Source organism: Kitasatospora sp. NPDC048298, assembly GCF_043201465.1.
In the GTDB taxonomy this organism is placed as follows: domain Bacteria; phylum Actinomycetota; class Actinomycetes; order Streptomycetales; family Streptomycetaceae; genus Kitasatospora.
Genome location: NZ_JBICYZ010000055.1, coordinates 1 through 55884, shown reverse-complemented (window position 1 = coordinate 55884; position 55884 = coordinate 1). Strand labels below are relative to the sequence as shown.

Annotated in this window: 53 protein-coding genes; 35 read left to right on the top strand and 18 right to left on the bottom strand. The window is 73.5% G+C overall.

Annotated elements, in window-relative coordinates; genetic code table 11:
* The first annotated feature begins 30 nt into the window (after nt 1-30).
* The 3 genes from ACGF0D_RS31935 to ACGF0D_RS31925 all read left to right on the top strand — a co-directional run bounded on the left by ACGF0D_RS31935 (nt 31) and on the right by ACGF0D_RS31925 (nt 2579).
* Nucleotides 31-579 carry an ATP/GTP-binding protein gene (locus ACGF0D_RS31935; protein WP_392922136.1) on the top strand — a complete coding sequence of 183 codons (549 nt, stop codon included), beginning with the start codon at nt 31-33 and terminating at the stop codon, nt 577-579.
* Between the two features lie 434 nt (nt 580-1013).
* On the top strand, nt 1014-1202 hold the full coding sequence (locus tag ACGF0D_RS31930; protein WP_392922119.1) for a hypothetical protein: 189 nt from the start codon (nt 1014-1016) through the stop codon (nt 1200-1202).
* Between the two features lie 486 nt (nt 1203-1688).
* Nucleotides 1689-2579: a winged helix-turn-helix domain-containing protein gene (locus tag ACGF0D_RS31925; protein WP_392922116.1), complete on the top strand. Its 891-nt coding sequence runs from the start codon at nt 1689-1691 to the stop codon at nt 2577-2579.
* A 150-nt stretch (nt 2580-2729) separates the two neighbouring features.
* Here ACGF0D_RS31925 and ACGF0D_RS31920 read toward each other — a convergent pair whose 3' ends face one another.
* Nucleotides 2730-3512, bottom strand: a complete 783-nt coding sequence (locus tag ACGF0D_RS31920; RefSeq protein ID WP_392922113.1) for an IclR family transcriptional regulator — start codon at nt 3510-3512, stop codon at nt 2730-2732.
* A 426-nt stretch (nt 3513-3938) separates the two neighbouring features.
* Here ACGF0D_RS31920 and ACGF0D_RS31915 point away from each other — a divergent pair, with 426 nt between their 5' ends.
* From ACGF0D_RS31915 to ACGF0D_RS31890, 6 genes are all read left to right on the top strand, one after another.
* Entirely contained in the window at nt 3939-5024 is a 1086-nt protein-coding gene (locus ACGF0D_RS31915; protein WP_392922110.1) for an ABC transporter substrate-binding protein, read from the top strand.
* A 79-nt stretch (nt 5025-5103) separates the two neighbouring features.
* Nucleotides 5104-6132: an ABC transporter substrate-binding protein gene (locus ACGF0D_RS31910; protein ID WP_392922107.1), complete on the top strand. Its 1029-nt coding sequence runs from the start codon at nt 5104-5106 to the stop codon at nt 6130-6132.
* Entirely contained in the window at nt 6129-6995 is an 867-nt protein-coding gene (locus ACGF0D_RS31905; RefSeq protein WP_392922104.1) for an ABC transporter permease, read from the top strand. Before ACGF0D_RS31910 ends, ACGF0D_RS31905 begins: the two co-directional genes overlap by 4 nt.
* Nucleotides 6992-7768, top strand: a complete 777-nt coding sequence (locus ACGF0D_RS31900; protein WP_392922101.1) for an ABC transporter ATP-binding protein — start codon at nt 6992-6994, stop codon at nt 7766-7768. Before ACGF0D_RS31905 ends, ACGF0D_RS31900 begins: the two co-directional genes overlap by 4 nt.
* A gap of 126 nt (nt 7769-7894) precedes the next feature.
* Nucleotides 7895-8800 carry an ABC transporter substrate-binding protein gene (locus ACGF0D_RS31895; protein WP_392922098.1) on the top strand — a complete coding sequence of 302 codons (906 nt, stop codon included), beginning with the start codon at nt 7895-7897 and terminating at the stop codon, nt 8798-8800.
* Nucleotides 8801-8803: 3 nt separating this feature from the next.
* Nucleotides 8804-9892: an LLM class flavin-dependent oxidoreductase gene (locus ACGF0D_RS31890; RefSeq protein WP_392922096.1), complete on the top strand. Its 1089-nt coding sequence runs from the start codon at nt 8804-8806 to the stop codon at nt 9890-9892.
* Between the two features lie 134 nt (nt 9893-10026).
* Here the strand turns inward: ACGF0D_RS31890 and ACGF0D_RS31885 are convergent, their stop codons facing one another.
* Nucleotides 10027-11019 (bottom strand): aldo/keto reductase, encoded by a 993-nt coding sequence (locus ACGF0D_RS31885; protein WP_392922093.1) that lies wholly within the window; start codon nt 11017-11019, stop codon nt 10027-10029.
* A gap of 442 nt (nt 11020-11461) precedes the next feature.
* Here ACGF0D_RS31885 and ACGF0D_RS31880 point away from each other — a divergent pair, with 442 nt between their 5' ends.
* The 6 genes from ACGF0D_RS31880 (at nt 11462) to ACGF0D_RS31855 (ending at nt 16205) form a co-directional block, all read left to right on the top strand.
* The gene (locus tag ACGF0D_RS31880; protein WP_392922090.1) at nt 11462-12481 is read left to right on the top strand and encodes an LLM class flavin-dependent oxidoreductase; all 1020 of its coding nucleotides are present in this window, start codon (nt 11462-11464) and stop codon (nt 12479-12481) included.
* 334 nt (nt 12482-12815) lie between these two features.
* On the top strand, nt 12816-13382 hold the full coding sequence (locus ACGF0D_RS31875; protein ID WP_392922088.1) for a TetR/AcrR family transcriptional regulator: 567 nt from the start codon (nt 12816-12818) through the stop codon (nt 13380-13382).
* 86 nt (nt 13383-13468) lie between these two features.
* Entirely contained in the window at nt 13469-14107 is a 639-nt protein-coding gene (locus ACGF0D_RS31870) for a DUF4865 family protein (protein ID WP_392922085.1), read from the top strand.
* Nucleotides 14108-14124: 17 nt separating this feature from the next.
* Nucleotides 14125-14697, top strand: a complete 573-nt coding sequence (locus ACGF0D_RS31865; protein WP_392922083.1) for a carboxymuconolactone decarboxylase family protein — start codon at nt 14125-14127, stop codon at nt 14695-14697.
* Complete coding sequence (locus tag ACGF0D_RS31860) at nt 14694-15647, top strand: phosphotriesterase (RefSeq protein ID WP_392922080.1); 954 nt, start codon at nt 14694-14696, stop codon at nt 15645-15647. Before ACGF0D_RS31865 ends, ACGF0D_RS31860 begins: the two co-directional genes overlap by 4 nt.
* A gap of 75 nt (nt 15648-15722) precedes the next feature.
* Nucleotides 15723-16205 (top strand): GNAT family N-acetyltransferase, encoded by a 483-nt coding sequence (locus ACGF0D_RS31855; RefSeq protein WP_392922133.1) that lies wholly within the window; start codon nt 15723-15725, stop codon nt 16203-16205.
* Nucleotides 16206-16326: 121 nt separating this feature from the next.
* Here ACGF0D_RS31855 and ACGF0D_RS31850 read toward each other — a convergent pair whose 3' ends face one another.
* A complete protein-coding gene (locus ACGF0D_RS31850; RefSeq protein ID WP_392922078.1) occupies nt 16327-17091 on the bottom strand; it encodes an SDR family NAD(P)-dependent oxidoreductase in 765 nt (254 codons plus the stop codon).
* 154 nt (nt 17092-17245) lie between these two features.
* Here ACGF0D_RS31850 and ACGF0D_RS31845 point away from each other — a divergent pair, with 154 nt between their 5' ends.
* Both ACGF0D_RS31845 and ACGF0D_RS31840 read left to right on the top strand, forming a co-directional pair.
* Entirely contained in the window at nt 17246-17899 is a 654-nt protein-coding gene (locus tag ACGF0D_RS31845) for a TetR family transcriptional regulator (protein WP_392922075.1), read from the top strand.
* A 273-nt stretch (nt 17900-18172) separates the two neighbouring features.
* Nucleotides 18173-19315: an alpha/beta hydrolase gene (locus ACGF0D_RS31840; RefSeq protein ID WP_392875266.1), complete on the top strand. Its 1143-nt coding sequence runs from the start codon at nt 18173-18175 to the stop codon at nt 19313-19315.
* Nucleotides 19316-19449: 134 nt separating this feature from the next.
* Here the strand turns inward: ACGF0D_RS31840 and ACGF0D_RS31835 are convergent, their stop codons facing one another.
* The gene (locus ACGF0D_RS31835; protein ID WP_224275159.1) at nt 19450-19779 is read right to left on the bottom strand and encodes a MoaF N-terminal domain-containing protein; all 330 of its coding nucleotides are present in this window, start codon (nt 19777-19779) and stop codon (nt 19450-19452) included.
* A gap of 210 nt (nt 19780-19989) precedes the next feature.
* Between ACGF0D_RS31835 and ACGF0D_RS31830 the strand changes: the two genes are divergently transcribed.
* Entirely contained in the window at nt 19990-21303 is a 1314-nt protein-coding gene (locus tag ACGF0D_RS31830; RefSeq protein ID WP_392922073.1) for an esterase/lipase family protein, read from the top strand.
* Nucleotides 21304-21436: 133 nt separating this feature from the next.
* On the opposite strand, the gene ACGF0D_RS31825 is transcribed toward ACGF0D_RS31830, so the two are convergent.
* Together ACGF0D_RS31825 and ACGF0D_RS31820 are read right to left on the bottom strand one after the other, a co-directional pair.
* Entirely contained in the window at nt 21437-22417 is a 981-nt protein-coding gene (locus ACGF0D_RS31825) for a hypothetical protein (RefSeq protein ID WP_392922071.1), read from the bottom strand.
* Between the two features lie 174 nt (nt 22418-22591).
* On the bottom strand, nt 22592-23389 hold the full coding sequence (locus ACGF0D_RS31820) for an IclR family transcriptional regulator (RefSeq protein WP_392875275.1): 798 nt from the start codon (nt 23387-23389) through the stop codon (nt 22592-22594).
* Between the two features lie 202 nt (nt 23390-23591).
* Between ACGF0D_RS31820 and aceB the strand changes: the two genes are divergently transcribed.
* Both aceB and ACGF0D_RS31810 read left to right on the top strand, forming a co-directional pair.
* Nucleotides 23592-25244 (top strand): malate synthase A, encoded by a 1653-nt coding sequence (aceB, locus tag ACGF0D_RS31815; protein ID WP_392922069.1) that lies wholly within the window; start codon nt 23592-23594, stop codon nt 25242-25244.
* A gap of 79 nt (nt 25245-25323) precedes the next feature.
* A complete protein-coding gene (locus tag ACGF0D_RS31810; protein ID WP_392875281.1) occupies nt 25324-25710 on the top strand; it encodes a gamma-glutamylcyclotransferase in 387 nt (128 codons plus the stop codon).
* Nucleotides 25711-25789: 79 nt separating this feature from the next.
* Here ACGF0D_RS31810 and ACGF0D_RS31805 read toward each other — a convergent pair whose 3' ends face one another.
* Nucleotides 25790-26818, bottom strand: coding sequence for a helix-turn-helix domain-containing protein (locus tag ACGF0D_RS31805; RefSeq protein WP_392922066.1), 1029 nt, complete (start codon nt 26816-26818; stop codon nt 25790-25792).
* Nucleotides 26819-26873: 55 nt separating this feature from the next.
* Between ACGF0D_RS31805 and ACGF0D_RS31800 the strand changes: the two genes are divergently transcribed.
* A complete protein-coding gene (locus ACGF0D_RS31800) occupies nt 26874-28136 on the top strand; it encodes an MFS transporter (RefSeq protein WP_392922063.1) in 1263 nt (420 codons plus the stop codon).
* A gap of 186 nt (nt 28137-28322) precedes the next feature.
* Here ACGF0D_RS31800 and ACGF0D_RS31795 read toward each other — a convergent pair whose 3' ends face one another.
* The 7 genes from ACGF0D_RS31795 to ACGF0D_RS31765 form a co-directional block, all read right to left on the bottom strand.
* A complete protein-coding gene (locus ACGF0D_RS31795) occupies nt 28323-29708 on the bottom strand; it encodes an 8-oxoguanine deaminase (protein WP_392875290.1) in 1386 nt (461 codons plus the stop codon).
* 66 nt (nt 29709-29774) lie between these two features.
* A complete protein-coding gene (locus ACGF0D_RS31790) occupies nt 29775-31265 on the bottom strand; it encodes a nucleobase:cation symporter-2 family protein (RefSeq protein ID WP_392922060.1) in 1491 nt (496 codons plus the stop codon).
* Nucleotides 31266-31596: 331 nt separating this feature from the next.
* A complete protein-coding gene (pucL, locus tag ACGF0D_RS31785) occupies nt 31597-32553 on the bottom strand; it encodes a factor-independent urate hydroxylase (RefSeq protein WP_392922057.1) in 957 nt (318 codons plus the stop codon).
* A 32-nt stretch (nt 32554-32585) separates the two neighbouring features.
* Nucleotides 32586-32921, bottom strand: coding sequence for a hydroxyisourate hydrolase (uraH, locus tag ACGF0D_RS31780; RefSeq protein ID WP_392875298.1), 336 nt, complete (start codon nt 32919-32921; stop codon nt 32586-32588).
* 129 nt (nt 32922-33050) lie between these two features.
* Complete coding sequence (uraD, locus tag ACGF0D_RS31775; protein ID WP_392922055.1) at nt 33051-33554, bottom strand: 2-oxo-4-hydroxy-4-carboxy-5-ureidoimidazoline decarboxylase; 504 nt, start codon at nt 33552-33554, stop codon at nt 33051-33053.
* A gap of 245 nt (nt 33555-33799) precedes the next feature.
* Nucleotides 33800-34180, bottom strand: a complete 381-nt coding sequence (locus ACGF0D_RS31770) for a helix-turn-helix domain-containing protein (protein ID WP_392922053.1) — start codon at nt 34178-34180, stop codon at nt 33800-33802.
* Nucleotides 34177-34422, bottom strand: coding sequence for a thiamine-binding protein (locus tag ACGF0D_RS31765; RefSeq protein WP_392922130.1), 246 nt, complete (start codon nt 34420-34422; stop codon nt 34177-34179). Before ACGF0D_RS31765 ends, ACGF0D_RS31770 begins: the two co-directional genes overlap by 4 nt.
* Nucleotides 34423-34676: 254 nt before the next feature.
* Here ACGF0D_RS31765 and ACGF0D_RS31760 point away from each other — a divergent pair, with 254 nt between their 5' ends.
* The 13 genes from ACGF0D_RS31760 (at nt 34677) to ACGF0D_RS31700 (ending at nt 48566) form a co-directional block, all read left to right on the top strand.
* Nucleotides 34677-35516, top strand: a complete 840-nt coding sequence (locus tag ACGF0D_RS31760; RefSeq protein WP_392922051.1) for a TIM barrel protein — start codon at nt 34677-34679, stop codon at nt 35514-35516.
* 155 nt (nt 35517-35671) lie between these two features.
* Entirely contained in the window at nt 35672-36559 is an 888-nt protein-coding gene (locus ACGF0D_RS31755) for a 2-hydroxy-3-oxopropionate reductase (RefSeq protein ID WP_392922049.1), read from the top strand.
* Nucleotides 36560-36995: 436 nt separating this feature from the next.
* Nucleotides 36996-38192, top strand: a complete 1197-nt coding sequence (locus ACGF0D_RS31750) for a glycerate kinase (protein ID WP_392922047.1) — start codon at nt 36996-36998, stop codon at nt 38190-38192.
* 146 nt (nt 38193-38338) lie between these two features.
* Nucleotides 38339-39766: an allantoinase AllB gene (gene allB / locus ACGF0D_RS31745; protein WP_392922045.1), complete on the top strand. Its 1428-nt coding sequence runs from the start codon at nt 38339-38341 to the stop codon at nt 39764-39766.
* A complete protein-coding gene (gene alc / locus ACGF0D_RS31740) occupies nt 39763-40956 on the top strand; it encodes an allantoicase (RefSeq protein ID WP_392922042.1) in 1194 nt (397 codons plus the stop codon). Before allB ends, alc begins: the two co-directional genes overlap by 4 nt.
* Nucleotides 40957-41291: 335 nt before the next feature.
* Nucleotides 41292-42071: an IclR family transcriptional regulator gene (locus ACGF0D_RS31735; RefSeq protein WP_392875322.1), complete on the top strand. Its 780-nt coding sequence runs from the start codon at nt 41292-41294 to the stop codon at nt 42069-42071.
* 207 nt (nt 42072-42278) lie between these two features.
* On the top strand, nt 42279-43196 hold the full coding sequence (locus tag ACGF0D_RS31730) for a metal-dependent hydrolase (protein WP_392922039.1): 918 nt from the start codon (nt 42279-42281) through the stop codon (nt 43194-43196).
* Nucleotides 43197-43346: 150 nt separating this feature from the next.
* The gene (locus ACGF0D_RS31725; protein ID WP_392922036.1) at nt 43347-44435 is read left to right on the top strand and encodes a PDR/VanB family oxidoreductase; all 1089 of its coding nucleotides are present in this window, start codon (nt 43347-43349) and stop codon (nt 44433-44435) included.
* Nucleotides 44436-44450: 15 nt separating this feature from the next.
* Nucleotides 44451-45395: a M24 family metallopeptidase gene (locus tag ACGF0D_RS31720; RefSeq protein WP_392922033.1), complete on the top strand. Its 945-nt coding sequence runs from the start codon at nt 44451-44453 to the stop codon at nt 45393-45395.
* Nucleotides 45392-47179, top strand: a complete 1788-nt coding sequence (locus ACGF0D_RS31715; RefSeq protein ID WP_392922031.1) for an SDR family oxidoreductase — start codon at nt 45392-45394, stop codon at nt 47177-47179. Before ACGF0D_RS31720 ends, ACGF0D_RS31715 begins: the two co-directional genes overlap by 4 nt.
* Before the next feature lie 97 nt (nt 47180-47276).
* Nucleotides 47277-47474 (top strand): type II toxin-antitoxin system VapB family antitoxin, encoded by a 198-nt coding sequence (locus ACGF0D_RS31710; RefSeq protein WP_392922028.1) that lies wholly within the window; start codon nt 47277-47279, stop codon nt 47472-47474.
* The gene (locus ACGF0D_RS31705) at nt 47467-47883 is read left to right on the top strand and encodes a PIN domain nuclease (RefSeq protein ID WP_392922025.1); all 417 of its coding nucleotides are present in this window, start codon (nt 47467-47469) and stop codon (nt 47881-47883) included. Before ACGF0D_RS31710 ends, ACGF0D_RS31705 begins: the two co-directional genes overlap by 8 nt.
* A gap of 62 nt (nt 47884-47945) precedes the next feature.
* Nucleotides 47946-48566, top strand: a complete 621-nt coding sequence (locus tag ACGF0D_RS31700) for a LysE family translocator (RefSeq protein ID WP_392922023.1) — start codon at nt 47946-47948, stop codon at nt 48564-48566.
* 46 nt (nt 48567-48612) lie between these two features.
* On the opposite strand, the gene ACGF0D_RS31695 is transcribed toward ACGF0D_RS31700, so the two are convergent.
* The 4 genes from ACGF0D_RS31695 to ACGF0D_RS31680 form a co-directional block, all read right to left on the bottom strand.
* Nucleotides 48613-49854 (bottom strand): XdhC family protein, encoded by a 1242-nt coding sequence (locus tag ACGF0D_RS31695; RefSeq protein ID WP_392922020.1) that lies wholly within the window; start codon nt 49852-49854, stop codon nt 48613-48615.
* A gap of 103 nt (nt 49855-49957) precedes the next feature.
* A complete protein-coding gene (pucD, locus tag ACGF0D_RS31690) occupies nt 49958-52417 on the bottom strand; it encodes a xanthine dehydrogenase subunit D (protein WP_392922017.1) in 2460 nt (819 codons plus the stop codon).
* Entirely contained in the window at nt 52414-52905 is a 492-nt protein-coding gene (locus tag ACGF0D_RS31685; RefSeq protein WP_392922014.1) for a (2Fe-2S)-binding protein, read from the bottom strand. The genes pucD and ACGF0D_RS31685 overlap by 4 nt, the downstream gene beginning before the upstream one ends.
* Nucleotides 52902-53789, bottom strand: a complete 888-nt coding sequence (locus tag ACGF0D_RS31680) for an FAD binding domain-containing protein (protein ID WP_392922011.1) — start codon at nt 53787-53789, stop codon at nt 52902-52904. The genes ACGF0D_RS31685 and ACGF0D_RS31680 overlap by 4 nt, the downstream gene beginning before the upstream one ends.
* A 298-nt stretch (nt 53790-54087) precedes the next feature.
* Between ACGF0D_RS31680 and ACGF0D_RS31675 the strand changes: the two genes are divergently transcribed.
* A complete protein-coding gene (locus tag ACGF0D_RS31675; protein WP_392922008.1) occupies nt 54088-55731 on the top strand; it encodes a PucR family transcriptional regulator in 1644 nt (547 codons plus the stop codon).
* Nucleotides 55732-55884: the final 153 nt, after the last annotated feature.

Sequence of the window (55884 nt, the reverse complement as noted above, 5' to 3'; positions counted from 1 at the left end):
CCGCGCTGGCGCGGAGGTCCGGCCGTCGCGGTGAAGATCCTCGTCGCGGGCGGCTTCGGCGCCGGCAAGACCACCCTGGTCGGCTCGGTCAGCGAGATCCGGCCGCTGCGCACCGAGGAGGAGCTCAGCGAGCTGGGCCGCCCGGTGGACGACACCTCGGGGGTGGAGGCGAAGCGCACCACCACCGTGGCGATGGACTTCGGCCGGATCGACCTGTGGCCGGGGCTCGCGCTCTACCTGTTCGGCACGCCCGGGCAGGACCGGTTCTGGTTCGTCTGGGACGAGTTGGCCCGCGGCGCGCTCGGCGCCCTGGTGCTCGCGGACACCCGGCGGCTGGCCGACTGCTTCCCGTCGGTGGACTTCTTCGAGCAGCGCGGCATCCCGTTCCTGGTCGCGGTGAACTGCTTCGAGGGCACCGAACGGTTCGCGCCGGACGAGGTCCGCGAGGCGCTCGACCTCGACCGGGACATTCCGGTGCTGCTCTGCGACGCGCGGGTGCGGCAGGACGGCAAGGACCTCCTCGTCGCGCTGGTCGAGCACGTCGCGTCCCTCAGACGCCGCGCCACGGTCGGCGCCTGAGGGCGGCTCGGCTCCGGTCCGGATCCTGACCCGCCCGGCCCAGCCCGGCTCCGGTATGGCCCGCTCGGCCCGGCTCCGGTATGGCCCGGCCCGGCGCGGTTCGGTACCGATCCGACGAAGGCCGTGAGCCGGCCGTTGTTCCGCCGTGCGACGACTCGGCAGGTGGACGCGCCGACCTGCGCGTTCCGCCGGCCGTCTCATTCGGCTGTCCACATCCCGGACGATCACTGTGCGGAAGGTTGCCTAGACCGCCCCGGCCGTGGAAGGCTCTGTGGTCGAAGGCCGCCCGGCCGTGCTGTCGGGAGCGCCGGAAACGCCACGTTCACACGGGCGTTGCGACCGGCGGACGGCCTTCGACGAACCGGCGAGGCATCGTCGGCGGGCACCGGCAGCGGTGCGCCGCCGGGTGGAGAACGAAGGGGGAGGGCAGCAGAATGACCGTCGGCCGACGACGCATCATCACCGCCGCGCCCGGCTCCCCGACCTCCGGCGCCCTCATGCCCGGCTTCCTCGTGCCCGGCGCCTCCATGTCCGGCGCCGCAGTGCCCGGTCCCGCCGATCCGGCGCTCACCGTCCGCCGCTACATCGACCACGCGCTGATCTGCAGCGCGTGTTGTCGCTGACCGGCCTGACCTTCCCGGTACGTCCCCGGTGCTGACGGCCCACCCGGCCCACCGCCCGACGCACCGCCGAAACCCGTCGACCAGGCCGTAGCGGACCGCCCGTCCGGCGTGCCCGCGGCCGACCAACCGGACCCGCCCAGCGGAGAGAGCACCAGTGAACATCGTCTGCCCCAGCACCGCCCCCGGCCTCGTCGGCCGTACCCGAACGACCGGGTCGGCCCCCGCGATGCGCGCGGGTGGACGGACCGGGCGGTGGAACCGGTGCGGGAGCCGTGCCGCGGACAGCCGACGGGGTCGCCCCGACCTCGAGCCGTTCTGGCCGTCCCGGCAGCCGCACCTGTTCGATCAGACGTGTCCCGGCTCGCCCAGCGCGTCCCGGCCCGCCGCCCGCTGACCCGGTCCGACCCGGTCCAGCCCAGGCAGTACGCCCGGTCGACGCGCAGACGACTCCACCCCGTCCGTCACGCGCGAAATGAGCGGCACACCATGTCTTCTTCCTCCACGGCCACCCTGCCCCTGCCCGCCGCGACCCCGCACCTGCGCGCGGTCCGCTCCGTCCCTCCGGTCTCCTCCGTTCCCGTCACCGTTCCCGTCACCGTGCCGGTCGGTCCCGGCGTGCCCGGGGCCGCCGGGCCGTCCGTCCCCTCGGCGCCGGCGTCCGCCCGCTGGCCCGGGGCGGCGGCCCGTGCGCCCCATGTCGGTCCGGCCCGTGCGCCCCACGCCGGTCCGGCCCACGCCGGTCCGGTTCGTCCGGCGGCCGTCCCGGCCCCCGCCGTCGCCCAGCCGGGCGCGGTGGCTCCGCAGGTGCCCCAGGCGCTGCTCGCCGCGCTGCCGGAGGGGGCGGCCGTCGTCGCCACCCTGCCGCAGGGCGTGCTGCCGCAGGGACTGCTGGCGCAGTACGGCACGCAGACCGGCGGCGCGAACGGCGGCCCGCTGGTCGGGTACCTGGTGCTGGTGCCGGCCGAGAGCCTGGCGGCGGGGACCGAGGGCCCGGGGGCGGCCGGCCTGTCGGGCGGTCCTGCCGCTGCCGGGATCGCCGGCCCCGGGGGGCACGCCGCCTCGGGGGTCCGTCCGGTCCGCCCGGCGGGACGCGGCATCGCCGTCGACACCGAGCGGCGCAACGCCTACGTCGACGGGCGGCTGCTCGACCTCACGTACCTGGAGTTCGAGCTGTTGGCCCACCTCACCGAGCACCCGCAGCGGGTGCACACCCGGGACCACCTGGTCTCCGCGGTCTGGGGCTACGGCCACGTCGGGGACGGGCGAACGGTCGACGTGCACGTCGCCCGGCTGCGCCGCAAGCTCGGACCGGCCTACCGGGACACCATCGTGACGGTCCGCCGAGTCGGCTACAAGTACACCCCGGCCGCGGTCTGACGGCGGGCCGTCACCGTTCGGTCCGGCAGCGGACCGCTCGTCCCGGATGTGGACGGGCGGTCCGCTGCTTCATCGTGTTCCGGTTCGTCGCGCTTCGGTTTGTCGTGCTTCGGCTCGTGGTGTTCCGGCTCGTGGTGTTCCGCCGGACCGTCAGGGGCGCTGGTCCGGCGGCAGGAGGAGGACGGCGAGGGCGTCGGCGCAGCTGCGGGCGTGGCCGAGGAACCAGTCCAGCCGGTCGTCGGCGAGGTGCGCGGGCGTCGAGCGGACCGCCAGGGCGAACCGCGCCTGCCCGGCGCCGTCCAGGACGGGTACGGCCACGGTCCGCACCCCGGCCGCCGACTCGCCGTCGTTGAGCGCGTGACCGGCCGTCCGCACCTTCGCCAACTCCTGGCTCAGCGCGGCGGGTTCGGTGATCGTGCGGTCGGTGAAGGAGGGCAGCGGGCCGAGTGTCGACGGTGCCGTCTCATTCGGGCGGGGCCAGGCCAGCAGGACCTTGCCGAGCGCCGTGGAGTGCAGCGGGCGGCGCAGGCCCAGTCCGGTGTCCGGGCGGACCGAGCCGCCGACCAGGATCACCGCGTGGGCGCCGCTGCGGATGGCCAGGTCGGCCGTCGCCTTGGTGCGCCTGGACAGCAGCTCCAGCTCGGGTCCGGCGAGGTGCAGCCCGCGCTGGTGGAAGGTGAGCTGGCCGAGCTCGGCGACCGCCGGACCGAGCCGGTAGCGGACGGTCTGCTCGTCCTGCTCCAGGAACCCGGCGCTGACCAGCGTGCGGGCCAGCCGGTGCGCGGTGGAGACCGACAGGCCCATCCGGCGGGCCAGGTCCGAGGCGCTCAGGTCGGGGCCGTTGTCGTGGAAGCAGTGCAGCAGTCCGAGCGCGCGCTGGACGGCCTGCGCACCGGCCGGCGGACTCTGGACGGCGGTGGCGGCCTCGGCCATGGCACCTCGCGTTTCGGTAGGAACTCCGGACGGGCGGCCGGAGGCGGGGTCTCAGCGTAGGGCAGCCAGTGCTGCGGGAATGTGTCGATGACGTTGCAATGGAATGGCGTTGATGAACAACTGATCCCACCATGTGGCAAAAGCTTGCTTCCGGCTCGCCCGCCGTGGAACGCTCCTCGTGTCGCGCCGGACGGCCACTCGGCCCGGGCGGCGCCCGCCCCGACTCCACGGAAGGAGAAGCACCGTGACGTCCCACCGGTGTCTCCCCTTCCGCGCGTGTTGTCGCTGACCGACCCCTCCACGCCCGGCCCGTCCTGCATCGTGGCGTACAACTCCCTTGCGCACCAGGCCTCCTGGGTCATCGTGCGGTGATCGATCCCGACCTCCTCCGGCCGTCGCCGGAGCCCCCGTAGAGGACCAACTCCGTTGTCCAGTCGCATCCAGAACCCCTCCGCGCTTCCCGACACCCTCTGGTTCACCCGCTGCCCGGTGCCCACCGCGACCGGGATCGCCGCCGGCCAGGGCCGGCTCGCCCGCGAGTTCGCCGCCGACGGCATCGCCGTCCGCTCGCTGCAGGACGCTCCGCCCGAGGTGGCCGCGGACCACCACTACACCCACGCGCTGACCGGCCTGTTCCGGGAGGGAGGCAACGTCCCCGCGCTGTGGGCCCGTTCGCGCGGCGAGGCGACCAGGCTGATCGGCCTCACCTGGATCGAGGAGCGCCAGGTGGTGCTGGTCCGGGCCGGTAGCGGCGTCACCGGGCCGGAGCAGCTGCGCGGGCTGCGCCTGGCGGTCCCACATCATGACATCGGCATCGACTTCTGGCGGGCCATGGCGCTGGCCGGCTTCCGCGGCGCCCTCGGGCTCGCGGGCCTCACCCTGGCGGACGCCGAACCGGTGGACGTCCCCGGGATCCCCGGCGGCGGGCAGTGGTCCGCCGAACTGGCCGCACTGCGGGACGGCACGGTGGACGCCGTGTACGTGAAGGGGGCGCTCGCCGTCGAGGCGGCCCGCCGGATCGGTGCGGAGGTGGCCGTGGAACTGGACGCGGCGCCCGACCGCCGGAGCCGGGTCAACAACGGCACACCCCGGCCGATCACCGTCCACCAGCGGCTGCTGGACGAGCATCCCGAACTGGTCGCCCGTTTCCTCGCGGTGCTGCTGGAGTCCGCCGACTGGGCGGCGGCGCACCCGGAGGAGGTGGGCCGGATCCTGCGGGTCGAGACCGGCGCGGGGGCCGAGGGCGTCGCCGGAGCCTATGCGCCGGGCAGCCACCGGACCCTGCACCTGGACCTGTCGGGGGAGCGGCTGGACCTGCTGGCGCTGCAGGAACGATTCCTCAGGGAGCAGGGCTTCCTCGCCGCGCCGGTGGACGTGCAGGCGTGGGTCGACCCGGAGCCGCTCCACGCGGCCCGCGAACTGCTGCGGGTGCGGCGTTCGGGCGGGGGCGGGGGCGCCGGGGCGGGTGTCGGTGCCGGTGCCGGCGGCGTTCAGATCACAGACTTCAGCTGACGGCGTTCAGCTAACAGATTTCGAAAGTTGTCAGCTGTCATCTGTCCGCTGCCATCTGTCACCCACCTGGAGAATCCCCGTGAAGACCTCCCGTCTCGTCCTCGCCGCCACCGCGCTGCTCGCCTCCACCGCCCTGGCCGCCTGCGGCTCGTCCGCCGACGGGGCCAAGGCCTCCGCCGGGGGCGGGACCGACGGCAGGGCCGACGTCGTGCTCCGCCTGCCCGACCCCGGCAACAACGGCTTCCTCGCCCGAGGCAAGAAGGACGGCTCGCTGGACCAGGCCCTGGCCGCCGTCCACGCCAAGGTCGCCTGGACCGGCAGCGCCGGCCCCTTCGCCCCCGCCGCCCAGGCCCTCTCCGCCGACCAACTGGACGTCGCCCAGGGCTCGATCACCTCGGCCGTCGCCGCACTCGCCCAGAAGCCAGGCTTCAAGCTGTTCGCCCAGACCGCGCCCGACGGCGTCGGCGAGGGGATCCTGGTGAAGAACGACTCACCCGTCAAGACCGTCCAGGACCTGGTCGGCAGGAAGGTCGCCGTCTCCCAGGGCGGCACCAGCGAATACCTGCTCCTCAAGGCGCTCGCGAAGAACGGCGTCCCGGCCGACAAGGTGGAACGGGTCTACCTGCGCGCCGACCAGACCTCCGGCGTCTTCAACTCCGGCCAGGTGGACGCCTGGGCGACCTGGAACACCTTCTCGACACCCGCCATCGCCAACACCGGAGCGCACTTCCTGGTCAACGGCCAGGAGGTCGGCTCCGACAACTACGCCGTCTGGGCGGTGCGCAACGGCTTCGCCGACAAGCACCCCGAGGTGGTGAAGGCCTTCTACAGCTACCTGCGCGAGAACGGCGAGAAGGAGAAGGCCGACCCGGCCGGCTACCTCAACGTGTTCACCGACGCCGGCCCGACCGCCGTCACCCCCGCCGAGAAGGACGTCGCCGTGAACGTCAGCCGGCAGGGCACCCCGGCCGACGCCATCTCCGACGCCGACACCGCTCGCTTCGCCACCGTCGCCCGGTTCTTCGCCGACCAGAAGGTCACCAAGCAACTGGTGGACGTCAAGCCGTACCTGATCGACGTCAACAAGCTCGGGGACGGACCCAAGTGACCACCACAACCGAGGAGTTCCCACCGGCGGAAACCCGGGCGGCGCTGGCCGCCGGCCTGGTCGCCCCACAGAGTCGGCGCCCCCGCCCCCGCCCCCGCGCGCTCGCCGTGACCCTGCGCACCATCGGTCCGCTCGCCCTGCTCGGTGGCTGGGCGCTCGCCTCCGCCACCGGCGCGCTGACCCAGGACGTGCTCGCCTCACCCGCCCAGGTCGCCCAGGCCGTAGGGGAGTTGTGGGGCAACGGTCAGCTGACCGACGCCCTGTCCGTCTCCCTCACCCGCGCCGGGCTGGGCCTGTTCTTCGGCGCGACCACCGGACTGGTGCTCGGTGTGGTCACCGGATTCACCCGCCTCGGCGAGGAGTTGCTCGACTCCGCGATCCAGGTCCTGCGCACCGTCCCGTTCCTGGCCCTCGTCCCGCTGTTCATGGTGTGGTTCGGCATCACCGAGACCGCGAAGGTGGCCCTGATCGCGGTCGCCACCAGCTTCCCGATGTACGTGTCCGCCTCGGGCGGAGTCCGCAGCACCGACCGCAAGCTGGTCGAGGCGATGCGCAGCTTCGGCCTCGGCCGCTGGGCGATCGTGCGCACGGTCGTGCTGCCCGGCGCGCTGCCCTCGCTGCTGTCCGGACTGCGCCTGTCGATGACGCTCAGCGTGATCGCCCTGATCGCCGCCGAGGAGATCAACTCCACCGAAGGCATCGGATACCTGATGGCCCAGGCGCAGAACTACTCGCGCACCGACGTCCTCGCCGTCTGCATCCTGATCTACGGACTGCTCGGCCTCGCCGCCGACGGCATCGTCCGAGTCCTGGAACGCGTGCTCATGCCGTGGCGCCAGGCCGTCCAGGGAGCGGCCCGATGACCACCGACCCGACCGGCACCGCCACGCTCGCCCCCTCCACCACGCCCGAGCCCGCGCCCGCCTCCGGGCCCGAGGAGGCCGTCCCGGCCGTCCACCTGCGAGGTCTGCGCCGGGTGTTCGGCACCAGGGCGGTCCTCGACGGGATCGACCTCTCCATCGTCCGCGGCGAGTTCGTCGCCCTGCTGGGCGCCAGCGGCACCGGCAAGACCACGCTGCTGCGCATCCTCGGGGCGCTCGACCGGGCCGACGAGGGAACCGTGCTCGTCCCCCCGGTGCGCACGGTGGTGTTCCAGGAGCCTCGACTGGTGCCGTCCAAACGGGTGCTCGCCAACGTCACGGTCGGTCTGCCACGCGGCGCCGCGACCCGGGAGACCGGGCTCAAGGCGCTCGCCGAGGTCGGCCTGGAGCGGCACGCCGACGCCTGGCCCGCCACCCTCTCGGGCGGTGAGGCCCAGCGCGTCGCACTCGCCAGGGCTCTCGTCCGGGAACCGCGACTCCTGCTCCTCGACGAACCGTTCGCCGCCCTCGACGCGCTCACCCGGCTGCGCATGCAGGACCTCGTCGGCGACCTGGTACGCCGCCACCGCCCGGCCGTGCTGCTGGTCACCCACGACGTGGACGAGGCCGTACGGCTCGCCGACCGGGTCGTGGTGCTGCGCGACGGCCTGCTCGCCCGGGACGAAGCCGTCACCGTCGAGCGCCCGCGCGACCCGGCCGACCCAGCCTTCGCGGACCTCCGGCGCCGGCTGCTCGCCGACCTCGGCGTCCACTGACGCCCACCGACATTCACCGACATCCACCGACGTTCACTGACGTCCGTGCACCACCGAACTCCCCCGCGATTCCGCCGTATTCTCCGACATCCGACAAACCGAGCCCGCACCACCGGAGTTGACCAGATGACCGTCACCCTCGGCGTCCACGCCAGCAACCCCTCGCTCTACTACCTCGCCCGACTCCCGTACCTGGACGAGGAACTGGCGCCGCTCGGCGAGACCGGCGCCTTCCACCACTACACGGACGGCACCCGCACCGGAACGCTGCTCGCCGAGGGCGTCATCGACTTCGGCGGCACCGGCTCCACCCCGCCGATCACCGCCCAGGCGGCCGGCCACGACCTGGTCTACGCGGCGGTCTCCGCACCCCGCCCGGACCACGGCGCCCTGCTGGTGCTGGACTCCGGCCCGGTGCGGACGGTCGCCGACCTCAAGGGCGCCACCGTCGTCCTCGCCGTGGGCTCCTGGCAGACCCACCTGCTCGCCAAGGCCCTGCACGCGCAGGGGCTTTCGTACGGCGACGACGTCACCCCGGTGCGCCCGGCAGCCGGCGAGGACCAGGCCCGGCGGCTGCGCGACGGCGAGATCGCCGGCTGGATCGCCCAGGGCGCCGAACTCGCCGCCGCCCGCCGCACCGGCGAGTTCCGCGAACTGGTCCGCACCGCCGACGTCATCACCGACCGCTCGGTGTTCTTCACCCGCAGGGACTTCGCGACCGGGCGCCCCGAGGTCGTCGCCGCGATCGCGACCGCACTGCGCCGGGCGGACGACTGGGCGGCCGCCCACCCGACCGAGGCCGCCGCGATCGCCGCCGAGGAGCTGGGCGGCACGGCCGCCGACTGGCAGGCCGCGCTGGTCGCACTGCCCTGGCGACTGGAGCCCGCCACCGCCGCGTTCGTCGCCGAGCAGCAGGAGGCCGCGGACATCTTCCACGGCGCGGGCTTCGTCGACCGGGCGCTGACCGTCGCCGACGCCCACCTCCCCGCGCTGGAGGCCCCGGTGGCCGCCGCGCTCACGAAGGCGGTCTGAGCCGTGGCCTCCGAAGTCCTCTGGTACATCATCCCGCGCGAGGGACACTACCCCTGGGAACCGGCCGGGCGCCGCCCGGTCGACCTCCGCTACCTCCAGCAACTGGCGGGCAGCGTCGAGCGGTTGGGCTACACCGGAGCGCTGCTCGCGACCGACCTGTACGACGTCTGGACCCTCGGCAGCGCACTCGCCGCCGCCACCACCCCGGCCTTCAAGCCGCTGCTGGCCGTCCACCCCGGTCTGGTCTCGCCCACCCTGCTGGCCAAGATGGCGCTCAGCTTCGACCACCTGCACGGCGGTCGGCTGCGCTTCAACGTGGTGAACGGTTCGACCGCGCAGCTGCGCGAGTACGGGCTGGACGTCGGGCACGACGACCGGTACCGGCTCAGCGGAGAGTACTGGTCGATCGTCAAGCGCCTCACGGCGGGTGAAGCGTTCGACCACAAGGGAGAGTTCTACGAACTGAAGGACGCGGGTGCGAGCCTGCGCGAGCTGGCCCCGGCGCAGCCCGGCGGCATCCCGCTCTGGTTCGGCGGCAGTTCGGCGGCCGGCATCGAGATGGCCGCCCGGCACGTGGACGTCTACCTGACCTGGGGCGAGCCGCCGCACCTGCTCAAGGAGAAGTTGGACCTGGTCCGCGAGCGCGCCGCCGCCCACGGCCGGAGCCTGCGGATCGGGCTGCGGCTGCACCTGATCGTCCGCGACACCGAGGACGAGGCCTGGGCGGCCGCCGACCGGCTGCTGGACGTCACCAGCGAGGCCACGTACGCGCGTCAGCTGGGCGGGGCGAAGGGGGAGGACGGGGTCGGCTGGCAGCGGCAGTTCCGCCAGCACGGCGGCAAGGTGCCGGCGCGGGCCCGGGAGCTGGAGGCCTACCCCAACCTCTGGCCGGGGATGAGCCTGTTCCGCCCGGGCCCCGGCACGGCTGTGGTCGGATCGACGGCCCAGGTGATCGAGCGCCTGCAGGAGTTCGAGGCGCTGGGCGTCGACACCTTCATCCTCTCGGGCAATCCGCTGCTGGAGGAGGCTCACCGGGTTGCAGAAACGGTTCTGCCCGCCCTGGGTATCAAGCGGCCGGCGCCAAACGGTTGATGCCCGACGGCTGACAGGTGACAAGCGACGGATAACAGATGACAGCTGACAGATTTCGAAATCTGTCAGCCGTCATCTGTCGATCGTCAGCCGTCACCTGCCAGCCCCCACCCGCCCGCAGGCGCCACGCCCTCTCAGCGGCTCAGCCGGTCGATCTCCGCCAGCTCCTCCGCCGTCAGCGGCCCGCCGGCCAGCGCGTCGAGGTTCTGGTCCAGCTGGGCCACGCTGCTCGCGCCGATGATCACCGAGACCACCCGCGGGTCCCGCAGCACCCAGCACAGCGCCAGCTGCGCCAGCGTCTGCCCGCGCCGCTCGGCGACCTCGGCCAGCGCCCGCAGCTGCTCCAGCTTCTGCCCGGTCAGCGCCTCCTCGGTGAGGAACTTCCCGACCGACATCCGCGAGCCCGCCGGCACCTCCCCGGACAGGTAGCGGTCGGTCAGCAGCCCCTGCGCCAGCGGCGAGTAGGCGATCAGGCTGGTCCCGGTGTCGCCCACCGCGTCCAGCACGCCGGCGTCCTCCACGTACCGATTGAGGATCGAGTACGCCGACTGGTTCAGCAGGACCGGCGTCCCCAGCTCGCGCAGGATCGCCACCGCCTCCCGGTGCTGCTCCGCCGGGTAGTTGGAGATCGCGGCGTACAGCGCCTTGCCAGAGCGCACCGCGCTGTCGAGCGCCCCCATCGTCTCCTCGATCGGGGTGTCCGGGTCGTACCGGTGCGAGTAGAAGACGTCCACGTAGTCCAGCCCCATCCGGTCCAGCGACTGGTCGAGGCTGGCCAGCAGGTACTTGCGGCTGCCGCCGTTGCCGTACGGGCCGGGCCACATGTCCCAGCCGGCCTTGGTGGCGATGAACAGCTCGTCCCGGTACGGCCGGAAGTCCTGGGCGAACAGGTAGCCGAAGTTGCGCTCGGCGCTGCCGTACGGCGGGCCGTAGTTGTTCGCCAGGTCGAAGTGGGTGACACCCCGGTCGAAGGCCCGGCGCAGCACCGCCCGCTGCACCTCCAGCGGCTGGGCGTCACCGAAGTTGTGCCAGAGCCCGAGCGAGACGGCGGGCAGCTGGACACCGCTGCGGCCGGCCTTCCGGTAGGTCATCGAGTCATAGCGGTCATCGGTGGCGAGGTAGCTCATGCCGGACATCTTGCCAGCCGACCGCGGCGGAGCGGGCCCTTGCCCCCGTTCCCGGCCGATGCCTATGCTCGCCGCGGATCGTGTGCGTGCGAGGCGAGGGGGAGGCGAGATGGCAGTCCGGACCGTGACCGCCGCCGCAGCCCGCCGCTGTTGTCGCCGCCACCGCAGCACCGACCGCTGACGCCCCCCACGCGCCCCGCCGCCCCGAGCGGCCCGCCGCCCGCCCCGTCAGCCACGCCGCCGGTGCAGCCGTGAGACCGCGACGCCGGACCACGCACCGGCTTCCCGGCCTCCGCACGGCTCACCCCGGCCCCGGCTCCGCCCGGCGCGTCCCCGGGCGGACCCGTCCCCGACCCGCCCCCCGGACCGGCCCGACCCGAGTCCGACCCGAGCCCGACCCGAGCCCGACCGAGTCCGACCCGAGCGTCCAAGGAGACCCGCCGTGCGGTTCACCGTCTCGTCCCTCGTCGCCAACGCCCCCGACCCGGTCACCGGCGTCCGACGCACCCCACAACAGAAGCTGCGCAACGTCATCGACCAGGCGGTCCTCGCCGAGCAACTCGGCTACGACGGCTACGGCGTGGGGGAGCGCCACGGCGAGCCGTTCCTCTCCCCGGCACCGCCCCTGCTGCTCAGCGCGATCGCCGCCCGCACCTCCACCATCCGGCTGTTCACCGCGGTGACGGTGCTCAGCGTCCTCGACCCGGTCCGGGTAGCCGAGGACTACGCGATGCTCGACCAACTCTCGGGAGGCCGCGTTGAGTTGATCGTCGGCAAGGGCAACGATCCGCGGCACTTCGGGCTGTTCGGGCTCCCCGAGGAGCGCCAGTGGGAGGCGCTCGCCGAGAACTACGGCCTGCTGCGCAGGCTCTGGCGTGAGGAGAGCGTGACCTGGGAGGGTTCGACCCGCCCGCCGCTCACGGACGCCACCGTCTGGCCGCGCCCGCTCCAGGACCCGATCCCGGTGTGGCACGGCAGCGCGACCAGCACGCGGTCCACCGACCTCGCGGCCCGGCACGGCGACCCGCTCTTCTCCGCCAACTCCTTCCACCCGCTGGAGAAGTACCGGGCGCTGGTCGAGCACTACCGCGAGCGCTGGGAGCACTACGGGCACGACCCGGCGCGGGCCAGGGTGGGCGCGGGCTTCGGCGGACTGTACGTCGCCAAGCGCTCGCAGGACGCCGTCGAGGGCTTCCGCCCGTACTGGAACGCGCTGTTCGACTCGGCCGCCGGTCGGCACAACAACTCGCCGTTCACGTCGCTCGAGGACGCCCTGGAGCGCGGTTCGGCGCTCGTCGGCAGCCCGCAGCAGGTGATCGAGAAGATCCACCGCTACCACGAGGCGTTCGGCAACGAGGTGGTCGGCATCGGGGTGGATGCGCTCACCGAGGAGGCGCAGCGCGAGCAACTGGAGCTGTTCGCAAGCGAGGTGGCGCCCGAGGTCCGCCGCGCGCTGTCCTAGCCGCGCGGCTCCGACGCCCGCCCGCGCAGTGCGCCGTGCACCCCCTACGCGGCGTGATGCCGACCACCGTCCGTGACGTGACGCGCGCCACCTGGCGCGCCGGAATGCCGTTCGGCGGTGCGGGGGATGACGAACGGTCGAGGGGCCGTGGCCGCCGGGGGGCGGCGCACGGCCCTCGATCGTCCCGCCCGCGGCGGCGGGCCTACGGCGGGCCCCGCGGAGGCGGTGCGGCGGGCCCGAGGATGCCCCGACGAGACGCCGGGGAGATCCGCCGAGAGGCCGGGCGGGGGTCCGCACTGGCCGTCTGTACCTACTGGTATGTACAGTGCTCCGCATGAGCACCCAGGACCGCCTCATCGAGAGCACCCAGGACCTCCTCTGGGAGCGTGGCTACGTCGGCACCAGCCCCAAGGCCATCCAGCAGCGCTCCGGAGTCGGCCAGGGCAGCATGTACCACCACTTCGCCGGCAAACCCGACCTCGCCGCCGCCGCCCTGCGCCGCAGCGCCGAGCAGATGCGGGGCGTCGCCGAGGTCGACCTCGCCGCCCCCGGCACCGCCCACGACCGGATCGCCGCCTACCTGCTCCGCGACCGCGACGTCCTGCGCGGCTGCCGGATCGGCCGGATGGCCCAGGATCCGGACGTGGTCGCGGACCCGCACCTGCGCGCGCCCGTCGAGGAGACCTTCGACTGGCTGCGCGGCCGGATCGCCGGACTGATCGCCGAAGGCCAGGCGGCCGGCGAGTTCGCCCCCGCCCTCGACCCGGCCGACACCGCCGCCACCGTGGTCGCCGTCGTCCAGGGCGGCTACGTCCTGGCCCGCGCCGCCGACAGCGCCGAGCCGTTCGACCGGGCCGTCCGCGGCGCCCTCGGCCTGCTCGCGGCACACCGCACGGCCTGACGCCCCGAGCCCGTCCGTCGGACGACCTGCCCGTCGGACAAGCCGCCCGCCGGACAACCTGCCCGTCGACCCCGAGGAGCCCCGCCGTGCACGCCATGCAGTACGAGATCACCCTCCCCGCCGACTACGACATGGGCGTCATCCGCCGGCGCGTCGCCGACAAGGGCCACCTGCTCGACGCCCATCCGGGCCTCGGCCTCAAGGCCTACCTGGTCCGCGAGCGCGGCCGGCACGGCTCACCCGTCAACCAGTACGCCCCGTTCTACCTCTGGCGCACCGCCGAGGGCATGAACGGCTTCCTCTGGGGGCCGGGCTTCCGCGGTCTGAGTGCGGACTTCGGCCGCCCCGCCGTCCGGCACTGGCTCGGCGCGGGCCTGGTGCACGGCGCGTCGACAGTGCCTGCGGCGTCGGCGGGACCGGTAGGACTGGGAGGACCGGTACGAGTGGCCGAGACGGCCGGGCCGCCGACCACCGCCACCCGGGAGACCGTACGACTGCCGGAACCCGCCGACCCGGCCGAGGCCGTCGAACGGGCCATCGCCGAGCTGCCCGCGCACCCGGCCCTGCACACCGCAGCCGTGGCCGTCGACCCGAGCCGCTGGGAACTGCTGAGCTTCGCCCTCTGGCACGGCCCGGCACCCGAGGACGTGCCCGGCATCCGGTACCAGGTGCTGCACCTGTCCCGCCCCGAACTCGACCGGCTGTCGGCCGGCCGCCACTGGTGAAAGGACCCACCGCCCCGATGTCCCCCGCGACTGCTCCCGCCGGCCCAGGCGGCACCGATCTCTCCAACCGCACCAACCGCACCAACCGCACCGATCTCACCGATCTCACCAATCTCACCGAGACCCCGCTCGACCAAGCGGCCGGCCGGGCCCTGCTCGCCGACCTTGCCGGCCCGGGCGCCGCCGCCACCCTCGGTAGCCTGGACGTCCTCGCCCCCGGCTTCCCCGACTGGATCGTCACCAGCCTCTTCGGCGGCATCTACCAGCGCCCCGGCCTCGCCCTGCGCGACCGCCAGATCGCCAACCTGGCCGCCCTCACCGCCCTCGGCGGAGTCGAGCCGCAGCCCGCCGACCACGTCCGCTACAGCCGGCGGATCGGCCTGACGGAAATGGAGATCACCGAGGTCATGGTGGGCCTCGCCCCGTACGTCGGTCTCCCCAAGGCGCTGGCCGGCCTGCGCGTCGCCGCCGCCACCTTCGCGGAGAGCACCGCCGAGACCGCCGCCGCCTCCTACGACGAAACCGCCGCCCCGGAGAACGCCGCCGAGACCGCCACCACGAACGCCACCACCGCCGAGGCCGAGGCATGAGCCGTACCGTCCGTACGGTCCTCGGCGACCTGGACCCCGCCGCCCTCGGGGTCACCGACTCCCACGACCACCTCTTCATCCGCAGCCCGCTGCTCCCCGGCCAGGAGCTGGACGACCCGGACGCGGCCGAGGACGTCCTGCGCGCCTACGCCGCCGCCGGTGGCCGCGCCTTCGTCCAGTGGACCCCGCTCGGCCTGGGCCGGGGCGCGGACTCCCTCGCCGCGCTCTCCCGTGCGACCGGCGTGCACGTCGTCGCCGCCACCGGCGCGCACCAGGCGGTTCACTACGCGCAGGGCTTCTTTCCCGAGTCCGACGAGGCGGAGACGGAGGCGGCGGAGCGCCCCGGCCCGTACGCCGACCTCGCGGAACGTTTCGTCGCCGAACTCACCACCGGTCTGCCCGGCGCGCCCGAGGGGGTCCGGGCCGGGTTGATCAAGGTCGCGGGCGACCCGGGGCCCGCCGGCCGGCACACCCGGTGGACGCTGGCCGCGGCCGCCGAAGCCCACCACGCCACCGGCGCGCCTATCGCCGTCCACCTCGAAGCCGACGGCGCGCCGCACTGGATCCTGGACCAGCTGCACGGTCGGCACGGCGTCCGGCCCGACCGGATCATCCTCGGCCACCTCACCCGGCTGCCCGACCGCGCGCTGCACCGTGCCCTGGCCGCCGAGGGCGTCCACCTCGCCCTCGACTGCCCCTCCCGGACCGGCCATCCCGGCGACCACGACGCCTTCGAAGTGATCGCCGACCTGGTCGAGGCGGGGCACGCCCACCGGTTGCTCCTCGGCGCCGACACCACCACCCGGACCGCCCGCGCGGCCGGCGGCCCGGTCCGCCTACTCACCGAACTCGCCCCGCGCCTCGCCCGCAGCCACGGCCCCGAACTGCTCGAACTGCTCCTCACCACCAACCCGGCCGCCGCCTTCGCCGCCGACTGGCGCACGCCGTAAGGCATCCGGGCCGCCGCGGCGGGACCGGGCCGACAGCCGTCGGGTGCGCCCTCTACGGTGCCGCACAGGGTGACGCTGACGCTCAGGACCCTGACGACCGCCGACTGGCCGCTCTGGCGGGACCTCCGCCTCGCCGCCCTCACCGACGCGCCGGACGCCTTCAAGGCGGGCCTCGCCGACTGGCACCGGGGCGGCGAGGACCGCTGGCGTGACCGGCTCCGCATCCCGGGCGCCCACCACGTCGCGGCGCTCCTGGACGGCGATCCGGTCGGTCTGGCCGGCGGCCTCCCCGGATCACCGGACGGCGTACGGGAGTTGCGCTCGCTCCGGGTGGCCCCGCGGGCGCGCGGCCGGGGTGTCGCCGACCGGCTCGTCGAGGAGGTCGAGCGCTGGGCCCGGGACAGCGGCGGCACCACGCTGCGCCTCGCCGTCCTCCCCGGCAACGAAGCCGCGCTCGCCCTCTACCGCCGCCACGGCTTCGCCCCGCTCGCGGAGCGCGGTGACCTGCTCGCCGACGGGGTCACCCGGGAAGTGCTCCTGGCGAAGCCCCTGCGGTGACGGCGGCCGCCGCCGCGGCGGCGTGGGGGGAACGCGAAGGCGGGGCCTGTGCCGTACGGGGGACGGCACAGGCCCCGCCTTCCATCGGACCGACGGGTCCACCGACGGGTCCACCGACCGGTCACATGTGGGTGCCGCCGTCGATGCGGAGCTCGGTGCCGGTGACGAAGGCGCCGTCGTCGGAGGCGAGCATGGCGATCACGCCGGCCACCGTCTCCGGGCCGGCGAAGCCCTGGCCGAGGGCGGGGGAGAGCTTGGCCAGCAGGCTGAGGTCGGCGTCGGCGGGCAGGCCCGGGTTGTGGGTCATGCCGCTGTCGATGCTGCCCGGCGCGACGCAGACCGCGCGCAGGCCCTGCTTCGAGTACTCCGAGGCGATGGCGTGGGTGAAGGACTGGATGCCGCCCTTGGTCGCGGCGTACGCGGCCATGTAGGGGTGGGCGAAGCTCGCGGAGGTGGAGCTGAAGTTGACCACCACGCCCTTGCCGCCGGCCAGCAGCGCGGGGAGCGCCTCGCGGGTCATCAGGAAGGTGCCGGTCAGGTTCACCGCGAGGAGCTTGTTCCAGAACTCCAGGCTGGTCTCGTGGGTGTGCGCGGAGCGGAGGATGCCGGCCGCGTTGACCAGCACGTCCAGACCACCCAGGCCGGAGATCGCCTCGGCGACGCCCGCGACGACGGCCGCCTCGTCCGAGATGTCCAGCACCTGGATGGTCAGGCGGTCCGCGGTGCCCTCGGTGGTGGCGCGGTCCAGGGTCTTCTTCAGGCCGTCCTCGTTGACGTCGACGGCGACGACGTTCCCGCCCTCGGCGAGGATCCGGTGCACGGTGGCCTGGCCGATGCCCGAGCCGCCGCCGGTGATCAGGACGTTCCGTCCGTTGAAGCGCTCCATGGTGGTCTCCGTTCGTTCGCGGTCTCTCGATCTCGATCGACACGGTACGCCTGAATGACACGTTGTGCCAAAAAGTCCATTCATGCCGATACGGCGTGACGTGCCACCGAGTCGCGACGTGTCTCCTTGGCATCCGCCCGCGTAGGCTGGCTCCGTGACCGGACGCCCGACCCTGACCCAGCGCCGCCGTGAGGCCACTCGGCTGGAGATCGCCCGCACCGCCGCCGCGCTCTTCGCCGAGCGGGGAGCGGAGGCGACCACCGCGGAGGAGATCGCCGTCGCCGCGGGCATCTCGCTGCGCACCTTCTACCGGTACTTCTCCGTCAAGGAGGACGCCGTCGCCCCGCTGCTCGCGTCGGGCGGGCAGGAGTGGGTGGAGCTGTTCGTGGCGAGCCCGGCGGACCTGTCGCTGCGGGAGGCGCTGGAGCGCGCGGCGGTCGCCTCGCTGACCCCGGCCGACGAGGCGCGGGTCGAGATGATGCGGTGGGCCCGCGGCCTGCTGCGCGACCCGAAGCTGAGCGCCACCTGGCAGCGCGTCCACGCCGACTCGGAGGAGCGGCTGCGGGCCGCCCTCACCGAGCGCTGCCCGGACGGCACCGACCCGCTGGAGATCCGGCTGGCGGCCGCCGCCGCGACCGCGGCGATCCGGGTGGCCCTGGAACAGTGGGCCTCCTCCGGCGCGGCCCTCGCCGGCCCCGGCTCCCCGCAGGACCTCGGTGGGCGCTGCATGCGCGAGCTCACGGCGGGGCTGCGGCTCTGGGAGCGGGTGGCGGACGGGGTGGACGGGGCAGGCGGGGCGGGCGGCTGAGCCGGCGGGTGACAGGGGGCCGGTGGTCGGTGGCGGACGACAGGTGACAGGCGACAGATGGCAGCTGACAGAGTTCAGATGACAACTTTCGAAATCTGTTATCTGAAAGTTGTCATCCGTTCGCCCCTCTCCCCGTAACCTCCCAGCCGCGATCAGCTTCCTCCCAGCCGGCGTTAGGGTTGTTCCTCGCGCCCCGGCGGGGGAACCGGGGTGACCTCCTCGGATGTCCCCAGCGGAGGGGACTGGAGTTCGAGGCGTGGGAGCAAGCAGGACATGGGTCTGACAAGCCACAAGGTGCTGGCGTTGACCGCACTGATCGCGGTCGTGATGATGGTCGGCACGGTCTGGTTGTGGCCCAGGCTCGCGAAGAGAACCTGGCAGGCGGTACTCGGCCGCATCGGCGCCCTGCTCGCCACCCAGCTCGCGGTGCTCGCCGCGCTCGGCCTGGTTGCCAACAACTACTTCGCCTTCTACAGCAGTTGGGACGACCTGCTGGGCACCGGCGAGACCGGCCCGGTGGTCATCCACAACAAGGCGGACGCCTCCGGCCGGCTGATGGTGGAGACGATGGGCCAGGCCTCGGTCAAGGGCGGCGGCGCGATGGGCCGCGAGCCCGCCCAGTCCGGCGAGATCCGCAAGATCCGGATCGACGGCGCGGTCAGCCGGCTGTCCACCGAGGGCTACGTCTACCTGCCCCCGCAGTACTTCCAGCCGCAGTACGCCCAGAAGCAGTTCCCGGCGGTGATCGTCAGCACCGGATTCCCAGGAATCGCCGAGAATCTGATCACCCGCTTCAACTACCCGGGCGCCGCGCTCAAGCTGCTGCAGGAAGGGCGGATGCAGCCGACCGTCATGGTCCTGGTGCGCCCCTCGCCCGCGATGCCGCAGGACACCGAGTGCGAGGACGTCCCGAACGGCCCGCAGTCCGACACCTACTTCACCAAGGACGTGCCCTCGGCGATCCAGGCCAGCTTCCGGGTCTCCACCGACCCGCAGGCCTGGGCGTTCATGGGCAACTCGACCGGCGGCTACTGCGCGCTCAAGCTCGCCATGCGCCACCCGGACGTCTTCCCGACCGCCGTCGCCCTCTCCGCCTACTACGACGCCGCCGACGACCCGACCACGGGCGACCTCTTCGGCGGCAGCAAGCAGCGCCGCGACGAGGCCAACCTGTTCTGGCGGCTGAAGAACCTGCCGCAGCCGAAGGTGTCCGTGCTGCTGGCCGGCACCAAGAAGGGCGACGGCAACTACCGGCAGGAGACCGAGGCCTTCGTCGACGCGGTGCAGAGCCCGATGAAGGTCTCGTACAGCATGCTGGAGAACGGCGGCCACAACTTCGAGACCTGGAGCGCCCTGCTGCCCTCCTCGCTGGAGTGGCTGTCCCAGCACCTCAAGGTGCCGAACCAGGCGGCGTGAACCCGGACGACCGAACCCCCGGAGCAGTGGCCCCGGGGGTTCGGTCGTTCAGTCGGACCGGGCCGTTCGGTCGGACCGGCTCGTACGGTTCGTTCCGCGGCCGTACGGCTCCGACAGCGCGGCGGTCCCGCCGCTCAGGCCACCCGCTCCAGCGTCCCGGTGTGCAGCTCGCCGACCCGGCCGCCCTCGCCCTCGAAGGTCCAGAAGGCGCGGACCGTCAGCTTGCCGAGGTCCATCACGTGGCTGACGGTGATCCCGCTCTGCTCCGTCCAGCTGACGAAGTAGATCTCCGGCGCGACCTCGGCGACGTGCAGCCGCACGTCCTCCCACTGGCCCGCGGACTCGCCGAGGCCCTCCCAGCGCAGCCGCGTGCCGTCGGCCGAGTAGGTGTTGCGGAAGGCCGCGCCGTTGTCGGCCCGGAAGAGGTAGGTGCGGCCGGCGAAGGCGGGCAGGGGCGCGGTCATGGTGGGGCGGGTCCTCGTCTCTGTCAGGTCGTGGCGAGCACCCGGTCGGGCTCGCCGCTCTTGTGCACGGCGGATGATGTCCGACGTCCAATTTATCCGACCGGGCGCAGTCGGTCAGGCACTCGCCACGGTACGGTCCGCCACCACGCGGTCGCCCGGGTGTGCGACCGGCACATGGGCAGGGTCGCGCGCCGGTCCTACCGTCCGGCCATGAGACGTACCCCCACACGCCCCAGCCCGACCACGCGCCCCGGCAGGAGGCGCGTCCCCACCGCCCTCGCCGCCGTGCTGCTGACCCTGGCCGCCGCCCTCCTCGGCACCCCCACCGCCGCCCAGGCGGGCACGGCCCAGGTCACGGCCACGGCCCCCCTCACCCTGGAAGCCACCTTCCCCACCCCCGGCAACGGCTGGGCCAAGGTCGAGCGCTACCTCGACACCACCTCCGGCTTCGGCGCCGAGCAGTTCCCCTCCGACGGCCGCGGCGACCAGGACGGAGCCCGCCGGACGTACTTCGGCACCGCCCGGCCCTCCTCCGCCCGCTTCCTGCTGTACTCCGCCGCCGGCTGGGACACCGGCAGCCAGGCCACCCCCGTCCTGCTGGTCCACGGCGCCAACGACAACGCCGACCGCGCCTGGGCGAACCCGGGGGAGAGCGGCACCTGCGGTGCCGCGAGCTGCCCGTCGACCGGGCTCGCCCAGTACCTCGCCGGCAACGGCCGCCGGGTCTTCGCGATCGGCTTCGCCCACAAGCACGGCGACAACCTGCTCCAGGCACAGGCCGTCGGCGACGCCGTCGCACTGATCCGGGCCCGGCTCGGGGTCCCCCAGGTCGACGTGGTGGCGTGGAGCAAGGGCGAGGTCGCCGCCCGGGCGTACGTGTCCTCGGTGAAGCCCTCCTGGGGGAGGGCGTACGCGGGCGACGTACGCCGGCTGATCACGCTCGGCGGTCCGCACGGCGGGCTCGACTACGTGTACGCGCACGGCTGGGACTTCGACCTGGTCACCTGGCCGGCCTGCGGCGGCACCGCCAACGCGCCGTCCCCGCACCTCTACATGACCTGCTACGGCACGTACACCTCGCAGCCCTGCCTCGGGGTGTTGCCGAGCGGCGGCTACGACTGCTACCCGGGCCAGCGCCAGCTGCTCGCCCGCTGGGACGGCACCTACGGGGTGGACACCACCGCGCAGGACTGGTGGACCACCTACTACGGCGGCCAGGGCTTCTACACCTCCGGCCAGGGCATCCAGGCGGCGATCGACGCGGGCTCGCTGATCGCCCCGCTCCGGCAGGCCGGCATTCCGGCCTCGGTGCGCACCTACCTGCTGGCGGGCGGGTCCGCCGACATCCCGGGCGTGCTCAACGAGGGCCGCGGGCCGAGCGACGGCCTGGTCTTCACCGCGAGCGCGCTGGACACCACCGGCATCGCGACGGTCGGCGGCACCCGGCTGCTCACCGGCCTCAACCACCTGGAACTCGCCTGGGCACCGGACGCGGCGAGCCAGGTCAACGCCTGGCTCGGCTGAGTCGGGAAAGCCGATCAACTCGACTGCCGCGCAGCGTCGTTGATCGCGACCGGTCCACCCCGCGCCGCAGCGGAACTCCCCGATCACCGTCGCCCGGTCGGCAGGGCCACCCCTGCCGACCGGGCCACGTGACTCAGGAACCGGCAGCCGTCTCGACCACCGTGATGTCGAACGGCTGCCGGTTGTTGCCCTCGTTCCGGTCGTCCGCACTGCGCACCGTGACCGAGCCGCCGCTCAGCCTGCCCGCCGGCAACTCCGGGTCGAGCCGGACCGGGATGAGGGCGGTCGCGCTGCGCCCCTCCCGTAGCCCGGGCCCGAACACGCAGCGCACCACGCGGCCGTGGCCCGTCACTTGGCAGTCGGACGGGAAGAACGGACCCTCGGGGCTGACCCCCTCCGGCAGGCTGACCAGGACCGTGAACGGGGAGGCGGTGGTCTCCGGGCCCCCGTTGCCGACGAAGGCGCGGACGGTCGTGGTGCCGCCGGGTGTCGCCGTGTCCGGGTCCGACCGGACCACCTCCAGGTCGGAGGCGGACGGCCGCCGCGCGACGGCGGGCGCGGGCAGCGTGGAGGCCTCGGACGTTCCGGACCCGGCATCGGACCCGGCGTCGGACCCGGAACCCGCTCCTGGCTTCGCCCCGGGAATCACCAGTGCGGGAAGGGTGGAGGCCCCCGGCGTCGCCGGTGCCGGCAAGGTGGAGGCCCCTGGCGTCACCGGCGCGGGCAGGGTGGAGGCCCCGGGAATCACCAGTGCGGGAAGGGTGGAGGCTCCGGGAGTCGCCGGTGCCGGCAGGGTGGAGGCCCCCGGCGTCACCGGCGCGGGCAGGGTGGACGGTGTACCCGTCGCGAGGACCTCCACCGCGGGCCGGGGCTCGGGCCGGCGCAGCGCCCAGGACGGGTCGCTGGCCAGCACCGTCACCGCGCACCCCGCCGCCACGGCCGCGACCAGCCCGGCCCCGCCGAACCCGCGGCCGCCCGCGGCGCGCCGTACGCTGCCATCCCGTACGCCGTCACCCCGTGTGCCGTCACCCCGTACGTCCTCGCCTCGTACGTCGGCATCGCGTACCCCGCCGCCCGGTGCGGCCTCCCACACGTCCCGGTGCTGCTGCTCCATCCCCGCTCACCCTGCCCTCGTGTCCCGGCCGCCCGCGCCGTCGCGGGCCGCGTCGGCACCAGGGTGGCGGAGCTGTCGCCGGAGCCCGGTGGCAACCCGCCCGCCGTCCGCTCGAACGGATGACGCGGCGCGCCGACCCGACCGGGTCGGCCGGCAAGGGTGGTTGACGGGATGTCAGGGGGCGAGGACCTGCCCCAGCCGGGTCGCGATCTGGTGCATCACCGGTACCAGGGAGGCGGCCCCGTCCTGCTCCTCCAGGGCGCGGATCCGGGCCTCCGGTCCGGAGACCGAGAGCGCGGTGGGCGTCGGCGCGCCCGGGACGGCGAGCGCGATGCAGCGGACGCCGATCTCCTGCTCCTGGTCGTCGACCACGTAGCCGCGTTCGCGGGCCTCGGCGAGCTGGCGCATCAGTTCCTGCGGGTCGGTGACCGTGTACTCGGTGTGCGCGGGCAGCGGGTTGGGGCCGAGGACGGCGCGGGCCTCGTCCTCGGGCAGCTGGGCGAGCAGCGCCTTGCCGACGCCCGTGCAGTGCGGCTGGACCCGTCGGCCGACCTCGGTGAACATCCGCATCGAGCGGCGCGACTGCACCTGCCCGACGTACACCACCTCACCGCCCTCCAGTACCGCCAGGTTGGCGGTCTCGCCGGTGGCCTCCATGAGTTCGGCCAGGTAGGGGCGGGCCCAGCTGCCGAGCAGGCGGCCGGCCGTCTCGCCGAGCCGGATCAGCCGGGGGCCGAGGGTGTAGCGGCGTGTGGTGTCCTGACGGACATAGCCCTGCTGGACGAGGGTACGAACCAGCCGGTGGATGGTCGGCATCGGGAGGCCGGAACTGGTGGAGAGCTCGCTGAGGGTGGCCACGCCGCCGGAGTCGGCCAGCGCCTCCAGGAGCTGGAAGGCGCGTTCGACGGACTGCACGCCGCCGCTCGCGCGGTCCGTGCCTGTCGTCGATGCTGGGTCGGGGGTCGCGACCACCGGTGTTTCCTTCGCTGTCGGGGAGGAGTGGATTCCCGGCGATCCCTTCAACAAATCGTTGAAATTCTGTATCGCGGAAACTAGTCTCCACCTTACAGAATCGAACCCGCCGACCGGCGGGTGCCGATCGCGGAAGTTCCCCGAGGAAGTTCCTGCCGGAGCTCCCCTCGCCAGGCTCAACCGTCTTAGGAGTGTCCTGCTCATGGCTGCAGATCAGGGGTCCGTCGGTTCCTCCCCCGCCGCTCCGGTCGTCACCGTCGCCGGTCCTCGCGTCCACCGGTCGGAGGAGGTGCTCACCGCGGAGGCGACCGCCTTCGTCGCCGGGCTCCACCGCGCCTTCGAGGGGCGCCGACAGGAGCTGCTGGCCAGGCGGAAGGCCCGCCGCGCCGAGATCGCCGCCGCCGGGACCCTGGACTTCCTCCCCGAGACCGCCGCGGTCCGGGCCGCGGACTGGAAGGTCGCCGAGGCACCCCGCGCGCTCCAGGACCGCCGGGTCGAGATCACCGGCCCGACCGACCGCAAGATGGTCGTCAACGCGCTCAACTCCGGGGCGCGGATCTGGCTCGCGGACTTCGAGGACGCCACCTCGCCGACCTGGGAGAACGTGATCGGCGGCCAGGTCAACCTGATCGACGCCTTCGAGGGCCGGATCGACTTCACCAGCGCCGCGGGCAAGGCCTACACCCTCAAGCCCGCCGCCGAACTCGCCACCGTCGTGGTCCGCCCGCGCGGCTGGCACCTGGACGAGAACCACCTGCTGGTCGACGGCACTCCGGTGGCCGGCGCGTTCGTCGACTTCGGCCTCTACTTCTTCCACAACGCCGCCCGGCTGCTGGCCAAGGGCGCCGAGGACCCCAACTCCGGCCCGTACTTCTACCTGCCGAAGACCGAGAGCCACCTCGAGGCCCGGCTGTGGAACGACGTGTTCACCCACGCCCAGGCCGAACTCGGCATCCCGCACGGCACGATCCGGGCGACCGTCCTGATCGAGACCATCACCGCTGCGTTCGAGATGGACGAGATCCTCCACGAGCTGCGCGACCACGCGGCCGGCCTCAACGCCGGACGCTGGGACTACCTGTTCTCGATCGTCAAGAACTTCCGCGACGCCGGCGAGCACTACATCCTGCCCGACCGCAACAGCGTCACCATGGCCTCGCCGTTCATGGCCGCCTACACCCGGCTGCTGGTGCAGACCTGCCACCGGCGCGGCGCCCACGCGATCGGCGGCATGGCCGCGTTCATCCCGAGCCGCCGCGACCCGGAGGTCAACGCGGCCGCGCTGGAGAAGGTCAAGGCGGACAAGGACCGCGAGGCCGGCAACGGCTTCGACGGCTCCTGGGTCGCCCACCCCGACCTGGTGCCCGTCGCCCGGGCCTGCTTCGACGCGGTGCTCGGCGAGCGGCCCCACCAGAAGGACAACCCCGGCCCGGCCGAACCGGTCACCGCCGCCCAACTGCTCGACATCGCCGGCGCCGGCGGCAACTGCACCCATGCCGGGCTGCACAACGCCGTCCAGGTCGGCATCCGCTACATCGAGGCCTGGCTGCGCGGACTCGGGGCCGTCGGCATCTTCAACATGATGGAGGACGCCGCCACCGCCGAGATCTCCCGCTCGCAGATCTGGCAGTGGATCCACAACGGGGTCGTGCTGTCCGACACCGGCGAGAAGACCACCGTCGAACTGGTCCGCGCCCTGGTCGCCACCGAGCTCGCCGAACTCCGCGCCGAACTGGGGGAGGAGGCCTACCGCGCCGGCCGCTGGCGCGAGGCTGCCCGGCTCTTCGAACAGGTCGCCCTGGCCGAGGAGTTCGTGGACTTCCTGACCCTCCCCGCGCTCCCCCTGCTGGGCTGAGCCCCCGGCCGGCCCGGCCCCGTTCTGTTTCGCCCGTACGGAACGGCCTCCCTCGTCTTCCCGCCCAGGAGTCGAACCCATGGCACGCATCTTCTTCAACGGCCAGGCGATGGTCGGCGGCCCCTTCCACGCGAAGGTCGCCGACGCGCTGGTCGGGCCGGCCCGGACCGCGCCCGGCTACCGCTTCTTCTCCATCGACGACGTGTGCCCCGGCCTCCTGCGCGACCCCGCCGTCGACACCGCGATCGACGGCGAGCTGTACGACATCAGCCTGGAACACCTGCGGGACGTCATCCTCCCCGGCGAGCCGCGCGAACTGGAGCTGGGCGTGATCGAGCTGGAGGACGGCTCCGCGTGCCTGTCCATGCTGCTCGCCCGGGGCGAGCTGGAGCGCGGCGTCCACCGAGAGATCACCCATCACGGTGGCTGGCGCGCCTATCTGGCCACGCTGGGGCGAACGGCCTGACGGCTGACAGTCGACGGCCGACGGATGACAGCTGACAACTTTCGTCATCTGTCATCTGTCATCCGTCATCGGTCGGCCGTCAGCTGTTCGCCGTCATCCGTCGACCGCCCGTCGCCAGGTCGTCCCCCAGCCCGCTGCGCCGGTAGAGGACGCTGCGCCCGTGCCGGGCGCGCTCCAGCAGGCCGGCGGCGGTCAGAGCGCCGAGGTGGTGGCTGACCGCCGCCGGGGTGACGCCGAGCCGGTGGGCCAGTTCGGTGGTGCTCGCCGGGGTCTCCAGCAGGATGAGCAGCCTTGCCCGGGGCGGGCCGATCAGTCCCGCGAGCGCCGAGCCCTGCTCCGGCGGGCGCCGCCCCGTCCCCGCGTCCTCGCCCATCGTGGCCTTGCCCCGCGCCGGGTACGTGATGAGCGGCGGCCCGCCCTGGGTGATGTCGGTGACCGCCCCGAGCGCGAACAGCGTCGGCATCAGTACGAGCCCCCGCCCGGCGACGTCCACCGTGGTCCCCAGTGCCGTGGTGGCGGGGTGCGGGTCGACGAGCCGCAGGACGCCGGCCTGCCAGGACAGCCGGCCGTCGAGGTCGGCGAACAGCCCCTCGGCGCCGTGCTCGGAGAGCCGTCGCCCCCGGTACGCGATGTCCGCCTCCAGCACCGAGCGCGCCCGCGGCCACCACGCGGGGGCGAGGCACTGCGTCCAGTAGGCCTCCAGCGCCCCGGCCACCCGGGCGGTGAGCGCCGACGGATCGTCGACCAGCTCGGCCAGCACCGGCGGTAGCGCGTTCCCGGCGCTGCGGTACGCGGTCAGCACGTCCGTCCGTACGACCTCGGGCGGGGTGGCGGCCAGGCCGGCGAGCTCGGCGTCGAACTCCGGCCGGGGCACCGCCGGCCGGGGCGTCAGGAAGTCCGGGACGAAGCCCAGCGGGGTGACCAGGGAATCCAGCAGGGCGGTGTCCAGGGCCGCGTAGCGCGATCGCCAGCCGGCCACCCACCGCTGCTGCTCCGGATAACAGCCCGGTCGGCGGCGGGTGCGCAGGCTCAACACCGTTTCCTGCAGCGGGGAGTAGCCGAACCAGGTGGCGGCCAGATCGTCAACGCCCAATCGGAACTCGAACATTGACCGTAACGGTAAAAGAATTCCACCGCGCCCGGAACCCCGCTGTCCTGCTGCCATGACTTCCGCCGCGGCGCGTCCGCCCTCCGCCTCCCGCCCTGGCCTCCTCGGCCGACTGCTCCCGGATGATCCGCTGCTGCGCGGGCTGGCCCTGATGAGCCTGGTGAACACCGTCGGCAACGGCCTGTTCGTGACGGTGAGCGTGCTGTTCCTCACCCGGTCGGTGGGGCTGACGCCCGGCCGGGTCGCGCTCGGGCTCACCGCCGCCGGGGTGTGCGGGGTGTTCGCCGGGGTGCCGATGGGGCGGCTCGCGGACAAGGTCGGCAGCAAGCGGCTGCTGCTCGTGATCGGGCCGCTGGAGGCGGCGGCCGTGCTCGGGTACGCGTTCGTGCGTTCCTTCGTCGCGTACGTGGTGCTGGCGTGCGTGGCGACGGTGCTGGAGCGCGGAGCGGCGGCGGTGCGCAGCGCGCTGATCGCGCGGGCGCTTCCCGCCGAACGGCAGCTTCGGGCCCGGGCGTTGCTGCGGTCGGTGATGAACGCGGGGCTCGTCGTCGGATCCACCGGCGCGGCGGTCGCCCTCCAGGCGAACACCTATGCGGGGTACGTGACGATGATGGCCCTGGACGCGGCGAGCTTTCTGGGCGCGGCGGCCCTGCTGGCCGGCCTGACCCTCCCGTCGGAGGAGCGGAGGCGGACACCCGGGGCGGCAACGGATAAACACCGAACGGCACTTCGGGACCGGCGCTACCTGGTGGTCACCGCCCTGCACGCGGTGCTGGAGCTCCAACTGGCCGTCCTCACGGTCGGGATACCGCTCTGGATCGTGCTGGCGACGGACGCGCCGACCGCCGTGGTCGCCGCCGTCAACGTGGTCAACTGCCTCCTGGTGGTGGTGTTCCAGGTCCGCGCGAGCCGCGGTGTCGACAGCGTTCCGACGGCCGCGCGGGCCTGCTCCCGGGGAGGCGCGGTGCTGGCCGCCGCCTGTCTCGTCTACGCGGCGGCCCAGTACGGCCCGGCGGCCGCGGCGGCGGCGACGGTCCTGGCCGGCGCCCTGGTCCACAGCCTCGGCGAACTCCTCACCTCGGCCGGTGGCTGGACCCTCAGCCTGGACCTGGCCGATCCGCGGTCGCACGGCGAGTACCAGGGCGTCTTCATGAGCGGCCAGGCCGCCGCGCACGTCCTCGGCCCGCTGGTGATCAGCCTGACCGTCGTCGCGCACGGCGCCGTCGGCTGGCTCGTGCTCGCCGGTCTCTTCGCCCTCGCCGGAGTCGGGCTGGTCCCGGCCTCGCGGGTACCGGCCTCCTCACATCCGGCAGCGTGAGCCGCGCCTCCCCGAGCAGGCCGCGGGGCCGGACCCTCGCGGCAGGCCCGGGCCTGCGGTCCGCGCATCGACGACGGCGAACAGATGACAGCGGAGAGATGACGGCGAACAGATAACAGATGACGAAAGTTGTCAGCCGTCATCTGTCCGCCCCCTCCCCGGATGCCCCGGAGCCCGATGCGGGCGTCAGACCGGACGAGCCGCCAGCTCGCGGGCGGCCCGCGCACAGTCGCGTGCGATCCGGTCCTCGTCGACGGTGGTCAGCTGCCCCTTCTCGACCACCGCGTTGCCGTTGACGAACAGCACCGACAGCGGCGGCAGCGCGCCGAAGGTGAGCGCGGCGACCGGGTCGGCGATCGACGAGTGCATGATCCCGTCGATCTTCCACAGCGCCAGGTCGGCCAGCTTGCCGGCCTCGACCGAGCCGATCTCGTCCTGCCGACCGAGCACCCGGGCGCCGCCCATGGTGCCCAGGCGCAACGCCTGCCGCCCGGTGAGCGCGGTGGGGGAGCCGTGCAGCCGGTTGATCAGCAGCGCGTTGCGCAGCTCGGTGCCCAGTTCGCCGGACTCGTTGGAGGCGGTGCCGTCCACCCCGAGCCCGACCGGGACGCCGGCCCGGAGCATGTCGGGCACCCGGGCGATGCCGGCCGCCAGGCGGGCGTTGGAGGACGGGCAGTGGGCGACGCCGGTGCCGGTCTGGGCGAACTTGGCGATGTCGGAGTCGTTCATGTGCACGCAGTGCGCCATCCAGACGTCCTCGCCGAGCCAGCCGACCGACTCGAAGTAGTCGGTCGGCCCCATGCCGAACAGCTCCCTGCAGAACTGTTCCTCCTCGGCCGTCTCCGAGCCGTGGGTGTGCAGCCGGACGCCCTTGCGGCGGGCGAGTTCGGCGGACCGGCGGAGCAGCTCGGTGGAGACGGAGAAGGGCGAGCACGGCGCAATCGCGATGTGCAGCATCGAGCCGAAGGAGGAGTCGTGGTACCGGTCCACGGCGGCCTCGGACGCGGCCAGGATGTCGTCCGGTTCCTCGACCGCGTGGTCCGGCGGCAGCCCGCCGTCCTTCCGGGAGCGGTCCATCGAGCCGCGCAGGGCGGTGAAGCGCAGGCCGAGTTCCCGGACGGCCTCGATGGAGGCGCCGAGGACGTCGCCGCCGTCCTTCGGGAAGACGTAGTGGTGGTCGGCGGCGGTGGTGCAGCCGGACTTGAGCAGCGCGGCCGCGGAGCCCTGGCTGGCCGGGTGCACGAGCTTCTCGTCGACCCTCGCCCAGGTCGGGTAGAGGGCGACCAGCCAGTCGAACAGGATGTGGTCCTGGGCCAGGCCGCGAGTGATCCACTGGTAGAAGTGGTGGTGGGTGTTGACCAGGCCGGGGGTGACGAGGTGGCCCTCGCCGTCGATCCGGCGCACCACGTCGTCCAGCCACGCGGGGGCGGGGCCGTCGCCCACCGCCTCGATGGTGTTGCCGAGAATGACGACGTGGCCGCGGGCGTACTCGGTGTCGTTCGCGTCCACGGTGGCGATCGCGACGTTCTCGATCACGATCCGCTGGTCGCCGGGTGGGGGCTGGACTGCCATGTGTGACTCCTAGGGGAGGGCCGGAGGGAGCGCGCGCCGCACGGTGCACGCCCCTCCCCGGGCCGGTCAGGACGGTCTCGCCGTCGGAACCGTCGGAACCGTCGGAACCGCCGGACCCGGCGCGTCGGAGGCCGGTCCGGACCCGGGCCGGCGGGCGGCGCCGACGTGGTGGAAGAGCAGGTTGAGCAGGACGGCCGTCACGCAGCCGGCCGAGATCCCCGAGTGCAGCAGGGTCCGGGCGGCCTCCGGGAAGGAGTCGTAGAACGTCGGCGCGGCGATCGGGATGATGCCGACACCGAGCGAGACCGACACCAGGACGGTGTGCGAGTTGGACTCCATGCCCGCCTCCGCGAGTGTGCGGATGCCGCTGGCCGCGACCGTGCCGAAGAGCACGATCCCGGCGCCGCCGAGGACGGGCTGCGGAACCAGCGAGACGACCGAGCCCAGCACGGGGAACAGCCCCAACACGACCAGGATGCCTCCGCTGGCCGCGACCACGAAGCGGCTGCGGATCCTCGTCAGCGCCACCAGCCCGATGTTCTGGGCGAAGGCGCTGGCGGCGAAGCCGTTGAAGACGGGACTGAGCGCGGTGGCCAGACCGTCCGCCCGCAGGCCGGCGGCGAGGGTGGGTTCGTCCGCCTCGCGGTCGACGATCCGGCCGAGGGCGAGCATGTCGGCGGTGGACTCGGTCATCGAGACCACCATGACGATGCACATCGAGACGATCGCGGCGGCGTCGAACAGGGGCGCGCCGAAGTGGAACGGGGAGGGGAGCGCGAAGATCTTCGCGTTCTGGACCGAGCCGAAGTGGGCCAGCCCCAGCGGGAAGGCGATCAGGGTGCCGAGCGCCAGGCCGACGAGCAGTGACAGCTGCTGCCAGAAGCCGCGCAGCAGCCGGTTGCAGAGCACCACCGCGACGAGGGTGATCGCGGCGAGTCCGACGGCCCGCATGGAGCCGTACCCGGGGGCGCCCGGCGAGCCGCCGCGCGCCCAGTTGACCGCCACCGGGAGCAGGGATACCCCGATGAGCGTGATCACGGTGCCCTGGACGACCGGGGGGAAGAACCGGATGAGCCTGCAGAAGTACGGCGCCGCGAGGAAGCACAGGAGCCCCGCGACGATCACCGCTCCGAAGATCACCGGGAGGGCGTGCTTCGGTCCGTGCTCCTTCGCTATGGCGATCATGGGCGCGACCCCCGCGAAGGAGACACCGTTCACGAACGGCAGTCGCGCGCCGACCCTCCAGACGCCGAGCGTCTGGAGGAGCGTGGCCAGTCCGGCGGTGAACAGGCTGGCCGAGATGAGCAGGGCGAGTTCGGCGGGGGAGAGCCCGACGCCGGCGCCGACGATGAGCGGGGGTGCGACGACCCCGGCGTACATCGCGGCGACGTGCTGGAGTCCGGTGGAGAACAGCTTCACCGGCGGCAGCAACTCGTCCACGGGGTGGGTCCCGGCCCGGGGCGGCTTGCCGGACAGGTGTGCCGCCGCGCCGTCCGGGCCGCGCGTTCTCGGTGGGGTGGAACCGCCGTCTGTACTGCTGGTGTTGCTGGGTGCCATGTCGAGCCCCTCTTGTGCCCGTGGCTCCCGGCGCGCCCGTGGCGCTGGAGTGCGGCCGGTACTGCTGTGACCGAGGGTGGGACGGCGGTGCGGGGTTCCCTCGGCCGGCCCCTCCAGTGCCCCAGGCCGGCCGCCGCGAGGCAGACACGAACTCCGGTGGGTGGGGGTGGGGGTGGGGGTGGAGAAACAGCTGGTACGGGTGGAGCGTGCGGTGTTGCCCGAGCCGGAACGCGGGGTGGAACGACCGGTGCTGTTCGGAGCGGAACGACAAGTGGAACGCGAGGGCCGGCTGGCGCGGCGCTTCCGGGCGGCGTCCACCTGGTGGGGGAGGTCAGGCGACCGGGATGACCGGGACGACGCCCTCGCGGTGCACGGTGCCCTCGATCAGGCCGTACATGCGGTCCGCGGCGTAGTAGACCTCGTTCTCGTTCCTGAGGCCGAACGGCTCCAGGTCGACCAGGAAGTGGTGCTTGTTCGGCAGTTCGAGGCGGACCTCGTCTACCTCGGCGCGGTTGTCGAGGACCCGGGTGCCCATCGCGTGCAGGGTCTGCTGCAGCGAGTAGGAGTAGGTCTCGGCGAAGGCCTCCAGCAGGTGCCGCTTCACCTGGGTGTAGGAGTGGTTCCAGTCGGGCTGCGCCTCGCCGTCCCGCCCGCTGTGGCCGAACTTCCACCGGGCGGTGACCTGGGTGGCGAGGATGCGGTCGTACGCCTCCTCGAGGGTGGTGTAGCCGTCCTTGATGTAGCCCCAGAACTCCGAGTTGGTGGAGTTCATGACGACCAGGTCCTTCAGGCCCGAGATGACCCGGACGGACTCCCCGTCGTAGACGATCTCGCTGGTACGCACCTCCTGGCCGCTGCGGACGAAGGAGTGGCCCATCTCCACCTCCACCTCGACCTCCACCTCCTCCTTCTCCTTCTCCGAGCCGATGAAGCCGGCCGAACCGTCCGGCGTCCGGATCCGCTCCCAGGCGTACTCCTCGATCCGGATCCGGGCGCCGTGCACGACGCCGCGCTCGGTGTCGTCGACGAAGTGGCGGGCCAGGAGGATGCCGAACGCCTCGGCCGACTCGATGCCGTACTCCTTGGCGAAGGCGTAGACGGTGTTCTTGATGGTGTCGGTGGGCAGGCAGTTGGCGTTGGACCCGGTGAGGTGGACGTCGTCGAACTCGCCGCGCAGCGAGACCGAGACGTTCAGGTCCTTGATCTCGTGCCGGGCGGAGTCGCGGTGGACCCGGACGATGCGGTTCTCCGCCTTGCCGTACTGGTTCTGACCGAGCACGTGGGCCATGACGTGGCTCCTAGGCTTTCCAGGTCGGTCCACTAGCTTCCGCGGTAGACCGAGTATCCGAACGGACTGAGCAGCAGCGGCACGTGGTAGTGGTGCTGTTCGGGCGCGACCGTGAAGACGATCGAGACCTCGGGGAAGAACGGAGGCTCGGAGGACTCGGGCGCGTGGTACGCGCCGGTGTCGAAGAGCAGTCGGACGACCGAGCCCGCCTCCACGGCCGGCAGGTCCCTGGCCCGGCCGTCGGAGTCCGTGGCGCAGGTGCCGAGCACCTGCCAGCCACCCTCGGTGTGCAGTGCGAGCTCGACCGGAACGCCTTCGGCCGGCCGGCCGAGGCTGGTGTCGAGCACGTGGGTGGAGATGCCAGTCATGGGTGAAGTGGCCTTACCTATGGCTTAGATGACGAAGCGTCAGTTGTATAAGGGGGGCGGGTGGATGTGAATCTGGACGCCCGGCCAGGGCGATATCGCCACAGATATGACGAATCGTCAGGACGGGTGTCAGGGTGTGTCGAGCAGGCGGTCGAGCCGGATGTCGTTGATCTTGCGAAGCTCCTCGCGGACGATCTCCGCCTCGGTGGCCGCGTCGTTGGGGTGGCGCTCGCGCAGGGCGGCGAGCAGGCCGACCGCGGAGCGGCCGGTCGCGCAGATCAGGAACACGTGGCCGAACTTGGCCTCGTAGGCGACGTTGGCTTCGTTCAGCTCGTCGAGGACCGCCCGGTCCAGGCCCCGAATTCCGGCCTGTTCGCGCTCGGAGGTGGCGTCGCCCGCCAGGGGCTTGCCGATCCGGGCATGGCCGGCCATCGCGTCGCGCAGGTCCTCGGCCGTCAGTGATGCCACGGCGGCCGCGTTGGCGGCGAGCAGGGCCTCGCGGTCGGACCAGGGCTTGTCCGCCGCGACCGCGGCGGCCCAGCGGGGGCTGGAGCAGACCTCCAGCAGGATCCCTTCCAGCTCCGCGGCATCGGCCGCGGCCAGGGCGTCAAGGGTGTGGGGGTGGTTGGTCACGAGTGGACCTCCTGGAGAGTGGTGCCACCCGGAAAAGCTAGATCGGGCCCACCCGGCCGTCAACACTTTGTTGAACGATTGGTGGTTGCGTTTCGAACGGGGCCGCGATGCCGGGCCCTTTCGTGTGCGATTCGCCAAGTGTGCCCCGCCGCAAGCCGATCCAGTCCGGTCAGGTCGGCGGGGTCACCCGTTCGGAAGCCCCGCAGCGGGGTCCGGGTGCGCCCCGGAGGGCGCCGAACCGGGCGTCAGGACGACTTCGCGCTGTCCTGGCGGTTCAGGTAGTTGTACACGGTGAAGCGGCTGACACCCAGGGCCGAGGCGACGGTCTCCACGCCGTGGCGGACGGTGAACGCGCCGCGTTCCTCCAGCAGGGCGACGACCCGCTGCTTCTCCACCCGGTCGAGCTCGGCCAGCGGGCGGCCGTCGAACTGGCGGGTCATCTCGGTGAGCATCCGGTCCAGCGCGCTGCTCAGGTGCGGCAGTCGGACGGCCAGGGCGGGAGTGCCCTCCCACTCCAGGACCACGTCGTCGGGCTTCGCCTCGTCCAGGGGGACGGGCGTCGCGCCGACCGCGGCCAGCAGCGGCTTCACCGCCGCGGCGAGCGGGTGTTCCACGTTCTCGGTCACGGCGTACCGTCCTCCTCGCCCAGCACGCTGACCTGGACCGAGATCCGGGTCGCCCCGGCATCCAGGGTCTCCTTGAGCAGCTTGGTCACCGCGGCCAGGACCTGCTCGGCCTCGCCCTCCGCGCCGGTACCGAAGGGGCCGACGGACACGGCCAGGCCGGCCGCGTCGACGACCTCGCGAGCCGCCGCGGCGTGCTCCGGGAACGTGTCCAGTTCGAACGGTTCTGTCGTGAACTCCACCATCAATCGCACGGGGTCACTGTAGCGAGCGGGGGTCCGCACGGGGCAGGGGCTTGGGTGATCGAACGGTCCGGCCCCCGCGAGCGGCGACAGTCCGGGCCCGCGAGCCGCGAGGTGGCTTCAACAAAGTGTTGCAATTCCCTTGACAGTCGCTCGGTGGGCCGGAGATGCTTCCACCGTCTTCCATCATACAGAATCCCTCTTCCGTATCGTGGAAATCGAGGCGGAGGGAAGAGGGCTGAGAGGGGAGTAGTGACGTGACGGCGGCTGCCAAGCACGGCTTCACGGTCAACCTGTCGATCCTGTTCGGCGAACTGCCGCTCCTGGAGCGGCCCGCCGCGGCCGCCGCGGCCGGATTCACCGCCGCCGAACTGTGGTGGCCCTTCGGGGCGGAGCACAACCCCTCGCGGGCCGAACTGGACGCGCTGCGCAGGGCGTTCACCCACGCCGGCGTGCGGCTCACCGGCCTCAACCTGCTGGACGACCTGAGCGAGGGTGCCCGCGGGACCGTCTCGCTACCGTCCGAGCGGGACCGCTACCGCGCCAACGTCCCGGTCGCCGCGGAACTCGCCGCCTCACTCGGCGCCACCGCGCTCAACGCGCTGTACGGCAACCGGGTCGAGGGCGTCGACCCGGCCGAGCAGGACGCGCTCGCGCTGGAGCACCTGGTGCTCGCCGCGCGGGCCGCGTACGGGGTCGGCGCCGTCCTGCTGATCGAGGCCCTGAACGAGGCCGAGTCGCCGGACTACCCGCTGGTCTCGGCCGCCGCCGCGGTCGAGGTGGTCGACAGGGTCAACGCCGCCACCGGCCTGGGGAACGCCAGGTTCCTCTGCGACCTGTACCACCTGGCCAGGAACGGCGAGGACCCGGCGGCGGTCATCGACACGTACGCCGACCGCATCGGCCACGTCCAGATCGCCGACATCCCGGGCCGCAACGAGCCCGGCACCGGCGAGCTGGACTTCGAGGACCTGTTCGCCCGGCTCACCGCCGCGGGCTACACCGGCGTGATCGGCCTGGAGTACCGCCCCTCCACCGGGGTCAGCGCCGACAGCTTCGGGTGGCTGCCGCGCGAACTGCGCACCGCCGCCAGGTAGTGGAGCCGATGAGCGTCACCCCGCCGCGTGCCGCCGAGCCGCGAGCCACCTGGGGAAGCGTCGCGGGGCCGCGTGCCGCCGAGCCGCGAGCGATCCGGGGAAGCGCCGCCGACCCACCCGATCCCCCCGCCCGCACACACAAGGAGCTCGACGCGATGAGCCGCAGGATCGCCTTCATCGGCCTCGGCATCATGGGCGGCCCGATGGCCGCCAACCTGGTCAGGGCCGGCCACCACGTCACCGGCTTCAACCGCACCCGGCCCCCGATCGACGCCCTGGTCGCGGTCGGCGGCCACGGGGCCACCGGCATCGCGGACGCGGTGCGGGACGCCGAGGTCGTCATCACCATGGTCCCGGCCGACCCGCAGGTCGAGCAGGTCGTCCTGGGCGAGGGCGGCGTGCTGGAGAGCGCCGGGCCTGGCACCCTGCTGATCGACATGTCCTCGATCACCCCGCAGACCTCGATCAAGGTCGAGGCCGCCGCCAGGGAGAAGGGCGTCCGCACCCTGGACGCTCCGGTCTCCGGCGGCGAGGCGGGCGCCGTCGAGGCCGTCCTGTCGATCATGGTCGGCGGGGCCGCCGAGGACTTCGCCGAGGCCGAGCCGCTGTTCGGCGCGCTGGGCACCACGGTCGTCCACGTCGGCCCGTCCGGCGCCGGCCAGACCGTCAAGGCCGCCAACCAGCTGATCGTCGCGGCCAACCTCCAGGTGCTCGCCGAGGCCGTGGTGTTCCTGGAGAACGCCGGCGTCGACCTCGCGTCCGCGCTGGACGTGCTCGGCGGCGGCCTGGCCGGCTCCACCGTGCTCGACCGCAAGAAGGCGAACATGCTGAACCGCGAGTTCGCGCCCGGTTTCCGGATCGACCTGCACCACAAGGACATGGGCATCGTCACCGACGCCGCCCGCGCCGTGGGCGCCGCGCTGCCGGTCGGCGCCGTGGTGGCCCAGCTGGTCGCCTCCGCCCGCGCCAACGGCGACGGCTCGCTCGACCACTCGGCGCTGCTGCGCGGCGTCGAGCGGCTCTCCGGCCGCGAGGTCGGCTGACACCCCGGGGGCTCCCGAGCGGAGCTCCCGTCCCCGAACTCCTCCTGGCGGCCGTGTACCCGTTCCGGTCGTGCCCGCGCCGCCAGGAGGCCGCACTCGACCGGCGAGCGGGCCGGGGCTCATCCGCCCGCCCGCCGGTCGATCCGGGCCGGCGACGCGTACGTCCCACTGTGGGGGCACCTCGATCGAGCCCGGTACGCGTCGCCCGGCTCCGTCCCCGCCGAGGGCCGCCTCCGTACGCCCGGCCACGCCGACCGAGGGGGCTCGCACCCCGGGCCACCCGGGCCCATGCTGGACGCACGCCCGTCGGGCGCACATCTGCCGGACGCGCGCCTGTCGGACGCGCGCCTGTCGGATGCCCGCCTGTCGGACGCGCGCCCGACGGACGCACGCCGCAGGACCACCGCCAGACCCGTACGGAAACGAGGACCGCTCCATGCCACCCACCCCCCACCAGGGCCATGTGGTCGTCGCCCCCGACAAGTTCAAGGGCAGCCTGGAGGGCGCCGAGGCGGCGGCCCGGATCGCCGCCGGCATCCGGCGCGCCGCGCCCGGCACCGAGGTGCGCGAACTGCCCGTCGCCGACGGCGGCGAGGGCACCCTGGCCGCCGCGCTCGCGGCCGGCTTCAGCAGGGTCCCGGCCGAGGTGGCCGGCCCGACCGGACTGCCGGTGGACGCCGCGCTGGCCGTCCGGGACGACACCGCCGTGGTCGAGCTGGCGCAGGCCTCGGGCCTGGCCCGGCTGCCCGGCGGCCGGGCCGCCCCGCTCACGGCCGGGTCCTACGGGGTCGGCCAGCTGATCGCCAAGGCGGTCTCGCTCGGCGTCAAGCGGATCGTCCTGGGACTCGGCGGCAGCGCCTGTACGGACGGCGGCGCCGGCATGGTGCAGGCCCTCGGGGCGCGGCTGCGCGACGCAGACGGAGCCGAACTCCAGCCCGGTGGCGCCGCGTTGAGCCGGCTCGCGGAGATCGACCCCGGCCCGCTGGCCGACGCCCTGGGCGGGGTCGAGGTCGTGGTGGCCTGCGACGTGGACAACCCGCTGCTCGGGCCGCGCGGCGCCGCCGCCGTCTACGGCCCGCAGAAGGGCGCCGACGGCGCGGACCTGGTGGCGCTGGAAGCGGGGCTGACCCGGTTCGCCGACCTGGTCGCCGAGGCCACCGGGCGGGACGTCCGGGAGGCGCCCGGCGCCGGCGCCGCCGGCGGGGTGGGCTTCGCCGCCCTGGCCCTGCTCGGCGCGACCGTACGACCCGGCATCGAGCTGCTGCTCGACCTGTTGGACTTCGACGCGGCCGTGCGCGGGGCACGCCTCGTCGTGACCGGTGAGGGCTGCCTGGACGCGCAGACGCTGCACGGCAAGGCCCCCGCCGGAGTCGCCGCGGCCGCGGCCCGGGCCGGGGTCCGGGTGGCCGCCGTGGCGGGTCGGCTGGAACTCACCGAACCCGAGTGGCGCGCCGCCGGCTTCACTGCCGTGATCGTCCTGACCGACCTGGTCGGCCCGACCGGCCCGACCGGCCCGACCGGCCAGACCGACCTGACCGACCTGACCGAGCGGCCGGGGGAGAGCATGGCCAGGGCCGCCGAGCTGGCCGAACTCGCGGGGGAGCGGCTGGCCCAGCGCCTGCTGCCGGGCTGACCCCGTGCGCGCGGAGCCGCCGGACGCCCCCGACCCTCCAACACCCATCCATTGACGTTTTGTTGAAGGCAGGCCTAGGCTCCCGGCAATCCTTCGCCTCCATCCGTGTTCGCGCACTCCCGACTCCCAGGTTCCGGAGGTCTCCCATGCCCTTCAGCCAGCCGGCGGTGATCCGCTCCCGACGGGCGGTCCTGCCCGACGGCGAGCACCCCGCGGACGTGCTGATCCAGGACGGGAGGATCGTCCGGACGGCCCCGCACGGCTCGCTCAGGGCCGGCGACGGCGAACTCGTCGACCTCGGCGACACCGCGCTGCTGCCGGGCCTGGTCGACACCCACGTGCACGTCAACGAGCCCGGCCGCACCGAGTGGGAGGGCTTCGCCACCGCCACCCGGGCCGCTGCGGCCGGCGGCGTCACCGCGATCGTCGACATGCCGCTCAACTCGATCCCGCCCACCACCACGGTGGCCGGGCTGGCGGCCAAGCGGAAGGCCGCCGAGGGCCAGGCCTGGGTCGACCTCGGGTTCTGGGGCGGCGCCGTCCCCGGCAACCTCGCGGACCTCGAACCCCTGTACCGGGAGGGCGTGTTCGGCTTCAAGAGCTTCCTCGCCCCCTCCGGGGTGGAGGAGTTCCCGCACCTCGAGGCCGCCGACCTGGCGGCGGCACTGGCCGAGCAGGCCCGGATCGGGGCGCTGGCGATCATCCACGCCGAGGACCCGGCCGTGCTCGCCGCCGCCCCGCAGCAACCCGGCGTCCACTACCGGGACTTCCTGGCCTCGCGGCCCGCCGACGCGGAGACCGCCGCCGTCGCCCACCTGCTCGCGGCGCTGTACCGGACCGGCGCCCACCGGACCGGCGCCCGGGTGCACGTCCTGCACGTCTCCTCCGCCGCCGTGCTGCCGCTGCTGCGGCGGGCCCGCGAGGACGGCGTACGGGTGACCGCCGAGACCTGTCCGCACTACCTGACCCTCGCCGCCGAGCAGGTGCCGGACGGCGACACCGCCTTCAAGTGCTGTCCGCCGATCCGCGACGAGGCCAACCGGGACGCGCTCTGGCAGGCCCTGGCCAACGGCGAGTTCATCGCCGTCGTCTCCGACCACTCACCGTCCACCCCCGACCTCAAACTGCTGCCCGAGTATGGCGGCAGCGGCGACTTCTCGGCCGCCTGGGGCGGCATCGCCTCGCTCCAGCTCGGCCTGCCGGCCGTCTGGACCGAGGCCCGCCGGCGCGGCCACACCCTGGCCGACGTGGTGCGCTGGATGTCCGCCGGACCGGCCTCCCTGGTCGGCCTCACCGGCACCAAGGGCGCCATCGCCGCCGGCCACGACGCGGACCTGGTCGCCTTCGATCCCGACGGCGAGTTCGCCGTCCGGGCGAGCGGGCTGCACCACCGCAACCCGGTCACCCCGTACGCGGGCCGGACCCTCACCGGCGCGGTGCGCACCACCTGGCTGCGCGGCCGTGCGGTGGACCCCGCCGCCCGCCCCTTCGGCCGACAGCTCGTCCGGCCGCACTCCCACCCCGATCCCACCTCACCACCACCCCGTCCGAACGCGCCCAAGGAGAGTCAGTGACCACTGCCGGCACCCCGAGTGCTCCCTTCACCGAGCTGGTCGACCTGGCCTCCCGACCGCTCGGCGCGGGCGTCGTCGCCACCAACGAGGACACCTTCGCGGACGCCGAGAACCTGCTGGTCGCCGCGCCGGCCGAGTTCCGCCCGCACACCTTCGGCCACAAGGGCCAGATCATGGACGGCTGGGAGTCCAGGCGTCGTCGCGGAGTCTCCGCCGAGCAACCGCACCCCACCGACGCGGACCACGACTGGGCGATCGTCCGGCTCGGCGCCGCCGGGGTGATCCGCGGCGTGGTCGTGGACACCGCCCACTTCACCGGCAACCACCCGGAGTCCGCCTCGGTCGAGGCCGCGTCCGTCCCCGGCCACCCCTCGCCCGAGGAACTCCGGGCCGCCGAGTGGACCACGATCGTGCCGCGCACCGGGCTCAGGGGCGACACCGCCCACGAGTTCGCCGTCGCGGACGGCACCCGCTACACCCACGTGCGGCTGAACATCTTCCCGGACGGTGGTGTCGCCCGGCTGCGGGTGCACGGCGAGGTGCTCCCGGACCCGCGCGAACTCGAAGGTCTCACCTTCGACTTGGCCGCCCAGGAGTACGGCGGCGTGGCCGAGGCGGCGTCCGACCGCTACTTCTCCTCCCCGCACAACCTGAACGCTCCCGGCCGCGCCTCCGTCATGGGCGACGGTTGGGAGACCCGGCGTCGGCGCGACAAGGCCAACGACTGGGTGCGGATCGCCCTGGCCGGGGGCGGTGAGGTCCTGGCCGTCGAAGTGGACACCTCCTGCTTCGTCGCCAACGCCCCCGGCTGGGCCGACCTGATCGGCTTCGACGCCTCGACCGGGGCCGACCCGGCCGACGGCGAATGGTTCGAACTCCTGCCCCTCACCCGGCTCCAGCCCGACACCCGGCACCGCTTCCGGCTCGACGCCGGCCGCCCGGTGACCCACGTGCGCATCAACGTCCACCCGGACGGCGGCCTGGCCCGCCTCCGGCTCACCGGCCGCCTCACCGAGGCCGGCCGCACGGCCCTCGCGCTGCGCTGGTTCGACGCCCTCCCGGCCGCCGAGGCCCGTGCCGCCCTCGCCGCGGCCGGTGCCGCCGCCGGCGAGGCCGTCGCGCTGACCGCCGCCCGCCCGGTCGTCGACCCGACCGGGGCCGCGACCGTCGTCCGGATCCTGCTCGGCTAGTCGACGGCCCGTCGGTTCATCTCCGGCACCACGAGCCCAACTCGTACGGCGGCCCGGCCCGGACCCGGTGACGCGCCGTCCGCGCCGCCGGCCCCGCCACCGCTGGCCCCACCGCCGCCGGCCCCGCCACCGCCCGCACTCCTGCCCGGCGGTCGCGGAACGCGCCCCTCCCTCCTGGGTCGTGGGGGAGGGGCCGTCGCGTCCGCCCAGGTCGGCGGACGGGGCTACACGGATTGTTCACGGATATGTACGGACGGCAGCCGTCGGAGCCGCCGGGTCGATAGGCTGGTGCGTGCCCGCGGTCGCTCCGTGGGGGGACATCGGAAGGGGACGACATGTCGACACCAGCCCCGGGTCGTCACGCCGCGCTTGACCAGGGTCCGACGGGCCCGTTCACCTCCCTCCAGCACGCCCTCAGACTGCTGGAGGCGGTCGACCGCCACCCCGACGGCGCCACCCTGGTGGCCCTCGCCCGGGAGACCTCGCTCGGGCTGCCCACCGTGCGGCGGCTCGCCGAGATCCTGGAGGTCGAGGGCTACCTCCAGTGCCAGGACGGGGGTTGGCTGCTGGGCGGCACCTTCGCACTGCTCGGTCAGCACAACCGGGAGCAGCTGGTGAAGGCCAGGCTCAACCGCAAACTCGCGGAACTCCGGGACGAGTTGGGCGCCGCGGTGTACTTCAGCCGGTACCACGACGGCGAGTTGTCGGTGGAGGCGGTCTCGGCCGCCGACTACGCCCCGGCCGTGCAGGAGTGGGTGGACTTCAAGGCGACCGCGCACGCCAGCGCGATCGGCAAGTGCCTGCTCAGTCAGCTGGACGTGGACGCCCGGCGCGACCACCTCTCCCGGCACCCGGTCGCCCGGCTCACCTCCCGCACCGTCACCGACGCCGACCAGCTGTTGCACCGGCTGGAGCGACAGCCGGCCACGGTGCCGGTGCTCGACATCCAGGAGTACGCCCTGGGCACGGTGTGCGCGGCGGTGCCGATCACGGCGGGCAGCACGGTCGGCTGTCTGGCCACCTCGATGCCGGCGGACAACATCCACAAGCTGAAGGCCGCCGCCGAGCTGCTGGCGGCCCGGGCGGCGCCGCTGATGCTGGCGATGGCGGTCTGACGGCGGGTCGGCGGCCGCGCACGCGGGTCAGGGGAAGCCCTGCCGGGAAACCGGTGGGGCTTCCCGCGTTTCCCGTGGCGTCGGACGGTGCACATCACTTATTAGACTCGATGTCGATAAGGGTGGGCGAAACCCTTGTCCCCACGGCTACCCGCGAGTACGTTTCCCTGGAGCCGAGCCGCCGCCCCCAGGTCAGGAGGGCCTGCCATGCCCCGTTCCACCCCCGTCCCCGCCCTCGCCGCCCCCGCCGCGCGCGTGCACGACAGCCTCGTCCTGGAGCCCCGGGACGTCCGCTTCGACTGGGCCCGGCTGCCGCTGCACTGGATCCCGGACGAGCCGATGGCCACCCACGTCATCAACGTGCTGCACCTGCTGCTGCCCGAGGGGGAGCGCTGGTTCGTCAAGGTGTTCAAGGAGGCGCTGCCGCTCATCCGGGACGAGCAACTGCGCGAGGAGGTCCTCGGATTCATCGGGCAGGAGGCCATCCACGCCGAGGCGCACCAGGAGGTCCTGGACCACCTGCTCGGCCAGGGGCTCGACCCGAGGCCGTACGTCCGGCAGATCTCCTGGCTGTTCCAGCGCGTCCTCGGCGACAAGCCGGGGCTGACGGCGACCCAGCAGCGGGAGAACGTCATCGAGCGGGTCGCCTTCATCGCGGCGATCGAGCACTTCACCGCCTTCCTCGGCAACTGGGCCCTCAACTCCCCGGGTCTGGACCGGGCCAAGGCCGACCCGACGATGCTGGACCTGCTGCGCTGGCACGGCGCGGAGGAGGTCGAGCACCGCAGCGTCGCCTACGACCTGATGGTCCACCTGGACCCGGGCTACCTGCGCCGGGTGCGCGGGATGGTGATCTCGGGGCCGCTGCTGGTCCACCTCTGGGTGCGCGGCGCCCGCTTCCTGCTCGCCGCCGACCCCACCCTGGAGGGGCGGCTCAAGCCCACCTGGCGGGAAGCGAGCCGGATCGCCAGACGCGGACTGCTGCCGGACCCGTTCAGGTCGATCCGCTCCGGGCTGCGCTACCTGCGGCCGGGCTACCACCCGACCCAGGAGGGCTCGTCCAGCCAGGCGCTGGGCTACCTCGCCACCTCGCCGGCCGCCCGCGCGGCCGCCGGGCGCGGCTGACGGCCGACAGGTTTCAGCGAACAGATGACGTTATCTGTTCGCTGAACTCTGTTCGCCGAAATCTGAACGCTGAACGCTGACATCCGATACCTGTCAGCTGTCGCCCGCCGCCCGCCTGCCGCCCCGCTCCCACCCCAAGGACCCCGCCGGATGGACCAGCTCACCCCGCCCCCCGACCTCTACGGCCGCCCCCGCGCCGACGGCTTCATGCGCCGGCTCACCGCCTTCGGCGACCGCTACCCCCCGGCCCTCGGCGGCCCGTTGCTGCGCCGCAACCCCCGCCGCCCGTACAGCCGCCCCACTCCTGCGCTCCGCCTGGTCGTCGCCGAGCGCCGCCAACTGGCCGCCGACGTCGTCGAGTTGACCCTCGCCGACCCCTCCGGCAGTCCGCTGCCCGGCTGGCAGCCCGGCGCCCACCTGCGCCTCGTCCTGCCCTCCGGTCGCGAGCGCCACTACTCCCTCAGCGGCGACCCGGCCGACCGCACCGCCTACCGCATCGCCGTCCGACGGCTGCCCGAGGGTGGCGGCGGGTCCGTCGAGGTCCACGACGCCCTGCACCCCGGCACCCGGCTCACCGCCCGTCGCCCGCGCAACGGCTTCGCCTTCTGCGCCGAGCCCGCCGTCCTCCTGCTGGCCGGCGGCATCGGCATCACCCCGCTGCTCCCGATGGCCCGCGAGGCGCAGCGCCACGGCCTGGACTGGCGCCTGGTGTACGTCGGCCGCAGCGCCGACACCCTCCCGTACACGGACGAGCTGCGCGCCCTCGATCCGCGCCGGGTGGTGCTGCGCACCGACGACCAGCACGGCGGCGTCCCCACCGGCGCCGAACTGCTCGCCCACGCCCCACGCGGCGCCGCCGTCTACTGCTGCGGCCCGGCTCCGATGCTCACCGCCGTGCAGCGCGCCCTGGACGGCTCCCCGGTCGCCTCGCTGCACTTCGAGCGCTTCGGCGCCGCCCCGATCGCCGGCGGCGAGCCCTTCACCGTCCGCCTCGGCGCCGACGGCCCCGCCCTCGACGTCCCCGCCGACCGCTCCGCCCTGGACGTGCTGCGCGAGGCCCGCCCGGACCTCCCGTACTCCTGCCACCAGGGCTTCTGCGGCACCTGCGAGGTCCGCGTGCTGGCCGGCTCGCCCGACCACCGGGACCGCCGCCTCACCTCCGAGCAGCGTGCCGCCGGCGCCCTGCTGCCCTGCGTCTCCCGGGCCGCCGAGGGCGAGACCCTCGTGCTGGACCTCTAGAAGGAGCCCCTCACCATGGCGAAAGCGACCCCCGCCTTCCGCTACACCGAGCGCGACCTCACCCGCTTCCGCGAGACCCAGCAGCTCGCCTACCACTGCGCCGAACAGGTCGCCGCCTGGATCGAACCCGGCGTCACCGAGCGGCAGGCCACCGCCGAGCTGCGCCGCCGCCTGGTCGCCGCCGGGGTGCAGGACTTCTTCCACGTCCCCTTCGCCTGGTTCGGCGACCGGACGGCGTTCCGGCACTTCCACACCCCGCTGCAGTTCTTCGCCGGCAACCGCCGGCTGGAGGAGGGCATGCCGTACGTGCTGGACTGCGCGCCCGTGGTGGACGGCTACACCGCCGACATCGGCTACGGCGGCAAGGTCGGCGAGAACCGGGTCTGGGACCGCCTGGCCGCCGATCTGGAGGTCTACCGCGAGCTGATCCTCCAGGAGGTGCGGGCCCGCAAGCCGCTCTCCGAGGTGTACGCCGCGGTCGACGCCCAGATCGCCGCGCACGGTTACGACAACCGCCACCAGGTGTACCCGGGCCGGGTGATCGGCCACCAGGTCACCCGCAACACCGCGCGCGGCCCCGCCGGGGTGAACGTCTTCGGCTTCGGCGTGCGCACCCTCCAGACCCTCGGCCGTGAGCTGATCTCCGAGCGGCTGCACGGCCGTTCACCGCTCTGGGCGGACGGGCGCTCGTCCCGGCACGCGCCCACCCCGGGCCTGTGGGCGGTCGAACCGCACATCGGCTTCCGGGGCGTGGGCATCAAGTTCGAGGAACTGCTGGTGGTCACCGAGGACGACGCCTACTGGCTCGACGACGACCTGCCGCACGTCCGCCGCTGGAGCGCGACCACCGAGCAGACTGTCACCGAGCGCACCGCCGCCGAGCCGACCGCCACCGAGCGGGCCGCCGCCACCCAGAACACCGCCGCCACCGAGCCGACCACCCTGGAGGCCACCCGATGACGAGCCCGTCGCAGCGCGGCCCGGCGCAGACCCCGGTGCAGCGCCCGTCGCAGACCCCGGCGGCGCCCCCGGTGCGCCGCCGGACCGTCCACTCCGGCGGCCTCCCGCTCGCCGTCTTCGAGCAGGGCGACCCGGACGCCCCCACCGTCCTCCTCGTACACGGCTACCCCGACACCCACGCCGTCTGGGACGACATCGCCGCCGACCTCGCCCGTGACCACCACGTGGTCCGCTACGACGTGCGCGGCGCCGGCGAGTCCGCCGCCCCCGCCGACCGGTCCGGCTACCGCCTGGAGTACCTCGCCGAGGACCTGTTCGCCGTCGCCGACGCCGTCAGCCCGGACCGCCCGGTCCACCTGGTCGCCCACGACTGGGGCTCGATCCAGTCCTGGGAGGCCGTCACCGCACCCGGCGCCGAGCGCCGGATCGCCTCGTACACGACCCTGTCCGGCCCCAGCCTGGACCACATGGGCTACTGGCTGCGCCACCGGCTGCGCCGCCCCACCCCGCGCCACCTCAAGCAGCTGCTGCACCAGGGCCTGCACTCCTGGTACATCACCGCCTTCCACCTGCCCTACCTCGCCCCCGGCGTCTGGCGCCTCGGCCTGGCCCGGGCCTGGCCGCGGGTGCTGCGCGACCTGGAGCACGTCACCCCGCGCGCCGACCACCCGCAGCCCAGCCTGCGCCGCGACGCGGTCCGCGGCATCGAGCTGTACCGGGCCAACTTCCGCCCCACCCTGGGCAGTCCGCGCGAGCGGCCGACCGAGGTGCCGGTCCAGCTGATCACCCTCACCCGGGACCGGTACGTCGGCACCTACCTCTCCGAGGGGCTGGAGCGCTGGGCACCCGAACTGACCCGCAGGACGCTGCACGCCGGCCACTGGTCGGCGCTGCTGGAGAAGGGAGCCACCGTGGCCGGGATGGTCCGCGAGTTCACCGCCCGCATCGACGCGGGGCAGGTCCGAGGCGCCGAGGGCGATGGCCGGCTGGTCGTGGTCACCGGCGGCGGCAGCGGCATCGGCCGGGCCACCGCGCTCGCCTTCGCCGAGGACGGCGCCCGGGTGGTGGTCTGCGACCTCGACCTCGCGGCCGCCGAGCGCACCGCCGAACTCGCCTCCCTGATCGGTGCGAAGGCGCACGCCTACCGGGTGGACGTCTCCGACGGCGCCGCGATGGACGCCTTCGCGCAGACCGTCGCCGCCGAGCACGGCGTGCCCGACGTCATGGTCAACAACGCGGGCATCGGGCACTCCGGGACGTTCCTGCAGACCACCGAGAAGGAGTGGCAGCGGGTCCTGGACGTCAACCTCTGGGGCGTGATCCACGGCTGCCGCGCCTTCGGCACCCTGATGGCCGACCGCGGCCAGGGCGGCCACATCGTCAACGTCTCCTCCGCCGCCGCCTACCTGCCCTCCAAGGCGCTCACCGCCTACGCCACCAGCAAGGCCGCGGTGTTCATGCTCTCCGACTGCCTGCGCGCCGAGTTCGTCGCCCACGGCATCGGCGTTTCCACCATCTGCCCGGGCATCGTCAACACCAACATCACCCGCACCTCCACCTTCTCCGCCACCACCTCCACCGAGCAGGCCGCCAAGCAGGCCCGCGCCGCCAGGCTCTACGCCCGCCGCGGCTTCCCCCCGGAGAAGGTCGCCACCGCCATCCTCACCGCCGTCCGCACCGGCCGCCCCGTCGTCCCCGTCACCCCCGAGTCCAAGGCCGCCCGCTTCCTCTCCCGCCTCAGCCCCGGCCTCCTGCGCCTCGCCGCCCGCCTCAACGTCACCTGACCGGGTGAACATCGTCTGATCCGCCCGGATGGGCCTGTGATATCAGCTAGCCTCGACTTAGATATCGCAGGCCCTACTCCGCCTTGGGAGGCTGACCATGGCCCGTACGGTGATAGACGTCAATGACGAACTGCTGGCCGAGGCCGCCGAGATCTTCGGCACGACGACCAAGGTCGCTACCGTGAACGCTGCTCTTGAGGATGCTGTGAAGCGCCGGAAGGGCCGGGAGTTTCTCGCCTGGCTTGCCGAGGGCGGCTTGCCTGATCTCACCGGGCCGGTGGAAAAGGGTGAGTGAGCGTTTCCTGATCGACAAGTCGGCATTCGCACGCTATTCCAAGCCGACGGTCCGGGCCGTAGTCGCGCGATTGTTCAACGAGGGGCGGCTCGCGCTCTGCGGCGCTGTCGAACTGGAGATCATGCACAGCGCCCGTTCGAAGGCCGACGCGCTCCAGATCCGGGAAGGCCTGCAAGGCTTCGACTGGCTGCCCACACCCGACGAGGTGTGGGACCGCGCCATCGAGGTGCAGGCCCTCCTGGCCAGCTCCGGCAACTGGCGGGCACTGTCGGTGCCGGACCTCGTCATCGCGGCCACCGCCGAGCGCCACGGCGCCACCGTGCTCCACTACGACGGCGACTTCGACATGATCGCCGCCGTCACCGGCCAGCCGACCGAGTGGGTCGTCCCCCCGGGGTCGGCGGACTGAGGGACAGCCGACCGCCGAGGCCCCCCGGGGCCGCGAGAGCGGCTGTGAGAGCATCGAGGCCCATGGAGATGACAACGGCCCTGTGGTCCTTCGCCCTCGTCGTGGGGCTGCTGACACTCACCCCCGGTCTCGACACCGCGCTGATCCTGCGGACCTCGGCGCTGGGGCGGCGCCGGCAGGCGTGGGGGGTCGTGCTGGGGATCCAGACCGGGACGCTGCTCTGGGGGACGCTGACCTCGGCCGGGGTGACGGCGCTGCTGACCGCCTCGCAGGTGGGGTACGAGATCCTGCGCTGGGCGGGCGCGGCGTACCTGGTGTGGATGGGCATCGGGATGCTGCGCAACCGGGGCGGTGAGGCGGCGGCCGAGGAGGAGCCGGAGGACGGCGGGTTCGCGCACGGCTGGCGGCGGGGCACGCTGACCAACCTGCTGAACCCCAAGGTCGGGGTCTTCTACGTGGCCGTGCTGCCGCAGTTCATTCCGGCCGGGGCCCCGCACTTCGCCGCCGGCGTGGCGCTGACCTGCGTGCACGTCGTGGAGGGCCTGCTCTGGTCGACCGTCCTGGTGGGCTTCGCCCAGGCGCTGCGCGGCTGGCTGCGCCGGCCGGCCGCCCGACGGCTGATGGACCGGGTGACCGGCGCGGTCGTGGTGGGCTTCGGCGTGAAGCTGGCGCTGAGCGACTGACCCCGCTCGTTCCTGTTCATCCCCGTTCGTCCCTGTTCGTCCCCGCTCAGGCCGCGTGAGTACGGGGTTCCGGCCTGCCCGCGGTGGCGCCCCCGACGCCCCCAACGCTCCCGACGCCCTCGACGCCCCCGTCACCCTCCGTCTCCGGGCGGGGCAGGTCGTGGTGGATCGGCCCGTCCGAGGCGCTCAGCGGCAGGCAGCTGCCGCCGCGCCGGTGGGCGACGATCTCGGCGGCGACCGAGACCGCCGTCTCCTCCGGGGTGCGGGAGCCGAGGTCCAGGCCGATCGGGGAGCGCAGCCGGGCCAGCTCGGCCTCGGTGAGCCCCACCTCGCGCAGCCGGGCCACGCGTTCGCGGTCGGTGCGGCGCGAGCCCATCGCGCCGACGTATCCGACCGGCAGCCGCAGGGCGCGCTCCAGCAGCGGGATGTCGAACTTGGCATCGTGGGTGAGCACGCACAGCACGGTGCGCCCGTCGATCCGGCCGAGCTGGGAGTCCAGGTAGCGGTGCGGCCAGTCGATCACCACCTCGTCGGCCTCGGGGAAGCGACGGGCGGTGGCGAAGACCGGCCGGGCGTCGCAGACGGTCACGTGGTAGCCGAGGAACTTGCCGATCCGCACCACCGCGGCCGCGAAGTCGATCGCCCCGAAGACCAGCATCCGCGGCGCGGGCACGTACGACTCGACGAAGCAGGTGACGGTGCCCTGCCGGCGGTCGTCGCAGGGGCGCCCGTCCAGGCCGAGTACGAGCCGGCCGGTGCGTCCGGCCTCCAGCATCGCCCGGGCCTGCGCGACGACCGCCCGCTCCAGGCCGCCGACCGTCGACGGGGCCGGCGAGAGAGCGCCCTCGACGCCGTCGGCGGTGATCGCCAGGGTGGCCCCGACCAGCCCGTCCGGCCCGGCGATCACCCGCACCAGCGCCACCGGTGTGCCCGCCGCGACGTGGGCGATCCCGGCGTCCAGTCCGGTGTCGGCCCCGGGCACCACCGGCTGGACGAAGACGTCCAGGACGCCGCCGCAGGTCAGCCCCACCGCGAAGGCGTCCTCGTCGCTGTACCCGAAGCGTTCCAGGGCCGGCCGGCCGCTCGCGATGGCGGCCTGGCACAGCTCGTACACCGCGCCCTCGACGCACCCGCCGGAGACGCTGCCCACCGCCTCGCCGTCGGCGTCCACGGCCAGCGCGGCTCCGGGGTCGCGCGGAGCGCTGCCGGAGACGCCGACCACGGTGGCCACGGCGAAGGAACGCCCGGTCGCGTGCCAGGCCAGCAGCTGCTCGGCGATGTCCTGCATGGGGTGAGGCTCCTTACACGGTTTCGACAGTAGCGGGCGGCGCCGCCGTACGGGAAACGATCCCGTACAACAGCGGTGCCGCCCAAGGCCGCTGCCCAGGGCGCTACTGCGCGAGGCCGTGCTGTCCGCCGAGCCCCCGGCCGGGGGCCCGGCCCGGCCGCTCGGTGGTCAGGTGCTCCGGTCGCACCGGGATCCGGTTGAGCGCCAGCCCGGTGGCGTCGCGGATGGCGGCGACGATGGACGGCGTCGCCGAGACGGTCGGCGCCTCGCCGACCCCGCGCAGCCCGTACGGCGCGTTGGGGTCGGGCAGTTCGAGCAGTTCCACCGGGATCGGCGGGGTGTCCAGGATGGTGGGGATCAGGTAGTCGGTGAAGGAGGCGTTGCGCACCTTGCCGTCCCGCAGGACGATCTCCTCCATCACCGCGAGGCCCAGCGCCTGGGTGCAGCCGCCCTGGATCTGGCCGACCACGGAGAGCGGGTTGAGCGCCTTGCCGACGTCCTGGACGGCGGTGAGCTCGACCACCTTGACCAGGCCCAGTTCCACGTCCACGTCCACCACCGCGCGGTTGGCGCAGAAGGAGTACTGGACGTGGCCGAAGCCCTGGCCGGTCTCCCTGTCGAAGGGCTGTGTGGGCCGGTGGCGGTGTACGCGGGTCTGCTCGACGGCCCCGTCGCCGAGCAGGTCGACGACGGGGACCAGCACGCCGGCGCTCCTCGACACCACCTTGCCGCCGGCCAGCACCAGGTCGTCGTGGGTCCAGCCGTAGCGCCGGCGGCCCCGGTCGAGCAGTTCCCGGCGCACCGCCTCGGCGGCCAGCTTCACCGCGCCGCCGGTCATGTACGTCTGGCGCGAGGCGGAGGTCGAGCCGGCCGAGCCCACCGAGGTGTCGGCCGGGTGGATGGTGACGTGCTCGACGCCCAGCTCGGTGCGGGCGATCTGGGCGTGCACGGTGACGCCGCCCTGGCCGACCTCGGCCGCCGCGGTGTGCACCATGGCGACCGGCTCGCCGCCGATCGCCTCCAGCCGCACCCGGGCGGTGGAGTAGTCGTCGAATCCCTCGGAGAAGCCGACGTTCTTGATCCCGACCGAGTAGCCGACGCCGCGCACGATCCCCTCGCCGTGCGAGGTGTTGGACAGCCCGCCGGGCAGCCGGCGCAGGTCGGGGCGCTCGGTGTCCAGCGGCGGCGGAAGCGGCATCTCCTTGGCCCGGCGCAGCAGTTCGGCGACCGGAGCGGGCGCGTCGATCTGCTGCCCGGTGGGCATGGAGTCGCCCTGCGAGACGGCGTTGATCTGCCGCAACTCCACCGGGTCCATGCCCAGTTCGGCGGCCAGCTTGTCCATCTGCGACTCGTAGCCGAACGCCGCCTGCACCGCGCCGAAGCCGCGCATCGCCCCGCAGGACGGGTTGTTGCTGTACAGCGCGAGGGCGTGCATCCGCACGTTCGGGATCACGTACGGGCCGTGCCCGAGCGAGGCCGCGTTGCCGACCACGGCGGGGGAGGTGGAGGCGTACGCGCCGCCGTCCAGCACGATCCGGCAGTCGGCGAAGACCAGCTTGCCGTCCCGGGTGGCGCCGTGCTCGTAGTGCATCCGCGCGGGGTGGCGGTGCACGTGGCCGAAGAAGGACTCGTCCCGGGAGTAGACGATCTTGACCGGTTTGCCGGTGCGCTGGGCCAGCAGACAGGCGTGGATCTGCATCGACAGGTCCTCGCGGCCGCCGAACGCGCCGCCGACGCCGGCCAGGGTGAGCCGGACCTTCTCCTCCGGCAGGCCGAGCACCGGAGCCATCTGCCGGCGGTCCGCGTGCAGCCACTGGGTGGCGACGTAGAGGTCGACGCCGCCGTCCTCGGCGGGCACCGCGAGGCCGGACTCCGGGCCGAGGAAGGCCTGGTCCTGCATGCCGACCTCGTAGTCGCCGCTGACGATCACGTCGGCCAGCGCCCGCACCTCGTCGGTCACGCCGCGGCCGGAGACCAGCCGCTGCTCGTGGCAGATGTTGCCGTACGCATGGGACTTGTACGCCTGCGGCTCGTGCACGTACCCGTACGTCTCCGGGTCGAGGCACTGCTCCTCGGTGACGATCGGGGTGAGCACCTCGTACTCGACCGCGATCTTCCTCACCGCGCGCCGGGCCGTCTCCGGGTGGTCGGCCGCGACCAGCGCGACGGGCTCGCCGTGGTAGCGGATCCGGTCGATCGCCAGGGCCGGCTGGTCCTGGACGTCCAGGCCGTAGTACTTGGAGCCGGGGATGTCCTCGTGGGTCAGCACCGCGTACACCCCGGGCACCTTGAGCGCCTCGGAGAGGTCCACCGAGAGGATGTTCGCCCGGGGGTGCGGCGAGCGCAGCGCCGTGCCCCACAGCATGTCCTCGTGCCAGAGGTCGGAGGAGTAGGCGAACTCGCCCCGGACCTTCAGGTTGCCGTCCGGGCGCAGCGGCGAGCCGCCGACGCCGTCCTTGGACGCCTGGTCGATGCTCCGGAGGTTCTTCTGCCCCTGGATGGTCCGCCCGCCCGTGCCACCGCTCTCCGCGCCGCCCGTGCCACCGCTCTCCGCGCCGCTCATCGCGCACCGGCCTTCCCCGCGCCGCCCATGCGGGCCGAGGCCAGCCGCACCGCGTCCATGATCTTCTCGTAGCCCGTGCAGCGGCACAGGTTGCCGGACAGCGCCTCGCGGATGTCGTCGTCGCTCGGCTGCGGGTCGTCCGCCAGCAGCGCGTCGGTCTGCACCAGCAGCCCGGGGGTGCAGAAGCCGCACTGGACGGCGCCGGCGTCGACGAACGCCTGCTGGACCAAGCCCAGTTCGCCGTCCTGCCCGCTCAGGCCCTCGACCGTGCGCACCTCGCGGTCCTGCACCTGTCCGGCCGCGACCAGGCAGGAGCAGACCGGGACGCCGTCGAGGTAGACGGTGCAGGAGCCGCACTCGCCCTGCTCGCAGGCGTTCTTCGAACCCGGCAGGCCGACCCGCTCGCGCAGCACGTACAGCAGGCTCTCGCCCTCCCACACGTCGTCGGCCTCGACCGGCTTGCCGTTGGCGGTGAAAGTGACCCTCATGCCGCGCTCCTGATCTGCTTGCCGTAGTCGTTCCAGGTCCAGGTGAGGGTGCGGCGGGCCATCACGGCGAGCGCGTGCCGGCGGTAGTCGGCGGTGCCCCGGACGTCGTCTATCGGCGAGGCCGCGGCCTTCACCAGCTCGCCGAAGCGCCGGACCACCTCGGCGCCCAGCGGCTCCCCGGACTCCCACAGGCCCCGCTCGGCGAGCACGCCCCGGAGGTACTCCTCGGCCTCGACGGCACGGCGCGGCGTGGGCGCGGCCGAGCCGATACCGGTGCCGACGGTGCCGTTCCGCGGGTGCAGGGCAAGCCCGAACGCGCAGACCGCGATCACCATGGCGTTGCGGGTGCCGATCTTCGAGAACTGCTGCGGCCCGTCCGCCACCGGGACGTGCACGGCCCGGATCAGCTCGTCGGCCGCCAGGCAGTTGCGCTTCACCCCGGTGTAGAAGTCGTCGATCGGGATCATCCGGGTGCCGCGCACCGAGGCCGCCTCGACGAACACGTCCCGCCCGGCCGCCAGCAGCGCCGGGTGCGAATCGCCGGCCGGGGAGGCCGCGCCGAGGTTGCCGCCGACGCTGCCGCGGTTGCGGATCTGCGGCGAGCCGACGGTGCGGGCCGCCAGCGCCAGCCCGGGCAGCGGGCCGGACAGCTCCGCGATGATCCGGGTGTAGGGGACGGCGGCGCCGAGCCGGACGACACCGCCGTCCTCGGACCACGAGGTGAGTTCGGCGATGCGGTTCAGGTCGAGGATCGCGGACGGCCGGTGCATGTCGAAGTTCAGCTCGACCATGACGTCCGTGCCGCCCGACAGGGGCAGCGCCGTCGGCTGTTCGGCCTTCACCGCGAGCGCCTCGTCCCAGGTGGCGGGCCGAAGGAACTCCATGCGGGTGTCTCCTCACGTCGTCGCCCGCCGGGTGTCCGGTGGCGTGTCGCCCAGTGAACCGCTGTGACGCGGCCCACTGGCAGTCACCGATGGCATGAAGCCCCGGCTGTGAGCCCGCCCGGCATCCTGTACGTTCCTCTAAGGAGGGGAATCCCGCAGCCCAGGTGTTCGCCGGGTGCTACCTACGACCGTAATCCCGGCCGTGACGCGAGGGCTACGGACCCGCACACGCCCCTACGGCCAGGCCCTATCGTTACCCCTTCGTTCCTCCCCCCAAGCCCCGTTAAGGAGTCCGCGGATGCGCGTCCGTGACCTGCTCGCCCCCGGCGCCCCGGGACTGCGCCTGCTCGCGGCCGAGGAAGAGCTGGACCGGCAGGTCAGCGGTGTGATGACGACGGACCTCCAGGACCCGGGCCGCTACCTGCACGGTGGCGAACTGGTGCTCACCGGCATGCTCTGGCGCACCGTCCCGGCCGACTCCGAGCGCTTCGTCCGCACCCTCGCGGCCGGCGGCGCGGTCGCTGTCGCGGCCGGCCAGGCCGAGGTCGGGCCGGTGCCCGAGGACCTGGTCGAGGCCTGCCGCCGGCACCGGATGCCGCTGCTCGTCGTCCCCGACGACGTCGCCTTCGGCACCGTCACCGAGTTCGTCGGGCGCCAGCTCTCCGCCGACCGCGCGGCCGACCTCGCCGCCCTGGTCGACCGGCACCGCCTGCTGGTCTCGGCGGCCGGCGGCGGCGGACTGGACGCGGTGCTGGACCTGCTCGGCGGCGACCTCGACCTGGACTGCTGGGTGCTCACCCCGACCGGCGCGGTGATCGCCGGCCCCGCCGACCGGCTCTGCGCCCAGGACCGCGACCAGCTGGTCCGCACCCACCTCGCCGCCCAGCGCCAGCGCCGCCGCCCCCCGCACCGGGCCCGGCTGGCGGACGGCTCGTACTCGCTGCTGCCCGCCCCGGCCCCGGTCCCCGACTCGGAGCCCACCCCCGCCCCCGCTGCCGGCGAGCCCGACGCGCCGCCGGCCGACTGCCCGCTGGCCGACTGGGTGCTCGTGGTCGCCGGCGACGTCACCGAGTGGACCACCAAGCGCCAGCAGCTCGCCGAGAACCTCGCCCGGCTGGTCGCCGCCGAGCGCCACCGCCGCGACGAGGGCCGCCGGCTGCGCCGCCGCCTCGCCGACGAGGTGCTCGCCCTGCTGCGCCGCGACGCCGACCCGGCCGAGATCAGCCGCAGCCTGTACGCCTCCTCGGCGATGGCCGCCCGCTACGAGGGCCCCGGGCGCAAGTCCCAGGCGCAGGACGACTCCTGGCTGGTGATCAGCGCCGAGGGCACCGGCCTGCCGGAGGGCGCCGTACGGGCGGTGCTGGAGGAGGCCCTCGGCGGCACCGACGACCGCGCCCTGATCGCCGGAACGGGCACCGGCGCCGTGGTGGTGCTGCCCGCCCTGGACGGCCCGGTGCCCGCCGACACGCTGCGCGAACTGCTCGCCCCGCTGGAGGCCGGGCTCGGCGCCGACGACCGGATCACCCTCGGCGTCTCCGCCCCCGCCTCCGGGGCCGGCGGCCTGCGCGGCGCCCTGGAGGAGGCCCGGCACGCCCGCCGGATCGCCGCCTCCCGGAGCGGCCGGGTCTGCGTCGCGGGCCCCGAGGAGCTCGCCTCGCACGTCCTGCTGCTGGCCGCCGTCCCGGACGAGGTGCGCCGCGCCTTCCGCGGCCGGCTGCTGGACAAGGTGATCGCGTACGACACGGAGCACCAGGCGGACCTGGTCCGCACCCTGGAGGCCTTCCTGCGCTCGGACGGCTCCTGGACCCGCTGCGCCGCGCAGCTGCACGTCCACGTGAACACCCTGCGGTACCGGATCGGCCGGATCGAGGAGCTGACCGGGCGTGACCTCTCCCGCCTGGAGGACCGGGTGGACTTCTACCTGGCGCTGGAGCTGGCCTGACGCCGCACCCGCCCGGACATGCGACAGGGCCCGGGGGGGGGGCGGGGGCGGGGGGGCCCGCCCCAACCCGTAGCTAATGACGGCCGGGCTCCGTTAACGCGTTGAGGTGGTGTGCCCCCCCATCTCGGGCGGGACCAACAAAATAAACAAAGC

Excerpts from the sequence above, each read along its gene's own strand:
- ACGF0D_RS31930 (WP_392922119.1), top strand. The coding sequence starts at position 1,014 with ATGACCGTCGGCCGACGACGCATCATCACCGCCGCGCCCGGCTCCCCG.
- ACGF0D_RS31925 (WP_392922116.1), top strand. The coding sequence starts at position 1,689 with ATGTCTTCTTCCTCCACGGCCACCCTGCCCCTGCCCGCCGCGACCCCG.
- ACGF0D_RS31920 (WP_392922113.1), bottom strand. The coding sequence starts at position 3,512 with ATGGCCGAGGCCGCCACCGCCGTCCAGAGTCCGCCGGCCGGTGCGCAG.
- ACGF0D_RS31900 (WP_392922101.1), top strand. The coding sequence starts at position 6,992 with ATGACCACCGACCCGACCGGCACCGCCACGCTCGCCCCCTCCACCACG.
- ACGF0D_RS31895 (WP_392922098.1), top strand. The coding sequence starts at position 7,895 with ATGACCGTCACCCTCGGCGTCCACGCCAGCAACCCCTCGCTCTACTAC.
- ACGF0D_RS31885 (WP_392922093.1), bottom strand. The coding sequence starts at position 11,019 with ATGAGCTACCTCGCCACCGATGACCGCTATGACTCGATGACCTACCGG.
- ACGF0D_RS31875 (WP_392922088.1), top strand. The coding sequence starts at position 12,816 with ATGAGCACCCAGGACCGCCTCATCGAGAGCACCCAGGACCTCCTCTGG.
- ACGF0D_RS31865 (WP_392922083.1), top strand. The coding sequence starts at position 14,125 with ATGTCCCCCGCGACTGCTCCCGCCGGCCCAGGCGGCACCGATCTCTCC.
- ACGF0D_RS31860 (WP_392922080.1), top strand. The coding sequence starts at position 14,694 with ATGAGCCGTACCGTCCGTACGGTCCTCGGCGACCTGGACCCCGCCGCC.
- ACGF0D_RS31850 (WP_392922078.1), bottom strand. The coding sequence starts at position 17,091 with ATGGAGCGCTTCAACGGACGGAACGTCCTGATCACCGGCGGCGGCTCG.
- ACGF0D_RS31840 (WP_392875266.1), top strand. The coding sequence starts at position 18,173 with ATGGGTCTGACAAGCCACAAGGTGCTGGCGTTGACCGCACTGATCGCG.
- ACGF0D_RS31835 (WP_224275159.1), bottom strand. The coding sequence starts at position 19,779 with ATGACCGCGCCCCTGCCCGCCTTCGCCGGCCGCACCTACCTCTTCCGG.
- ACGF0D_RS31830 (WP_392922073.1), top strand. The coding sequence starts at position 19,990 with ATGAGACGTACCCCCACACGCCCCAGCCCGACCACGCGCCCCGGCAGG.
- ACGF0D_RS31825 (WP_392922071.1), bottom strand. The coding sequence starts at position 22,417 with ATGGAGCAGCAGCACCGGGACGTGTGGGAGGCCGCACCGGGCGGCGGG.
- aceB (WP_392922069.1), top strand. The coding sequence starts at position 23,592 with ATGGCTGCAGATCAGGGGTCCGTCGGTTCCTCCCCCGCCGCTCCGGTC.
- ACGF0D_RS31810 (WP_392875281.1), top strand. The coding sequence starts at position 25,324 with ATGGCACGCATCTTCTTCAACGGCCAGGCGATGGTCGGCGGCCCCTTC.
- ACGF0D_RS31805 (WP_392922066.1), bottom strand. The coding sequence starts at position 26,818 with ATGTTCGAGTTCCGATTGGGCGTTGACGATCTGGCCGCCACCTGGTTC.
- ACGF0D_RS31800 (WP_392922063.1), top strand. The coding sequence starts at position 26,874 with ATGACTTCCGCCGCGGCGCGTCCGCCCTCCGCCTCCCGCCCTGGCCTC.
- ACGF0D_RS31795 (WP_392875290.1), bottom strand. The coding sequence starts at position 29,708 with ATGGCAGTCCAGCCCCCACCCGGCGACCAGCGGATCGTGATCGAGAAC.
- ACGF0D_RS31790 (WP_392922060.1), bottom strand. The coding sequence starts at position 31,265 with ATGGCACCCAGCAACACCAGCAGTACAGACGGCGGTTCCACCCCACCG.
- pucL (WP_392922057.1), bottom strand. The coding sequence starts at position 32,553 with ATGGCCCACGTGCTCGGTCAGAACCAGTACGGCAAGGCGGAGAACCGC.
- uraH (WP_392875298.1), bottom strand. The coding sequence starts at position 32,921 with ATGACTGGCATCTCCACCCACGTGCTCGACACCAGCCTCGGCCGGCCG.
- ACGF0D_RS31765 (WP_392922130.1), bottom strand. The coding sequence starts at position 34,422 with ATGGTGGAGTTCACGACAGAACCGTTCGAACTGGACACGTTCCCGGAG.
- ACGF0D_RS31755 (WP_392922049.1), top strand. The coding sequence starts at position 35,672 with ATGAGCCGCAGGATCGCCTTCATCGGCCTCGGCATCATGGGCGGCCCG.
- ACGF0D_RS31750 (WP_392922047.1), top strand. The coding sequence starts at position 36,996 with ATGCCACCCACCCCCCACCAGGGCCATGTGGTCGTCGCCCCCGACAAG.
- allB (WP_392922045.1), top strand. The coding sequence starts at position 38,339 with ATGCCCTTCAGCCAGCCGGCGGTGATCCGCTCCCGACGGGCGGTCCTG.
- ACGF0D_RS31735 (WP_392875322.1), top strand. The coding sequence starts at position 41,292 with ATGTCGACACCAGCCCCGGGTCGTCACGCCGCGCTTGACCAGGGTCCG.
- ACGF0D_RS31730 (WP_392922039.1), top strand. The coding sequence starts at position 42,279 with ATGCCCCGTTCCACCCCCGTCCCCGCCCTCGCCGCCCCCGCCGCGCGC.
- ACGF0D_RS31725 (WP_392922036.1), top strand. The coding sequence starts at position 43,347 with ATGGACCAGCTCACCCCGCCCCCCGACCTCTACGGCCGCCCCCGCGCC.
- ACGF0D_RS31720 (WP_392922033.1), top strand. The coding sequence starts at position 44,451 with ATGGCGAAAGCGACCCCCGCCTTCCGCTACACCGAGCGCGACCTCACC.
- ACGF0D_RS31715 (WP_392922031.1), top strand. The coding sequence starts at position 45,392 with ATGACGAGCCCGTCGCAGCGCGGCCCGGCGCAGACCCCGGTGCAGCGC.
- ACGF0D_RS31710 (WP_392922028.1), top strand. The coding sequence starts at position 47,277 with ATGGCCCGTACGGTGATAGACGTCAATGACGAACTGCTGGCCGAGGCC.
- ACGF0D_RS31700 (WP_392922023.1), top strand. The coding sequence starts at position 47,946 with ATGGAGATGACAACGGCCCTGTGGTCCTTCGCCCTCGTCGTGGGGCTG.
- ACGF0D_RS31695 (WP_392922020.1), bottom strand. The coding sequence starts at position 49,854 with ATGCAGGACATCGCCGAGCAGCTGCTGGCCTGGCACGCGACCGGGCGT.
- pucD (WP_392922017.1), bottom strand. The coding sequence starts at position 52,417 with ATGAGCGGCGCGGAGAGCGGTGGCACGGGCGGCGCGGAGAGCGGTGGC.
- ACGF0D_RS31685 (WP_392922014.1), bottom strand. The coding sequence starts at position 52,905 with ATGAGGGTCACTTTCACCGCCAACGGCAAGCCGGTCGAGGCCGACGAC.
- ACGF0D_RS31680 (WP_392922011.1), bottom strand. The coding sequence starts at position 53,789 with ATGGAGTTCCTTCGGCCCGCCACCTGGGACGAGGCGCTCGCGGTGAAG.
- ACGF0D_RS31675 (WP_392922008.1), top strand. The coding sequence starts at position 54,088 with ATGCGCGTCCGTGACCTGCTCGCCCCCGGCGCCCCGGGACTGCGCCTG.